Annotated in this window: 60 protein-coding genes and 1 tRNA gene (1 of these 61 running past the window's edge); 49 read left to right on the top strand and 12 right to left on the bottom strand. The window is 37.7% G+C overall.

Going from position 1 to position 57671, the window contains the following annotated elements; genetic code table 11:
* Positions 1-78: 78 nt before the first annotated feature.
* On the bottom strand, positions 79-1434 hold the full coding sequence (locus tag JG537_RS07760) for an aspartate kinase (RefSeq protein ID WP_132869912.1): 1356 nt from the start codon (positions 1432-1434) through the stop codon (positions 79-81).
* Between the two features lie 96 nt (positions 1435-1530).
* Between JG537_RS07760 and JG537_RS07765 the strand changes: the two genes are divergently transcribed.
* The 14 genes from JG537_RS07765 to JG537_RS07830 all read left to right on the top strand — a co-directional run bounded on the left by JG537_RS07765 (position 1531) and on the right by JG537_RS07830 (position 13116).
* Positions 1531-2181 carry an HAD family hydrolase gene (locus JG537_RS07765; protein ID WP_199544750.1) on the top strand — a complete coding sequence of 217 codons (651 nt, stop codon included), beginning with the start codon at positions 1531-1533 and terminating at the stop codon, positions 2179-2181.
* Between the two features lie 187 nt (positions 2182-2368).
* Positions 2369-3157 carry an enoyl-CoA hydratase gene (locus tag JG537_RS07770; RefSeq protein ID WP_199544752.1) on the top strand — a complete coding sequence of 263 codons (789 nt, stop codon included), beginning with the start codon at positions 2369-2371 and terminating at the stop codon, positions 3155-3157.
* 115 nt (positions 3158-3272) lie between these two features.
* Positions 3273-3707 carry a fatty acid biosynthesis transcriptional regulator FabT gene (fabT, locus tag JG537_RS07775; RefSeq protein ID WP_039695988.1) on the top strand — a complete coding sequence of 145 codons (435 nt, stop codon included), beginning with the start codon at positions 3273-3275 and terminating at the stop codon, positions 3705-3707.
* Positions 3708-3709: 2 nt separating this feature from the next.
* Positions 3710-4684 carry a beta-ketoacyl-ACP synthase III gene (locus JG537_RS07780; protein WP_132868847.1) on the top strand — a complete coding sequence of 325 codons (975 nt, stop codon included), beginning with the start codon at positions 3710-3712 and terminating at the stop codon, positions 4682-4684.
* A gap of 61 nt (positions 4685-4745) precedes the next feature.
* Complete coding sequence (locus JG537_RS07785; RefSeq protein WP_006531079.1) at positions 4746-4970, top strand: acyl carrier protein; 225 nt, start codon at positions 4746-4748, stop codon at positions 4968-4970.
* Between the two features lie 165 nt (positions 4971-5135).
* Positions 5136-6104: an enoyl-[acyl-carrier-protein] reductase FabK gene (fabK, locus tag JG537_RS07790; protein ID WP_132868848.1), complete on the top strand. Its 969-nt coding sequence runs from the start codon at positions 5136-5138 to the stop codon at positions 6102-6104.
* Positions 6105-6148: 44 nt separating this feature from the next.
* Positions 6149-7069: an ACP S-malonyltransferase gene (gene fabD, locus JG537_RS07795; protein ID WP_132868849.1), complete on the top strand. Its 921-nt coding sequence runs from the start codon at positions 6149-6151 to the stop codon at positions 7067-7069.
* A 9-nt stretch (positions 7070-7078) separates the two neighbouring features.
* Positions 7079-7810 (top strand): 3-oxoacyl-[acyl-carrier-protein] reductase, encoded by a 732-nt coding sequence (fabG, locus tag JG537_RS07800; protein ID WP_132868850.1) that lies wholly within the window; start codon positions 7079-7081, stop codon positions 7808-7810.
* A gap of 66 nt (positions 7811-7876) precedes the next feature.
* Positions 7877-9109 (top strand): beta-ketoacyl-ACP synthase II, encoded by a 1233-nt coding sequence (gene fabF, locus JG537_RS07805; protein ID WP_132868851.1) that lies wholly within the window; start codon positions 7877-7879, stop codon positions 9107-9109.
* Positions 9110-9111: 2 nt separating this feature from the next.
* Complete coding sequence (accB, locus tag JG537_RS07810; RefSeq protein ID WP_199544754.1) at positions 9112-9594, top strand: acetyl-CoA carboxylase biotin carboxyl carrier protein; 483 nt, start codon at positions 9112-9114, stop codon at positions 9592-9594.
* A complete protein-coding gene (gene fabZ, locus JG537_RS07815) occupies positions 9591-10013 on the top strand; it encodes a 3-hydroxyacyl-ACP dehydratase FabZ (RefSeq protein ID WP_074629165.1) in 423 nt (140 codons plus the stop codon). The genes accB and fabZ overlap by 4 nt, the downstream gene beginning before the upstream one ends.
* 87 nt (positions 10014-10100) lie before the next feature.
* A complete protein-coding gene (locus tag JG537_RS07820) occupies positions 10101-11471 on the top strand; it encodes an acetyl-CoA carboxylase biotin carboxylase subunit (protein ID WP_199544756.1) in 1371 nt (456 codons plus the stop codon).
* Between the two features lie 8 nt (positions 11472-11479).
* Complete coding sequence (gene accD, locus JG537_RS07825; protein ID WP_199544758.1) at positions 11480-12346, top strand: acetyl-CoA carboxylase, carboxyltransferase subunit beta; 867 nt, start codon at positions 11480-11482, stop codon at positions 12344-12346.
* Entirely contained in the window at positions 12343-13116 is a 774-nt protein-coding gene (locus JG537_RS07830; protein ID WP_132868855.1) for an acetyl-CoA carboxylase carboxyl transferase subunit alpha, read from the top strand. The genes accD and JG537_RS07830 overlap by 4 nt, the downstream gene beginning before the upstream one ends.
* Positions 13117-13241: 125 nt before the next feature.
* Here the strand turns inward: JG537_RS07830 and serS are convergent, their stop codons facing one another.
* The 6 genes from serS to JG537_RS07860 form a co-directional block, all read right to left on the bottom strand.
* The gene (gene serS, locus JG537_RS07835; protein ID WP_039695976.1) at positions 13242-14519 is read right to left on the bottom strand and encodes a serine--tRNA ligase; all 1278 of its coding nucleotides are present in this window, start codon (positions 14517-14519) and stop codon (positions 13242-13244) included.
* 250 nt (positions 14520-14769) lie between these two features.
* Positions 14770-15141, bottom strand: coding sequence for a DUF956 family protein (locus tag JG537_RS07840; RefSeq protein WP_132868857.1), 372 nt, complete (start codon positions 15139-15141; stop codon positions 14770-14772).
* Positions 15142-15218: 77 nt separating this feature from the next.
* Complete coding sequence (locus tag JG537_RS07845; RefSeq protein ID WP_199544760.1) at positions 15219-16130, bottom strand: PTS system mannose/fructose/sorbose family transporter subunit IID; 912 nt, start codon at positions 16128-16130, stop codon at positions 15219-15221.
* Positions 16131-16144: 14 nt separating this feature from the next.
* Complete coding sequence (locus tag JG537_RS07850; protein WP_199544762.1) at positions 16145-16948, bottom strand: PTS mannose/fructose/sorbose transporter subunit IIC; 804 nt, start codon at positions 16946-16948, stop codon at positions 16145-16147.
* Between the two features lie 166 nt (positions 16949-17114).
* Complete coding sequence (locus JG537_RS07855; RefSeq protein ID WP_074561342.1) at positions 17115-18107, bottom strand: PTS sugar transporter subunit IIB; 993 nt, start codon at positions 18105-18107, stop codon at positions 17115-17117.
* 329 nt (positions 18108-18436) lie between these two features.
* Positions 18437-19252, bottom strand: a complete 816-nt coding sequence (locus tag JG537_RS07860; RefSeq protein WP_132868859.1) for an HAD family hydrolase — start codon at positions 19250-19252, stop codon at positions 18437-18439.
* 87 nt (positions 19253-19339) lie between these two features.
* Here JG537_RS07860 and JG537_RS07865 point away from each other — a divergent pair, with 87 nt between their 5' ends.
* From JG537_RS07865 to lytR, 6 genes are all read left to right on the top strand, one after another.
* Positions 19340-19924: a hypothetical protein gene (locus JG537_RS07865; protein ID WP_199544764.1), complete on the top strand. Its 585-nt coding sequence runs from the start codon at positions 19340-19342 to the stop codon at positions 19922-19924.
* Between the two features lie 104 nt (positions 19925-20028).
* Positions 20029-20628 carry a DUF1361 domain-containing protein gene (locus JG537_RS07870; protein ID WP_199544766.1) on the top strand — a complete coding sequence of 200 codons (600 nt, stop codon included), beginning with the start codon at positions 20029-20031 and terminating at the stop codon, positions 20626-20628.
* Between the two features lie 104 nt (positions 20629-20732).
* A complete protein-coding gene (locus JG537_RS07875) occupies positions 20733-22154 on the top strand; it encodes an NCS2 family permease (protein ID WP_132869667.1) in 1422 nt (473 codons plus the stop codon).
* A gap of 176 nt (positions 22155-22330) precedes the next feature.
* Entirely contained in the window at positions 22331-22774 is a 444-nt protein-coding gene (gene tsaE, locus JG537_RS07880; protein WP_132869666.1) for a tRNA (adenosine(37)-N6)-threonylcarbamoyltransferase complex ATPase subunit type 1 TsaE, read from the top strand.
* On the top strand, positions 22767-23279 hold the full coding sequence (locus JG537_RS07885; RefSeq protein WP_132869665.1) for a GNAT family N-acetyltransferase: 513 nt from the start codon (positions 22767-22769) through the stop codon (positions 23277-23279). Before tsaE ends, JG537_RS07885 begins: the two co-directional genes overlap by 8 nt.
* Before the next feature lie 10 nt (positions 23280-23289).
* Positions 23290-24414 carry a glycopolymer--peptidoglycan transferase LytR gene (gene lytR, locus JG537_RS07890; protein WP_199544768.1) on the top strand — a complete coding sequence of 375 codons (1125 nt, stop codon included), beginning with the start codon at positions 23290-23292 and terminating at the stop codon, positions 24412-24414.
* Positions 24415-24491: 77 nt separating this feature from the next.
* Here lytR and JG537_RS07895 read toward each other — a convergent pair whose 3' ends face one another.
* Complete coding sequence (locus tag JG537_RS07895) at positions 24492-24800, bottom strand: hypothetical protein (RefSeq protein WP_199544770.1); 309 nt, start codon at positions 24798-24800, stop codon at positions 24492-24494.
* Positions 24797-25216, bottom strand: a complete 420-nt coding sequence (locus tag JG537_RS07900; RefSeq protein ID WP_199544772.1) for an HIT family protein — start codon at positions 25214-25216, stop codon at positions 24797-24799. Before JG537_RS07900 ends, JG537_RS07895 begins: the two co-directional genes overlap by 4 nt.
* 63 nt (positions 25217-25279) lie before the next feature.
* On the opposite strand from JG537_RS07900, the gene JG537_RS07905 reads away from it, so the two are divergent.
* The 22 genes from JG537_RS07905 (at position 25280) to JG537_RS08010 (ending at position 47111) form a co-directional block, all read left to right on the top strand.
* Positions 25280-26005, top strand: a complete 726-nt coding sequence (locus JG537_RS07905; RefSeq protein WP_199544774.1) for an ABC transporter ATP-binding protein — start codon at positions 25280-25282, stop codon at positions 26003-26005.
* Positions 26006-26007: 2 nt separating this feature from the next.
* Positions 26008-27042, top strand: coding sequence for an ABC transporter permease (locus JG537_RS07910; protein ID WP_199544777.1), 1035 nt, complete (start codon positions 26008-26010; stop codon positions 27040-27042).
* 69 nt (positions 27043-27111) lie between these two features.
* Positions 27112-27909, top strand: coding sequence for a cell cycle regulator CcrZ (ccrZ, locus tag JG537_RS07915; protein ID WP_414717977.1), 798 nt, complete (start codon positions 27112-27114; stop codon positions 27907-27909).
* A complete protein-coding gene (gene trmB, locus JG537_RS07920; RefSeq protein ID WP_039695961.1) occupies positions 27909-28547 on the top strand; it encodes a tRNA (guanosine(46)-N7)-methyltransferase TrmB in 639 nt (212 codons plus the stop codon). The genes ccrZ and trmB overlap by 1 nt, the downstream gene beginning before the upstream one ends.
* A gap of 45 nt (positions 28548-28592) precedes the next feature.
* Positions 28593-28661: transfer RNA gene (locus tag JG537_RS07925), tRNA-Ile, on the top strand.
* 224 nt (positions 28662-28885) lie between these two features.
* Positions 28886-29911, top strand: a complete 1026-nt coding sequence (locus JG537_RS07930; RefSeq protein WP_132869219.1) for a sensor domain-containing diguanylate cyclase — start codon at positions 28886-28888, stop codon at positions 29909-29911.
* 5 nt (positions 29912-29916) lie between these two features.
* On the top strand, positions 29917-30984 hold the full coding sequence (locus JG537_RS07935) for a bifunctional glycosyltransferase family 2/GtrA family protein (protein ID WP_199544778.1): 1068 nt from the start codon (positions 29917-29919) through the stop codon (positions 30982-30984).
* The gene (locus JG537_RS07940; RefSeq protein WP_199544780.1) at positions 30971-33196 is read left to right on the top strand and encodes a glycosyltransferase family 2 protein; all 2226 of its coding nucleotides are present in this window, start codon (positions 30971-30973) and stop codon (positions 33194-33196) included. Before JG537_RS07935 ends, JG537_RS07940 begins: the two co-directional genes overlap by 14 nt.
* On the top strand, positions 33193-35133 hold the full coding sequence (locus JG537_RS07945) for a glycosyltransferase family protein (RefSeq protein WP_199544782.1): 1941 nt from the start codon (positions 33193-33195) through the stop codon (positions 35131-35133). Before JG537_RS07940 ends, JG537_RS07945 begins: the two co-directional genes overlap by 4 nt.
* Positions 35134-35336: 203 nt before the next feature.
* Positions 35337-35834 (top strand): ribosome maturation factor RimP, encoded by a 498-nt coding sequence (rimP, locus tag JG537_RS07950; RefSeq protein ID WP_074482633.1) that lies wholly within the window; start codon positions 35337-35339, stop codon positions 35832-35834.
* 89 nt (positions 35835-35923) lie between these two features.
* Complete coding sequence (nusA, locus tag JG537_RS07955) at positions 35924-37093, top strand: transcription termination factor NusA (protein WP_074965471.1); 1170 nt, start codon at positions 35924-35926, stop codon at positions 37091-37093.
* A gap of 18 nt (positions 37094-37111) precedes the next feature.
* Complete coding sequence (gene rnpM / locus JG537_RS07960) at positions 37112-37408, top strand: RNase P modulator RnpM (RefSeq protein WP_074482634.1); 297 nt, start codon at positions 37112-37114, stop codon at positions 37406-37408.
* The gene (locus JG537_RS07965; RefSeq protein ID WP_132869159.1) at positions 37401-37703 is read left to right on the top strand and encodes a YlxQ-related RNA-binding protein; all 303 of its coding nucleotides are present in this window, start codon (positions 37401-37403) and stop codon (positions 37701-37703) included. Before rnpM ends, JG537_RS07965 begins: the two co-directional genes overlap by 8 nt.
* A 19-nt stretch (positions 37704-37722) precedes the next feature.
* Entirely contained in the window at positions 37723-40446 is a 2724-nt protein-coding gene (gene infB / locus JG537_RS07970; protein WP_199544790.1) for a translation initiation factor IF-2, read from the top strand.
* A gap of 478 nt (positions 40447-40924) precedes the next feature.
* Positions 40925-41275 (top strand): 30S ribosome-binding factor RbfA, encoded by a 351-nt coding sequence (gene rbfA / locus JG537_RS07975; RefSeq protein WP_009853447.1) that lies wholly within the window; start codon positions 40925-40927, stop codon positions 41273-41275.
* Positions 41276-41367: 92 nt separating this feature from the next.
* Entirely contained in the window at positions 41368-41916 is a 549-nt protein-coding gene (locus tag JG537_RS07980; RefSeq protein ID WP_132869157.1) for an LOG family protein, read from the top strand.
* A gap of 11 nt (positions 41917-41927) precedes the next feature.
* Positions 41928-42473: a nucleotidyltransferase family protein gene (locus JG537_RS07985; protein WP_132869156.1), complete on the top strand. Its 546-nt coding sequence runs from the start codon at positions 41928-41930 to the stop codon at positions 42471-42473.
* Positions 42474-42655: 182 nt separating this feature from the next.
* The gene (locus tag JG537_RS07990) at positions 42656-43087 is read left to right on the top strand and encodes a CopY/TcrY family copper transport repressor (protein WP_132869155.1); all 432 of its coding nucleotides are present in this window, start codon (positions 42656-42658) and stop codon (positions 43085-43087) included.
* A 37-nt stretch (positions 43088-43124) separates the two neighbouring features.
* On the top strand, positions 43125-45362 hold the full coding sequence (locus JG537_RS07995) for a heavy metal translocating P-type ATPase (protein WP_132869154.1): 2238 nt from the start codon (positions 43125-43127) through the stop codon (positions 45360-45362).
* Positions 45363-45382: 20 nt separating this feature from the next.
* Positions 45383-45589, top strand: coding sequence for a heavy-metal-associated domain-containing protein (locus JG537_RS08000; RefSeq protein ID WP_133017836.1), 207 nt, complete (start codon positions 45383-45385; stop codon positions 45587-45589).
* Positions 45590-45679: 90 nt separating this feature from the next.
* Positions 45680-46306: a trimeric intracellular cation channel family protein gene (locus JG537_RS08005; protein ID WP_199544792.1), complete on the top strand. Its 627-nt coding sequence runs from the start codon at positions 45680-45682 to the stop codon at positions 46304-46306.
* Positions 46299-47111, top strand: a complete 813-nt coding sequence (locus tag JG537_RS08010) for a Cof-type HAD-IIB family hydrolase (RefSeq protein ID WP_199544794.1) — start codon at positions 46299-46301, stop codon at positions 47109-47111. Before JG537_RS08005 ends, JG537_RS08010 begins: the two co-directional genes overlap by 8 nt.
* A 54-nt stretch (positions 47112-47165) precedes the next feature.
* Here JG537_RS08010 and JG537_RS08015 read toward each other — a convergent pair whose 3' ends face one another.
* Positions 47166-47723 (bottom strand): TetR/AcrR family transcriptional regulator, encoded by a 558-nt coding sequence (locus JG537_RS08015; protein ID WP_199544796.1) that lies wholly within the window; start codon positions 47721-47723, stop codon positions 47166-47168.
* Between the two features lie 132 nt (positions 47724-47855).
* Between JG537_RS08015 and JG537_RS08020 the strand changes: the two genes are divergently transcribed.
* The gene (locus tag JG537_RS08020; RefSeq protein WP_199544798.1) at positions 47856-48701 is read left to right on the top strand and encodes a DegV family protein; all 846 of its coding nucleotides are present in this window, start codon (positions 47856-47858) and stop codon (positions 48699-48701) included.
* A 23-nt stretch (positions 48702-48724) separates the two neighbouring features.
* Here the strand turns inward: JG537_RS08020 and JG537_RS08025 are convergent, their stop codons facing one another.
* Together JG537_RS08025 and JG537_RS08030 are read right to left on the bottom strand one after the other, a co-directional pair.
* Entirely contained in the window at positions 48725-49225 is a 501-nt protein-coding gene (locus tag JG537_RS08025; protein WP_199544803.1) for a YgjV family protein, read from the bottom strand.
* A gap of 3 nt (positions 49226-49228) precedes the next feature.
* Entirely contained in the window at positions 49229-49804 is a 576-nt protein-coding gene (locus tag JG537_RS08030; RefSeq protein WP_199544805.1) for a peptidase, read from the bottom strand.
* A gap of 366 nt (positions 49805-50170) precedes the next feature.
* Between JG537_RS08030 and JG537_RS08035 the strand changes: the two genes are divergently transcribed.
* From JG537_RS08035 to JG537_RS08060, 6 genes are all read left to right on the top strand, one after another.
* Positions 50171-51802: a Na/Pi cotransporter family protein gene (locus JG537_RS08035; RefSeq protein WP_199544807.1), complete on the top strand. Its 1632-nt coding sequence runs from the start codon at positions 50171-50173 to the stop codon at positions 51800-51802.
* A gap of 142 nt (positions 51803-51944) precedes the next feature.
* Positions 51945-53093, top strand: coding sequence for an N-acetylglucosamine-6-phosphate deacetylase (gene nagA, locus JG537_RS08040; protein ID WP_132869264.1), 1149 nt, complete (start codon positions 51945-51947; stop codon positions 53091-53093).
* A gap of 356 nt (positions 53094-53449) precedes the next feature.
* Positions 53450-54367 (top strand): glycine--tRNA ligase subunit alpha, encoded by a 918-nt coding sequence (gene glyQ, locus JG537_RS08045; protein ID WP_006531137.1) that lies wholly within the window; start codon positions 53450-53452, stop codon positions 54365-54367.
* Complete coding sequence (gene glyS, locus JG537_RS08050; RefSeq protein ID WP_199544809.1) at positions 54367-56406, top strand: glycine--tRNA ligase subunit beta; 2040 nt, start codon at positions 54367-54369, stop codon at positions 56404-56406. Before glyQ ends, glyS begins: the two co-directional genes overlap by 1 nt.
* A 129-nt stretch (positions 56407-56535) precedes the next feature.
* Positions 56536-56793 carry a DUF896 family protein gene (locus JG537_RS08055; protein ID WP_039695920.1) on the top strand — a complete coding sequence of 86 codons (258 nt, stop codon included), beginning with the start codon at positions 56536-56538 and terminating at the stop codon, positions 56791-56793.
* 138 nt (positions 56794-56931) lie between these two features.
* Positions 56932-57671 carry the 5' end (the start) of a BglG family transcription antiterminator gene (locus JG537_RS08060; RefSeq protein WP_199544811.1) on the top strand. 742 nt of this gene lie beyond the right edge of the window, so the window shows 740 of its 1482 coding nt (coding positions 1-740); the start codon lies at positions 56932-56934; its stop codon lies off the right edge, out of view.

A 57671-nucleotide genomic window follows, 5' to 3' on the forward strand; every position in this document is an offset into this window, starting at 1 on the left:
AAATTGCCCCTTACTTTGCGGATTTTAAACCATAAGTATCAATTGAAAAAAGATCAGAGATTTCTGATCTTCTTTTTTTTATTCTGCTTGGAAGAATGATTGGTAGAGTGCTCGCACGGCTTCTTTTTCATGTTCTGTTTGTGTAACGAACATGACTGAGACTTCACTTGAACCTTGCGAAATCATTTCCAAGTTGATGTGTTTATCTGATAGGGCTTTAGTTGCTGTCGCTGTTACCCCGATATGATTCTTCATGTCTTCACCGACAATCATAATGATTGAAAGGTTGTGTTCGATGTCTACTTCATCAACACCAAGCTCTCTTGTAAGATATGAAATGATTTCTTGTTCTTTAATAGGGGTTAGTTCTCGTTCACGAACAATAACTGACATGTCGTCGATACCTGTAGGCATGTGTTCCCAACGGATATTTAAATCTTCGAGAATTTGAAGAACTTTACGACCGAATCCGACTTCACGGTTCATAAGGTATTTAGACATGTTAATACTTGCAAATTCATCGTCTGCTGCAATACCAATGACTGGGACTGTAGGTCCACTGTGTTTTAGGGTGATACGTGTACCTGGGTGTTCTGGGTTATTTGTGTTTTTGATAACGAGAGGAATTTTACCACGGTAAGCAGGAATAAGTGCTTCATCGTGTAGAACAGAAAATCCAGCGTAAGCAAGTTCGCGCATTTCACGGTATGTTAATTCTTGGATTGTGTGTGGTTTGTGAACAACACCTGGGTGAGCTGCAAAGATACCGTCAACGTCAGTAAAGTTTTCGTATAAATCTGCTTTCACACCAGCTGCAACGATTGATCCCGAAATATCAGAACCTCCGCGAGAGAAAGTACAGATTTGATTGTCAACAGTTACACCAAAGAATCCAGGGATAACAAGAATTTCTTCAGAATCGCGCAATTCTTCAAGTTTATCATAACTTGATGGAAGAATTCGTGCATTTCCAGGTTCGCTTGAAACAATAATACCAGCTTCTTTAGGGTGAACGTAACGAGCATTGAGTCCATTTTTACGGAAAAATTCTGCTACGAGTTTAGCGTTATTATCCTCACCAGCTGCTAGGAATGTATCATACAAGAATTCATTGCATTCGATAGGAAGTGTCGCAAGATTTGTAATCGCGCCTGCAATTTTGCTCATGACTGATGAACTAAGTTCAAGTTCATCAGCAATAGCTTGGTAACGGTTAATAATCCATTCTTGTGCAGCAGTGACGTCATCACCTGAGGTGTAGTTCTTGTAATACTTAATAAGGGCATCGGTAACTTTAGTATCTTCTGAGTTACGTTTTCCGGGTGCTGATACAACAACAAAACGTCGTTCGTTATCAGATTTCACAATATTCAAAACTTTTTTCAGTTGTTCAGCCGAAGCCAGTGAACTACCACCAAATTTGATTACTTTCATGACCTTCTCCAAAATTCTAAAATTTGTATACAATTATAGCAAAATTCTGAAAATTTGTCAGTAGTTTTTCAAATAAAAAGATAGTATAATAGAGGAATGGAAAAATTTAAAGCAATTATTTTTGATATGGATGGTGTTTTATTTGATACTGAAACCTTTTATTATCGTCGCCGTGAAAAGTTTTTGGCTGAAAAGGGGATTTGTATAAAGCATCTTCCGCCTAGTTTTTTTATTGGTGGCAATATGAAGCAAATTTGGCCTGATATTTTACGAGATGATTTTGATAAGTGGGATACTGATCAGCTTCAAAAAGAGTACTCTATTTACAAAAAAATTCATCCACTTCCTTATAAAGATTTAATTTTTGAAGATACTTTTGAAGTGATTAAAGGTCTTTTTGATAAAGGGTACCATTTGGGGCTTGCTTCTAGCTCAACTAAGCATGATATTTTGAAGGCACTTGATGAAACAGGGTTAAGAGAGTATTTTTCAGTGATTTTATCAGGTGAGGAATTCGAAAAAGGAAAACCACATCCTGCCATTTATCAAGAAGCAAGACGTCAACTTGGCTTTAATGATGAAGAGACTCTTGTTATTGAAGATAGTGAAAAAGGTATTCAAGCTGGTGTTTCTGCTAATTTACCCGTTTGGGCTATTGAAGATACCTTGTTTGATATGAACCAGAGTAAAGCCACTCGATTAGTGAAAAACTTGACTCAAGTTATTGAGGATTTGTCAAAAAAATAGTAAAAAAGTAGGTGCAAGCCTACTTTTTTTGAATAATAGTTTGATATAAAAAATATTAAAAACGCAAACTAAATTATCAAAAATGCGATTTTTTTCTTGATTTAGCAATGATTATTATGCTAAAATAGCTGTTGCTAAATAGTTTAATTATCAAACTATTTTTATCACATCTGATGGAGGTAGGTAGATGTCTTTCGATAATGTGATTTATGAAAAGGGAGAAGTTGCAACTTTAACCTTGAATCGCCCAGATATTTCGAATGGTTTCAATATTCCAACTTGTCAAGAGATTCTTGAAGTTATGGAACTTGTAAAAGCAGATAACTCTGTGAAGATTTTGGTCATTAAAGCAGTTGGTAAAGTTTTTTCAATTGGTGGTGACTTAGCAGAAATGCAACGTGCGGTTGAATCTGACAATGTAGAATCTCTTGTTGAAATTGCTAGTTTGGTTAATAAAATTTCTTTTGCAATGAAGAAATTGCCTAAACCAGTCATTATGAGTGTTGATGGTGCGGTTGCAGGTGCGGCTGCTAACATGGCTGTTGCAGCAGATTTTGTAGTAGCAAGTGAAAAAGCTAAATTTATTCAAGCGTTTGTTGGTGTTGGTCTTGCTCCTGATGCTGGTGGTCTTTTCTTGATGAGTCGAGCTATTGGAACAACACGTGCTGTTCAGTTAGCAATGACTGGTGAGGGCTTAAATGCTGAAAAAGCTCTTGATTATGGAATTGTTTACCGCCTTTGTGAGTCTGAGAAGCTTGAACGAACTACGAATCAGTTAACGAAACGTTTACTCCGTGGCTCTATCAATTCTTATCGAGCAATTAAAGAAATGTCTTGGAAAGCCCAATTTGAAGGTTGGGAAGATTATGCGAAACTTGAATTGCAGCTTCAAGAAGAATTAGCGTTTAAGGAAGATTTCAAAGAAGGTGTTCGTGCTTTTGCTGAAAAACGCCGCCCGAAATTTTCTGGAAAATAGTGTAAATAATTGTTTGATTTTCAAATTATTTTTTCAGTTTGAGCCGAAATACCTTGCAAAATATTTTGATGTTTGATATACTTTGATTGTCAAAGTTTATTTAGGAGGTGAAATCTTGGATTATAATAGAATCAATGAATATCTGGTTGATATTTTTAATCGTGTTCAGGTTATTGAAGAGACTAGTTTGCGAACAAGTCAATTCAACGATGTTTCATTAAAGGAAATGCATACCATTGAGATTATTGGTAAGAATTCTAATGTGACTCCAAGTGATATTGCACGTGAGTTGATGTTGACCCTCGGTACAATAACCACTAGTTTAAATAAGCTTGAGGCAAAAGGTTATATTGAAAGACGACGCTCAAAATTAGACCGTCGTGTGGTTCATTTAACTTTGACAAAAAAAGGAAGATTATTAGATAGGCTTCATCATAAATTCCATAAGAATATGGTTTCTCATATTGCTGAGGATATGAATGAAGAAGAACTAGAAGCTCTTTTGAGAGGGCTTAAAAATCTTCATAAGTTTCTTGAGGAGTTAATGTAATAATGGTATTTGCAAGAATTGCTCAGGCAGCAGCCTATGCCCCTGAACAAGTGATTACAAACGATGATTTGTCTGAAATCATGGACACTAGCGATGAATGGATTTCATCACGTACTGGAATTAGAAGACGACACATCACTCGAACTGAAACAACTAGTGATTTAGGGACGCAAGTTGCCAAGCAACTAATTTCAAAAGCTGGTTTGTCAGCTGAGGATATTGATTTCATCATTGTTGCAACAATTACCCCTGATAGTCTTATGCCATCAACAGCGGCTCGTGTTCAAGCCAATGTTGGTGCCGTTAATGCCTTTGCGATGGATATGACAGCAGCATGTAGTGGATTTGTATTTGCACTTGCGACTGCTGATAAATTTATTCAATCAGGTATGTATAAACGAGGAATCGTTATTGGTGCTGAGACATTGTCAAAAACACTGGATTGGTCAGATAGAAGCACTTCTGTTTTATTTGGGGATGGCGCTGGTGGCGTCTTGCTTGAAGCGTCAGATACAAAGCATTTTCTAGCAGAATCTTTGAATACTGATGGTAGTCGTGGCCTTAGCTTAACTTCAGGAAAAGTTGGCTTATCTTCACCATTTTCTGAAAAAGAAGAGGATGATAAATTCTTGAAAATGGATGGCCGAGCTATTTTTGATTTTGCAATCAGAGATGTGGCTAAGAATATCAAAGCGCTTATTGAAGATTCTGACGTTTCAGCAGATGATTTAGATTATCTGTTCTTACACCAAGCTAATATCCGTATTTTGGATAAAATCGCTAAAAAAGTTGGTGTTGATGTCAGCAAGTTGCCAGCAAACATGATGGAGTATGGTAACACAAGTGCTGCAAGTATTCCGATCTTATTGGCAGAATATGTTGATAAAGGACTTGTAAAATTAGATGGCTCTCAAACAGTTCTTTTCTCTGCTTTCGGTGGAGGTTTGACATGGGGAAGCCTAATTGTTAAAATTTAGTTACAAACTTGTGCATTAGCATGAGATAAATTTATATATATTTATTAAGGAGAAATTAATCATGGCAGTATTTGAAAAAGTACAAGAAATTATCGTTGAAGAACTTGGTAAAGAAGCAGAAGAAGTTAAATTGGAAACTACTTTCGATGAACTTGATGCTGATTCACTTGATGTTTTCCAAGTAATCTCAGAAATCGAAGATGCATTTGATATTCAAATCGAAACTGAAGAAGGTCTTAACACTGTAGGTGACTTGGTTGCTTACGTTGAAGAAAAAACAAAATAATTACATGGATGGAGTTGGAATTAAAAACTAACTCCACTATATATTTAGTTGAAAGGGCTGTGGGATAAGTTGCTAAAGAGCGAAAAACTTATCTTACTCCCTCTCTTCTTATTATGATAGTTTGACTATCAAATTATTGTTTGGTAAAGACTAAGAAGGTTTAACATGAAAACACGTATTACAGAATTATTAAATATCAAATATCCAATTTTTCAAGGTGGTATGGCTTGGGTTGCCGATGGTGACTTGGCTGGTGCCGTTTCAAACGCTGGTGGTTTAGGTATTATTGGTGGTGGTAATGCACCTAAAGAAGTTGTAAAAGCAAATATTGATAAGGTTAAAGAAATTACTGATAAGCCTTTTGGTGTTAATATTATGCTTTTGTCACCATTTGTTGATGATATTGTTGATCTTGTTATTGAAGAAGGGGTCAAAGTTGTTACAACTGGTGCAGGTAACCCAGGTAAATATATGGAACGTTTCCACGAAGCTGGTATTACAGTTATTCCAGTTGTCCCTAGTGTTGCTCTTGCAAAACGTATGGAAAAACTAGGAGCAGATGCTGTTATTGCAGAAGGTATGGAAGCTGGCGGTCACATTGGTAAATTGACAACAATGACACTAGTACGTCAAGTTGTTGATGCAGTTAACATTCCAGTTATTGGTGCTGGTGGTGTTGGTGATGGTCGCGGTGCAGCAGCAATCTTTATGCTTGGTGCAGAAGCTGTTCAAATCGGAACTCGCTTTGCTGTTTCAAAAGAATCTAATGCACACCAAAATTTCAAAGATAAAATCTTAAAAGCAAAAGATATTGATACAGTTATTTCTGCATCCGTTGTTGGACATCCAGTTCGTGCTGTTAAAAATAAATTGACAACATCATATGCACACGCAGAAAAAGATTTCTTGGCTGGTCGTAAGACTAAAGAAGATATCGAAGTATTGGGAGCAGGCGCTTTGCGTAATGCTGTTGTTGATGGTGATGTTGTGACTGGTTCAGTCATGGCAGGCCAAATTGCAGGTTTGATTCGTAAAGAAGAAACTTGTGAAGAAATCTTAAAAGATCTCTATTATGGTGCTCAAGAAGTTATCTTAGAAGAAGCTAAACGTTGGGCTGATATTGAGAAAGATTAATATTTCTATTTAAATAAAAATCAAATTCCGTTTGGGAGGATTTAATGACGAAAACTGCCTTTTTATTTGCTGGTCAAGGGGCTCAAAAACTTGGAATGGCAAGTGATTTATATGAAAAATATCCGATTGTTAGGGAGACTTTTGATCAAGCTAGTTCTATTCTTGGCTATAATCTTCGTGATTTAATTGATAAGGAAGAAGATAAATTAAATCAAACACGCTACACACAGCCAGCTATTTTGACGACATCCGTTGCAATTTATCGCTTATTGCAAGAGAAAGGCTTTAAAGCAGATATGGTTGCTGGGCTTTCACTAGGTGAATACTCAGCTTTGGTGGCTTCAGGAGCTTTGAACTTTGAGGATGCTGTTGCTTTAGTGGCAAAACGTGGTGAATTTATGGAGACTGCAGCTCCAGCTGGAACTGGAAAAATGGTTGCTGTCATGAATACGGAAGCATCTCTTATTGAAGATATTTGTCAAAAAGCTTCTATTAAAGGTGTGGTAACACCAGCAAACTATAATACCCCAGCACAAATTGTGATTGGTGGTGAAACAGAAGCTGTTAATTATGCTGTTGAGTTACTTAAGGAAGTTGGAGTGAAACGTTTGATTCCATTGAAAGTTTCAGGACCATTTCACACTGCTTTGTTAGCGCCAGCTAGCAAACGTCTTTCAGAAGTACTTGATAAAGTTACTTTTTCTGATTTTGACATTCCATTGGTTGGAAATACTGAAGCTAAAGTGATGGAATACAGTGATATCAAAGCTTTGCTTGCTAGACAAGTGAAAGAACCTGTTCGTTTTTACGATTCTATTGAAACAATGCGTAAACTCGGAATGACAGAAGTTATTGAAGTTGGTCCAGGTAAAGTTTTAAGCGGATTCCTTCGCAAAATCGATAAAAGTATTTCAACATCAACAGTTGAAGATGAAGCAAGCTTGAATGCTTTGCTAGAAAAATAGGAGATAGTCATGGATATCAAAAATAAGAACGTTTTTGTAACAGGGTCAACCCGAGGAATTGGTTTAGCTATTGCTCATCGTTTTGCTAGCCTTGGAGCTAACGTTGTTCTTAATGGTCGTTCACAGATTTCAGCAGAAGTGATTGATAGTTTTAAAGAGTATCATGTGAAAGTTGTTGCTATTTCTGGTGATGTTTCACAATACGATGATGCTAAACGCATGGTTGATGAAGCTATTGCTGAGCTTGGTTCAGTGGATATTTTGGTCAACAATGCGGGTATCACAAATGATAAATTAATGTTGAAAATGACTGAAGCTGACTTTGAATCAGTGCTTAAAGTGAATTTGACTGGTGCTTTTAACATGACGCAATCAGTCTTGAAGCCGATGACACGTGCTCGTCAGGGTGCTATCATTAACTTGTCTAGTGTTGTTGGATTGACAGGTAATGTTGGTCAAGCAAACTATGCTGCTTCAAAAGCTGGTTTGATTGGCTTTACGAAATCAGTTGCTCGTGAAGTTGCTGCGCGTGGCGTTCGCGTGAATGCTATTGCACCAGGATTTATTGAATCAGATATGACTGATGCGATTCCTGAAAAAATGCAAGAAGCGATTTTAGCAGGTATTCCAATGAAACGTATTGGTAAAGCAGAGGAAGTAGCTTCTGTAGCTAGCTTCCTTGCTGAGCAAGAATACTTGACTGGACAAGTCATTGCAATTGATGGTGGTATGGCAATGTAAACTATTGTTTGCTTTGCTGTAATAGTTTAAAATTAGAAGTATAATTTCTCTTAAGAGGAGACAAAAATGACATTAAATAGAGTTGTAGTAACAGGTTACGGTTTAACATCACCTATCGGAAATACTCCAGAAGAATTCTGGAACAATCTTCATGACGGTAAAATTGGTATCGGACCAATCACTAAATTTGATAATTCTGAAATCCCTGTACGTAATGCTGGTGAAATTAAAGATTTCCCATTTGATAAATATTTTGTTCGCAAAGATAAAAATCGTATGGATCAATACTCACTTTATGCGATTTATGCGACTTTAGAAGCTCTTGAAAATGCAAAACTTGATATGGATACAGTTGATCGTGACCGTACTGGTGTCATCGTATCATCTGGTATCGGTGGTTTGCAAGAAATGCAAGAGCAAATCATTCGTATGCACGAAAAAGGTATCAAACGTATTCAACCAATGTTCATTCCTAAAGCTCTTTCAAATATGGCCGCAGGTAACATTGCTTTGCGTATTGGTGCGCGTGGTGTATGTAAATCAATCACGACTGCTTGTGCCTCATCTAACGATGCTATTGGTGAAGCTTTCCGTGAAATTAAATTCGGTTACCACGATGTTATTTTGGCAGGTGGTGCAGAATCTACAATTAATGAAATCGGTATTGGTGGTTTCAATGCTTTGACTGCTCTTTCAACAACTGAAGATCCAGCTCGCTCAGCTATCCCATTTGATAAAGATCGAAATGGTTTTGTTATGGGTGAAGGTGCGGGTGTCCTAGTTCTTGAAAGTCTTGAACATGCTCAAAAACGTGGCGCAACAATTCTTGCTGAAGTTGTTGGCTATGGTAGCAACTGTGATGCTTATCACCAAACAACTCCAACACCAGACGGATCAGGTGCTGCTAAAGCTATTCAATTGGCTATTGATGAAGCTGGAATTGCTCCAGAAGACGTTGATTACGTTAACGCACACGGTACATCAACTCAAGCCAATGAAAAAGGTGAAAGTAAAGCAATCGTAACTGTTCTTGGTAAAGATGTTCCAGTTTCTTCAACTAAATCATTTACTGGTCACCTTCTTGGTGCAGCAGGTGCTGTTGAAGCTGTTGCTACAATTGAAGCTATCCGACACAACTATATTCCAATGACAGCTGGTACACGTGAATTGTCAGAAGACATTGAAGCAAATGTTGTCTATGGACAGGGTCAAGAAGCAGAATTGACTTACGCTATTTCAAATACATTCGGATTTGGTGGACACAATTCTGTATTAGCATTTAAACGTTGGGAGGCGTAAGCGTGAATATTTCTGAAGTAAAAGACTTGATGGCTCAATTTGACCAGTCAAGCCTACGTGAATTTTCATTTAAAACTGCTGAATCTGAATTATCATTTAGTAAAAATGAATACACAGCTCCTGTAGCGCCTGTTGCTGCTAGCGCAGCTCCAGTTGCTCCAGCTGTTGAAACGGTATCTGCCCCAGCAGCTACAGCAGCATCTACAGATTCAGAAGAAGCAACTGAAGCTGATACTGATATTTTTGCAGAAGGTGAAGAAGTGACAAGCCCTCTTGTTGGTGTGGCTTATCTTGCTCCAGCACCTGATAAACCAGCCTTTGTATCAGTTGGCGATTCAGTTAAAAAAGGTCAAACATTGTTAATCATTGAGGCTATGAAAGTCATGAATGAAATTCCAGCTCCAAAAGATGGTATCGTGACAGACGTTATGGTAGACAACGAAGATGTTGTTGAATTCGGACAAGGATTGGTACGTATTAAATGATTGATATTAAACAAATTCGTGAAGCTTTACCACACCGTTATCCAATGCTTTTGGTTGACCGAGTGCTTGAAGTGAGTGATGATGAAATTGTTGCTATTAAAAATGTGACAATTAATGAACCATTTTTCAATGGACATTTTCCAGAATACCCTGTTATGCCAGGTGTTCTTATCATGGAAGCTCTTGCTCAAACAGCAGGTGTCCTAGAACTTTCAAAAGAAGAAAATAAAGGGAAATTGGTTTTTTACGCTGGAATGGACAAAGTTCGTTTCAAAAAACAAGTTGTTCCAGGTGACCAATTGATTATGACAGCGAAATTTGTTAAACGCCGTGGCACAATTGCTGTGGTGGAAGCAAAAGCAGAAGTTGATGGTAAATTAGCAGCTTCTGGCACATTGACGTTTGCTATTGGTAGTTAAGAAATAGTAGTTTAACGTAAACTGTGACAAAAAAAGAATTTTGACTGGAATGCTAAAACATTCCAAATAGGAGGAAAAAGCAGACGTATGTTTAAAAAGATATTAATTGCCAATCGTGGAGAAATTGCGGTACGTATCATTCGTGCGGCACGTGAATTGGGAATCAATACGGTAGCTGTCTATTCTGAAGCTGATAAAAATTCTTTGCATACGATTTTGGCTGATGAAGCAATTTGTATCGGTCCAGCTCGTTCGACAGACTCTTATCTTAATATGAATGCCGTCTTGTCAGCTGCTATTGTAACAGGTGCTGAAGCGATTCACCCTGGTTTTGGATTTTTGAGTGAAAACTCAAAATTCGCAACCATGTGTGAAGAAATGCATATCAAGTTTATAGGACCAAGTGCTGAAATCATGGACAAAATGGGTGATAAAATTAATGCTCGTGCTGAAATGATTGCAGCTAATGTCCCAGTTATTCCTGGATCAGACGGTGAAGTATTTACAGCTGAGCAAGCTTTAGAAGTTGCTGAGAGACTTGGCTACCCAGTGATGCTTAAAGCTTCAGCTGGTGGCGGCGGTAAAGGTATTCGTAAAGTTGAATCAGCACAAGACCTTGTACCAGCCTTCGAATCAGCTTCTCAAGAGGCTTTGGCAGCATTTGGTAATGGTGCCATGTATATTGAAAAAGTGGTTTATCCAGCACGCCATATTGAGGTTCAAATTTTAGGTGATAGTCATGGTAATGTGGTTCACCTAGGAGAACGTGATTGTTCTCTTCAACGTAATAACCAAAAAGTCCTTGAAGAAAGTCCATCCATTGCGATTGGTAAAACACTTCGTAGTAAAATTGGTGAAGCTGCAGTTCGCGCAGCTAAGGCTGTTGGTTATGAAAATGCGGGAACAATTGAATTCTTGCTTGATGAAAAGACTTCACAATTCTATTTCATGGAAATGAATACACGTGTTCAAGTTGAACACCCTGTAACTGAATTTGTCACTGGTGTTGATATTGTTAAGGAGCAAATTCGTATTGCTGCTGGACAAGAATTATCAGTCACACAAGATGACATTAAAATTACTGGTCATGCTATTGAATGTCGTATCAATGCTGAAAATCCGAAATTTAACTTTGCACCAAGTCCTGGTAAAATTACAGATTTGTATTTGCCAAGTGGTGGTGTTGGATTGCGTGTAGACTCTGCTGTTTATAATGGCTATACGATTCCACCATATTATGATAGTATGATTGCGAAAATTATTGTACATGGTGAAAATCGTTTTGATGCATTGATGAAAATGCAACGTGCTCTTTACGAATTAGAAATTGAAGGAGTGACAACTAACGTTGAATTCCAAATGGATTTGATTTGTGATGAGCATGTTATTGCAGGAGACTACGATACTTCATTCTTAATGGAGACATTCTTGCCAAACTACAACAAGGAAAATGATTAGGAGATTTCATGGCTTTATTTAGTAAAAAAGATAAGTACATCCGAATTACTCCCAATAACTCTATTAAACAATCGGAACCTCGTGAAGTTCCTGAGGTTCCTGATGAATTGTTTGCCAAGTGCCCAGCTTGTAAGCACATGATTTATCAAAAAGACTTAGGGGTTGCAAAGATTTGTCCAGCTTGTTCTTATAACTTCCGTATTTCTGCTAAAGAACGTTTGGCGATTACAGTAGATGAAGGAAGCTTTGAAGAACTCTTTACTGGGCTTGAAACAAGTGACCCACTTAAGTTCCCTGGCTATCAAGAAAAATTGGCTAAAATGCGTGAAAAGACTGGCCTTGAAGAGGCTGTCGTTACTGGTAAAACTTTGATTAAGGGAGAAAAGATTGCACTTGCTATCATGGATTCAAACTTTATCATGGCTTCAATGGGAACTGTTGTTGGTGAAAAAATCACTCGTTTGTTCGAGATGGCAATTGATGAAAAATTACCAGTTGTTATTTTTACGGCATCAGGTGGCGCTCGAATGCAAGAAGGTATTATGAGCTTGATGCAAATGGCGAAAGTTTCAGCTGCTGTAAAACGTCATTCTGAAGCAGGTCTGTTCTATTTGACAATCTTGACTGACCCTACAACAGGAGGGGTGACAGCAAGTTTTGCTATGGAAGGTGACATTATTTTAGCAGAGCCTCAAGCTTTGGTTGGTTTTGCTGGTCGACGTGTTATTGAGACAACAGTGCGAGAAAACTTGCCAGAGGATTTCCAAAGAGCTGAATTCCTTTTGGAACATGGCTTTGTTGATGCCATTGTAAAACGTACTGAAATGCCTGATGTTATTGCCAAACTAGTTGCATTTCATGGAGGTGCCAAATGAGTAGTGATGTATCAAGAATTTTGAAAGAAGCGCGTGATCAAGGTCGTTTGACAACCTTGGAATACGCTAATTTGATTTTTGATGATTTTATGGAACTTCATGGAGATCGTCATTTTGCAGATGATGGAGCAATCGTTGGGGGAATTGCTCGACTTGCTGGTCGTCCTGTGACAGTTATTGGTATTCAAAAAGGGAAAAATTTACAGGAAAATCTAAAACGCAATTTTGGTCAACCTAATCCAGAAGGTTATCGTAAAGCACTTCGTTTGATGAAACAAGCTGAAAAATTTGGTCGTCCTGTCGTTACCTTCATTAACACTGCGGGAGCTTATCCTGGTGTTGGTGCTGAAGAAAGAGGACAAGGTGAAGCAATCGCGCGTAACTTGCTTGAAATGAGTGACCTTAAGGTGCCAATTATTGCTATTATCATTGGTGAAGGTGGTTCAGGTGGTGCTCTTGCCCTTGCTGTGGCTGATAAAGTTTGGATGCTTGAACACAGCATGTATGCGATTTTGAGTCCAGAAGGCTTTGCATCAATTTTATGGAAAGATGGTTCACGTGCAACTGAAGCCGCTGAACTGATGAAAATAACAGCTGGTGAGCTTTACAATATGGGAGTTGTTGATAAAGTGATCCCAGAACATGGTTATTTCTCAAGTGAAATCGTTGAGATGATTAAGACAAATCTTATTTCTGAATTAGAGGAACTTAGTCAACTTCCTTTAGAGCAATTAATCAAAAATCGTTATCAACGCTTTAGAAAATTTTAAAAATCCCACTTCGTACTAACCTCAAGTCAAAGAAAACTATTTCCTTGACTTTGAGGATGGTTCAAAGGGGATTTTTTTCTGATAAAAAAACACCTGCTAATCAATGGACTAGCAGGATTGTTTTATTATTTAGGTGAAATAACTTCAGCTCCACCCATGTATGGACGAAGTACTTCTGGAATTGTTACAGAACCATCTTCGTTTTGGTAGTTTTCAAGGATTGCAGCAACTGTACGTCCAACAGCAAGACCTGAACCGTTAAGAGTGTGAAGAAGTTTAACTTTACCATCAGCTTCGTCACGGTAACGGATTTGGGCACGGCGTGCTTGGAAATCTTCTGTATTTGAGCAGCTTGAGATTTCACGGTAAGTGTTTTGTGCTGGAATCCAAACTTCTAAGTCGTAAGTTTTAGCAGCTGAGAATCCCATGTCTCCAGTACATAGTGTGATAACGCGGTATGGTAAACCAAGTTTTTGAAGAATATTTTCAGCGTTAGCAACCATTTTTTCCAATTCATCATATGAAGTTTCTGGTTTTGAGAATTTAACCATTTCAACTTTGTGGAATTGGTGAAGACGAATCAAACCACGTGTGTCACGACCAGCTGAACCAGCTTCTGAACGGAATGATGGGCTCATTGCTGTGAAGTAAACTGGAAGTTCTTTGCCGTCTAGGATTTCACCACGGTAGTAGTTTGTAAGTGGTACTTCAGCAGTTGGGATAAGAACGTAGTCAGAATCAGCCAATTCAAATGTATCTTCTTTGAATTTTGGATATTGACCAGTACCGAACATTGAATCGTGGTTTACCATGTAAGGAGGAATAACTTCTGTGTAACCTTCTTTAGCGTGTTCATCCAACATGAAGTTGTAGATAGCACGTTCTAGGCGAGCACCAAGTCCTTTGTAGAAAAGGAAGCGAGATCCAGTGACTTTCGCACCACGTTCCCAGTCAAGAATATCAAGATCTTCACCAAGATCCCAGTGAGCTTTGATATCAAAGTCAAATTCACGAGGTGTTCCCCAACGACGAACTTCAACGTTTTCGTCTTCGTCAGCACCGACAGGAACGTCAGCTGCAGGGATATTTGGAAGTGTTGCTGTGAATTCAGATAATTTTTCATCGATTTCAGCTAATTCAGCATCAGTTGCTTTGATGTCTGCTGACAATTTTTGCATTGCAGCGATTTGTTCAGAAGCATCTTCTTTGTTGCGTTTAGCTTGAGCGATAGCAGCAGATGCAGTGTTACGTTCAGCTTTAGCTGATTCAGATTTTACAAGCAATTCACGACGTTTGTCGTCAAGTTCTTTAAGTTCAGCAAGTTTTTCAGCAGCAACGCCACGTGTAGCTAATTTTTTAGCCACTTCGTCGAAATCGTTACGAATACGTTTGATGTCTAACATAAGTTTCCTCCAATGGTTTTTGGTGTTCAGAGGGCCTTATATAGCCCAGAATGAACAAAAAGCACAGCATGTTAACTGCTGGAGCGCAATTGCGCGGTTCCATCCAGCTTCACATCCTGTGCACTTAATTTCTTATTTTAGATGATATAACGGTAGAATTTCGGAATTATCACTCTATCTGCTCACAGCGACCGCAGACTTTCTGAAAGAGCTCAACTCTTACTTATCCGTACTCTTTATTATACTAAAATTATTTCTTTTTGACAAATCGTGATAGTTTTGCCATAAGGGTTTGAACTAGGGTAAGCATGCGAACAACCTTATCGTTACCGATATGTTGGCGAGCCACTTTTAAGATTTTTCCTGAGTCTTTTGAGGCAAAGAGAAATTTTCCTTTATCTGTAAAGACTTCAAAGTGACGGCTTACTTTATTGCGAGAAACGTTAGCTCCGATTTTTTCAATGTTTTCCCAAGGAATTTGAATATAATCTTCAACGTTAGCATCGCTATAGAATTCAAGTCCTTTATTACCGAGAAGGAATTTACCAACTTTCCCCCCCATACCAAGGTAAGAAACACCAGTAGTCGTTAATTCCACGGTAGAATTAAGTGATTGTGCCATGTCATCTCCTCTGATTAAGCTTTTTGTCTATTATAACATAATAAAAAAAGAAGGACCGAAATCCTTCCTTTCTTTTATTACATGATTCCGAAGAAACGTGCGATAATACCAACGATGAACAATGCAATAATGATTGTAATTGGTGAAACTTTTTTCTTAAGCAACCACATGCAAAGGAATGTAAGAAGAAGTCCCATCAAACCAGGAATCAATGAATCCAATTGAGCTTGAAGTGTGTTAGTTTTTTCAGCTGATAGGCTAAGTCCGCTAGCAACATCACCAAGGATACCTTTCAATTGTTCACCAGTAACGTTTCCTTTAGGGAATTCGATGTAAGCACCTTCTGAAAGTTTAGTTGAAGGAAGTTTTACAGCGAAAGTAATTGATACCCAACGTTCAACAAGAACGGCAAGGATGAACATACCAAGGATTGAAGCACCTTTAGTGATTTTTTGGATGATACCACCTGAAAGGTCTTTAGTGATTTCAGAACCAGCACGGTAACCAAGTTCTTGAGTGTACCACAAGAATGCCATACGGATGATGTTCCATCCAAAGAAAAATAGGAGTGGACCAACAATGTTACCTGCCATAGCAAGTGAAGCACCAAGGGCACCAAGGATAGGACGAACAGTAAACCAGAAGACTGGGTCACCGACACCAGCAAGAGGTCCCATCATACCGATTTTAACCCCTTGGATAGCTGTATCATCAATTTCAGCACCATTTGCGCGTTCTTCTTCAAGGGCAAGAGTTACACCGATGATCGGAGCAGCAACGTATGGGTGAGTATTGAAGAATTCCAAGTGACGTTCAAGAGCAGCAGCTCGGTCTTCTTTAGATGTATAAAGTTTTTTGATGGCAGGGATTAAAGCATATGCCCAACCTAAGTTTTGCATACGTTCGTAGTTCCAAGAACCTTGAAGGAAAGTTGAACGCCACCAAACTTTTTGACGGTCAGATTTTGATAATTGAAGTTTTTCAGTCATGTTAGTGCCCCTTTCTAGTAGTCTTCTAGGATATCGCCAATTGGGTCACCAGAACCTGAAACAGTTCCGCCACCGTTTCCACCTTTTTCTGAGAGGTTAAGGTAGATGAAGGCAAGGGCAACACCGATTGTACCAAGTGCGATAAGAGTAAGATCAGAGACAGCTGCTACAGCAAAACCGATAGCGAAGAATGGCCATACTTCACTTGTAGCCATCATGTTGATAACCATAGCGTAACCTACAGCAACAACCATACCACCACCGACAGCCATACCACCTGACAACCAGTCTGGCATAGCGTTAAGAACAGATTGTACTACTGATGTTGGTACTGCAAGAAGAAGTGCAGCAGGAACAGCAATACGAAGTCCTTGAAGGAAAAGAGCAACTAAGTGAGTGCGTTCAACAGCAGCGATGTTTCCTTCTTTAGCGGCAGCGTCAGCACCGTGAACAAGGGCAACAGAAGCTGTACGAACAAGCATAGTAAGGAAAAGGCCTGCAACTGCAAGAGGGATAGCTGTTGCTGTTGCAACTGCGATACCTTTAGAAGTGAAGTCTCCACCTTTAACCATGATGATAGCAGCAGCTACAGAAGCAAGGGCAGCATCTGGTGCAACAGCGGCACCAATGTTAGCCCAACCAAGAGCGATCATTTGTAGTGAACCGCCAAGGATGATACCTGCTTCAAGGTTACCAGTAACAAGACCGATAAGTGTGCAGGCAACTAGTGGTTGGTGGAATTGGAATTCGTCAAGGATACCTTCAAGACCAGCGAAGAAGGCAACTACAACGACTAAAATCATAGAAATAACTGACATTATTCTAGTTCCTTTCGTTTATAAAAGTTTTCAATGTGCAATTGTAAGCCAGAAACCACGGCTTACAAGTTTTGGATAAAAACAGGAAGTTTGAATCTTTCTGACAGGTGAAAGCCTTTCATAGAAACGCTTACTTTTTGTTCCTGCTCGAAGCATTATTCAAAAATTATTGAACGTTTGCTTTTTTGATTAGATCAAACAAGTCTTTTTTAGAATCATTAGGGACTTTACGAACATCGAATGTTACGCCAAGGTCACGTAATTTTTCAAATGTAGCAACGTCATCTTTGTCCATAGACAATACGTTGTTAACCATTGTTTTACCTGTTGAGTGAGCCATTGAACCAACGTTAAGTTCTTTGATTGGCACACCGCCTTCGATAGCTTCAAGAGCTTCTTGAGGTGTTTCAAACAAGATAAGTGCGTGTGTGTTACCAAAACGAGGGTCTTTAGAAGCTTCAATCAATTTCTTGATTGGAACAACGTTTGCTTTAACACCGTTTGGTGCTGCTTGTTTGATCAAGCCTTTACGCAATTCATCTTTAGATACAGTGTCAGATGCAACGATGATACGGTCAGCTTTAGAAGCTGGTGTCCAGTTTGTTGCAACTTGTCCGTGAAGAAGACGTGTGTCGATACGAGCGAGGTTGATTTTAAGTTTACCATCACCAATGACAGTTCCTTCAGGAATAGCACCTTGAGGGGCAGCTTGTGCAGCAGGTGCAGCAGCTGCTGTTTCAGCAGGGTTGAGTTCTTCAGGAAGTGCTTTAACACCGTCTTTAGACTCTTTAATGATATTTGCGGCAACTTGTTCAACACCTGCATTTGCGTCCATCATACGCTCAGTGTAGGCTTGGATAAGCATTGGCAAATTAAGACCTGTAATGATAGCCATCTTGCGGTCTGGATTTTCACCCATAACGCGACTAGCTTGGTTAAATGGAGAACCACTCCAAAGGTCAGCTAGTACGAGGATTTCATCATCAGCATCAAATTGTGCGATAGCATCGTTGAAGTGTGCATATAAATCATCTGGTCCTTCACTTGGCATGAAAGTTACAACTTGAACTTTTTCTTGGTCACCAAAGATCATAGAACCTGATTGATGAATACCTTCAGCAAATTTACCATGGCTGGCAATAATAATACCGATACCCATTCTTGTTCTTCCTCCTTATGATTATTTTTCGTTGAAACAAAAAAGAATAATCTCCTTCCAGGCAAGCCCGGCAATTCTTTTCCGTTCCAAGGAAATTTTAAGAACGATATTATTGTAAAACGTTTTCACAAAAAATGCAATAGCTTTTTGAGAAAAAATAACAGAAATCATGAAAAATTTTCAGAAACTCGCAAAATAAAGCGATTAAATTGGATAAAACACAAAATAACGTTCGGATAATGCGTTATGATTATTGTGAAATTTATGAAAATGTTTTGAAAACGATGAAAAAAAGAAAAAACTTCCTAAAAAGAAGTTTTTTCAGAAATTTATAGAAAAATTTTCGCTAATTCTTTCGCAACACCGTCTTCTTCATTGGTGAAGTCTGTTTGTTTGTCAGCAAATGGTAGGAGAACATCGCTTGCATTTTTCATAGCATAACCAGTTCCTGCTAAAGCAAGCATTTCAGTGTCGTTGTGCTCATCACCAAAAGCAATCAAATCATCTTTGTCCATATTTAGTGTTTTTAGCAGATGTTTGAGGGCGTAAGCTTTGTTGATGCCTTTAGGTGAGAATTCTAAGATATTAAGCGGTCCTCCCCATGAATCAATTTCGATTTCGTGGTTGAAGTATTTGCGCATTTCATCGGCAAGAGCATATTTGTCTTCGTGATGAGTTTGCATCAAAAGACCATTTGGATTTTCGGTAATTTTTGTTACATCAAGTGTCATTTTATCGGTGATTTTATCGACACCAAAAAGTTGTGGATTGATGATGTCGTGATTATCGGCACTGATGAAGAATTTTTTACGGTATTCACTAGCGATAAAGTCTGCTTGGATACTTTTTTGGATGTCTAGGACATCAAGCAGGTATTGTTTATCGATAGTGACGCTGTGTTCAAAGTCCCATTTTTTTTCGGGAAGGTGTGTCAAGGAACCGTTAAAGGTAATCATAGGTGTCTCAAGTTGTAAGCGGCGGTAGTGCTCAAGAGCCATACGGTATGGGCGACCTGTCGCAATAACGACCTTGTGACCTTTTTCTTGTATTTTTTTAATGGTATTAACAGTATAATCTGAAATGGTATTATCACTACGCAGTAGTGTTCCATCCAAATCAAGAGCAATCATTTTTTTCTTTGTCATAGGTGTTATTATAACAAAAAAGACTAGCAAAGAAAAAGAAAAGTATTATGGTATAATGGTTTTAATAAAAAATGAGGTTACAAGTTAATGTATAAAATTTTTTGGAGTCATGTCTTTGCTTTAGGAATTATTTTGAGTATTACGTTTTTCCATGCAAATAGTGATGGTCTTATGAATGATGTGCTATTTTCGTTGTTAACAGTGGAAATGGGATTTTTCTTTTTTTATTTTAAACATATCGTGTTACGTGTAGCTGCATTTGTTTTGTGGTGCTTTTTCTACCCAAATAACTTAAATGTTTTGTTCAGTGTGGCAGATACATCATGGGCAACATCGGTTTTATGGTCATCAGATGGTATGACATCGTTTATGATTTACCTAGCAGTTCTTGTTTTTTCATTGGTTGCAGGAACTTTGAGTTTACGAATGATTTTAAAACCTTTGAAATTAAATCAATACATTCAAGTATTCTTTGTGATGGGAGTAGCTTTTTTTGCTAGTTTGCTATTTCAAGTACTCCGAACATTGGGAATTACTTGGAAGGTTATTGTTAATCAGCATTTGAATATTTTTGAAGAAGCAGCCAAAGCATTATCGACGATTAATATGCCATTTATTATCGGTTTAATGGTTGTTCAAGTAATGATGTTTGTCGTACTTGATAATGATTGATAGAAGTCAAAAGGAGGTGAGAGTTTCTCATCTCCTTTACTTGCTTTTAAGGGTAATTTCAATGCTTTTTTGCTATAATAAGCTTTAAGAAAGGGGGAGAAGATATGGTTAAAAAGAATGTTATGATTCATATCTTTTTTGGAATCATTTCGTTTGGTATTTATTATTATCATTTGCGAGGTCCGGATCTGGTTTGGAATATGTTTCTGGCGCTACTTGCTCTTGATTTTTCACTCCTTTCTTATTTTACAAAACAAAAAGTGGTGAGAGGGGCAAGTAGTCTCTTATGGTTGTTTTTTTACCCGAACACTTTTTATATGTTGACAGATATTGTTCATATGAACTTTACGGATTCGGTTTTATGGAATAAAACTAGCTTGATTTTGTACATGTTGTACGTGTCTAGTATTTTATTTGGAGTTTTATGTGGGATTGAAAGTGTTAAGAACATTGTGGTGACTTTTAAAATCAAAAATTATTATATCCGAATGTTTTTTATTGCAATCCTATCTTTTGTTTCGAGTTTCGCGATTCATATTGGACGCTATGCACGATTAAATTCTTGGGATATTTTTACTAGACCAGGTCTTGTCATTGATGAAATCTTAAATGTCATTAGCTGGAACGCTATTCATTTCGTGCTTGGCTTTACTTTTTTACAGATTTTATGTCTTATCTTTTTAGATCGTGAAAATTTTAAATAAAGTTATTGAAAACTGAACAATCTTTTGATAAAATATATAAGTCGTTCGGAAATAGAAGAAAAAGCGACTATTATTAACCTTATTAAAGGAGAAACCATTTAAAAATGGAAAAGTTTTTTAAACTTAAAGAACATGGTACAGATGTTCGTACAGAAGTAACTGCTGGTTTAACAACATTCTTTGCAATGTCATACGTATTGTTTGTTAACCCATCAATCCTTTCACAAGCTGGAATGCCTGCCCAAGGTGTGTTCCTTGCCACAATTATTGGTGCTGTCGTTGGTACATTGATGATGGCTTTCTACGCTAATCTTCCATATGCACAAGCACCAGGTATGGGACTTAACGCCTTCTTCACATATACAGTTGTCTTTTCACTAGGTTACTCTTGGCAAGAAGCTCTTGCGATGGTCTTCATCTGCGGACTTATCTCACTTGTTATTACAGTAACTAAAGTTCGTAAATTGATTATTGAATCAATCCCAGCAGCATTGAAATCAGCTATTTCAGCTGGTATTGGTATTTTCCTTGCTTATGTTGGTATTAAAAATGCCGGCTTCTTGAAATTCTCTATCGATGCTGGTACTTATACGGTAGCTGGGACTGGTGCTGATAAAGGTCTTGCTTCAATTACAGCTAACGCATCAGCTACACCAGGTTTGGTCGCTTTTAACACACCAGGTGTTATCCTTGCTTTGATTGGTCTTGCTATCTCAATCTTCTTTATCGTTAAAGGAATTCGTGGTGGTGTTATCCTTTCAATTGCTGCAACTACAGTTGTTGGTATTTTGATTGGTGTTGTTGATCTTGGTTCAGTTAACTGGGCTGCAACTAACTTGTCTGCTTCAATCAATGATTTGAAAGAAATCTTTGGTGTAGCTCTTGGTAGTCAAGGTCTTGGTTCATTATTCTCAGATGCTTCACGTATTCCAGGTGTCTTGATGGCAATTCTTGCTTTCTCATTGACAGATATTTTTGATACAATTGGTACACTTGTTGGTACTGGTGAAAAAGTTGGTATTGTTGCCACAACTGGTGAAAATAAAGAATCTAAATCACTTGACCGTGCCCTTTATTCTGATTTGGTTGGTACAACATTAGGTGCGATTGCAGGTACTTCAAACGTAACAACTTACGTTGAATCAGCAGCAGGTATCGGTGCTGGTGGTCGTACAGGTTTGACTGCTCTTGTTGTAGCTGTTCTCTTTGCTATTTCAAGCTTCTTTAGCCCACTTGTATCAATCGTTCCTACTCAAGCAACAGCTCCAATTCTTATCATTGTTGGTGTTATGATGCTTTCAAACCTTAAAAATGTTAAATGGGACGATCTTGGTGAAGCAGTTCCAGCATTCTTTACATCAATCTTCATGGGATTCAGCTACAGCATTACTTATGGTATCGCTGCTGGATTCATCACTTACACATTGGTTAAAATTGTAAAAGGTCAAGCAAAAGAAGTTCACGCTATTATGTGGATTCTAGACTTCTTGTTTATTCTTAACTTTGTTAGCTTGGCAATTTTATAAAAATATAGTTTTTGACAAAAAGCTGAAGGTAAAAGTTCTCTCGCCTTCAGCTTTTTTATACATAAAACATGCTGTAAGTCTTGGCCTGGTTGACTTTTTAAAAATTTTTTTATAAAACCACTTGTGAAAAACTGGCGAGACTTGGAAGGTAAGCAGAATTTTGATATAATGGACTCATGTTTTATAGTCATAATGAAGATGAGTTGATGGCATATGGTTATCAGCTCGGTCGAAAGTTACAAGCAGGAGATGTTCTGGTGTTAACAGGAACTCTTGGTGCTGGTAAAACGACATTAACTAAAGGAATCGCAAAAGGGCTTGATATCGATCAGATGATTAAGAGTCCTACCTATACGATTGTTCGGGAATACGAGGGGCGTTTACCGCTCTATCATCTAGATGTTTACCGTATCGGAAATGACCCAGATTCTATTGATCTGGATGATTTCTTGTATGGCGATGGTGTTGCCGTGATTGAATGGGGTGAACTTTTAGAAGAGGATTTACTCGGCGATTACTTAGAAATCATTATCACTCCTTCAGGAGATGGTCGTGACATAGAGTTACAATCTAATGGCCCACGAAGTAAGGAGCTTCTGGAGGCTGTAGAACGTGGCTGAACAAGAGGTAATCGCTGAAGAAGCACAGCTTACTGATGCCAAAGCTTTAGTTGACTTGCTTAAGCAAGTTAGCTTAGAGACAGATTTTGTTGTTGCAGAGACGCTTTTGTCGCAAAAGGATATGGAAATCTTTTTGGAGCGACATCTTGCATCTGTTAATGAAATTTGTTTGGTAGTAAGAGTTGGTCATGAGTTAGCTGGTGTTTTGAATATATCTAGTACTAGCTCACCGCAGACAAATCACATTGGTGATATTTTTATTGCTGTTCAAGAAAAATATTGGGGATATGGTCTTGGCTCGCTTCTTATGGAAGTTGCTCTTGACTGGGCTTGCCACACGCCAGTGATTCGTCGTTTGGAATTAACAGTTCAAGCTAGAAATAGCAGAGCTGTTCACCTTTATGAAAAGTTCGGTTTTAAGATTGAAGCTACTAAGGAACGTGGCGCAAAAACTAAAGATGGAGAATTTCTTGACGTCTACTTGATGAGTAGGTTGATAGACTAAAAGTAAACAAATGAAACTCGGAAAAAAAATACTGCTCATGATAGCAGCAATCTTTGTGACAACAATTGTTGCATTAGGTGTTTATATTACAAGTGCTTACAGTTTTTCAACAAGTGAGCTCTCAAAAACGTTTAAAGATTACAAAACGTCTGGTTCAAGCAGCAATGCTATCAAACAGACAAAACCTTTCTCAATTCTTTTGATGGGGGTCGATACAGGAGATTCTGAACGTCAATCAACTTGGGAAGGTAACAGTGACTCAATGATTTTGGTAACTGTTAATCCTAAAACAAAAACAACGACGATGACTAGTCTTGAACGTGATATTCTAATTGAATTGACTGGTCCTGAAGATAATAATATGAATGGCGCTCAAGCTAAGTTGAACGCAGCTTATGCTTCAGGTGGGGCTCAAATGGCTATCATGACTATTCAGGATTTGTTGGATATTAAGATTGACTATTATATGCAAATCAATATGCAAGGTCTTGTTGATTTGGTTAACGCTGTTGGTGGTATTACAGTAACCAACAATTTTGATTTCCCTATTTCAATTGAAGAAACAGAGCCAGATTATACATCTTCAGTTGAACCAGGAACTCATAAAATTAATGGTGACCAAGCTTTGGTTTACGCACGTATGCGTCACCAAGATCCAAAGGGAGACTATGGTCGTCAACAACGTCAACGCGAAGTTATTCAAAAAGTTCTTAAGAAGATTTTAGCGCTTGATAGTGTATCGTCATACAAGAAGATTCTTTCTGCTGTAAGTAAGAACATGCAGACAAACGTTGAGATTTCATCAAGTACTATTCCAAGTCTTCTTGGCTATGCGGACTCTCTTAAAAATATCGAAACTTATCAATTAGAGGGTGAAGGACAAACAATTAATGAAATTTCTTATCAAATTGTAAGTTCAGATCATTTGCTTGAAGTGCAAAACCGCATCAAGAAACAACTTGGCTTAGAGGAAAGTACCGAACTAAAAACAACAGCTGTTCTTTCTGAGAACCTTTATGGTACATCAGGATATGGTTATAGTTCTGATTACAGTAGCTACAGCGATTATAGCAGTGATGGCTACAGTGATTACATAACTGATACATACTCAGAAGATACTGCTTACCCATATTAAGATTAAAAAGCCGACCTTTGGTCGGCTTTTTAATTATTTAGTTTGAATAAAAAAGCTTGGAAAAATCCTAGCTCTTTTTATGATTGATCACTTTCTTGATATTTTGCCAAAGTTGTTTTGATTTGTTCGAGTCGACTATTTGTTTCTTGTTCAAATAAGCGACGTTTATAATCTAATTCTTGGCTAATGCTTTGAAGTTTTGGCAATTGCTGATTGATATCGTCAATAGTATGATGAATTTTTGTGATATCTTCAGCGATTTTGTCACTGATTTCATTAGCGTCAGCAATATCTGCTTTGATTTCATCGCGTTTTTGGTAAGTTTTGTAGGCTGCAAAACCAGCGCAGCTTGCAAGGCCAAATGCGACAAGATGGCCTAATTTCATGCTTCTACCTCTTTAGCAATTTGTTCTGCCAATTTTCCAAGAGCTTCGAAATCTGGTTCGTGTTCTGTAAAGTTGATGGCGAATTCATCGTTTTTAGCATAACGTGGAATAAGATGGATGTGTGCATGGAAAACAGTTTGTCCAGCAATTTCTTCGTTGTTGTTAACGATATTCATTCCAACTGCACCTGTTGCTTTTTGAACAGCACGCGCAACTTTTGGTAAACGTGCAAAGAGTTCTTGTGATGTTTCTTCTGACATTTCAAGGACGTTTTTAACATGTTCTTTTGGAATAAGGAGTGTATGTCCTTTAGTAGTTTGTGAAATGTCTAAGAAAGCTAAGACTTTATCGTCTTCATAAACTTTTGATGACGGAATGTCACCTGCGATAATTTTACAAAAGATGCAATTTTCCATTTGAATCACCTATAATCCTTTGATTTTGTTATAATTATTATATCAAAAAAATGTGGGTATCTTATGTTAAAAATTGAAAATGTCACAGGTGGATACATTAATATCCCTGTTTTAAAAAATATTTCATTTGAAGTTTCTGATGGTGAGTTAGTTGGTTTGATTGGACTTAATGGTGCAGGAAAATCAACAACTATTAATGAAATTATCGGACTTTTGACACCATATCAAGGACAAATTACTTTGGATGGTTTGACTTTGGCTGATAATCAAGCAGACTATCGTAAAAAAATTGGTTTTATTCCTGAAACACCAAGTCTATATGAAGAGTTGACTCTGCGTGAGCATCTAGAGACGGTTGCTATGGCTTATGATCTTGACTTTGAACAAGCAATGGCGCGTGCAAAAGAATTATTAGAGCTTTTTCGTTTATCTGATAAATTGGATTGGTTTCCGATTAATTTTTCAAAAGGGATGAAGCAAAAGGTTATGATTGTTTGTGCCTTTATGATTGATCCTCATTTGTTTATCGTTGATGAACCATTTTTGGGACTAGATCCTTTGGCGATTTCTGATTTGACGGATTTGTTAGCGCAAGAAAAGGCTAAAGGAAAAGCTATCTTGATGTCAACACACGTTTTAGATGCTGCTGAAAAAATGTGTGACCGTTTTGTGATTTTGCATCATGGTCAAGTGCGTGCTATGGGAAATTTGGCTGAATTGCGTCAAGCTTTTGGTCAGCCAGATGCTAGTCTAAATGACATTTATATGGCTTTAACTAAAGAGGGATAGAGATGAAAGAAGTTTTTCTTAAACGACGTAGTCTTTTTTTAGGGCAATGTCTGAAATACTTACGTTATGTATTGAATGATCATTTTGTACTGGTTTTGTTGTTTTTATCAGGGTTCTTAATGGTCCAATACGGGGAATTGCTAAAACATTTTCCAAAGCAGACAACCTGGATTGACGTGATTCTGGTAATTGTGACAGTTCTTCTGCTTAGTCTTGGGAGAATTGCGACTTATATTGAAGCGCCAGATAAGTTATTTTACCTGCCTAAGGAAGAAGAAGTGGTTGCTTGGATTCATCTGGCAAGAATTCGTTCTTTTGGAATTTGGGCATTTTTACAAACGGCTGTTTTGCTACTTTTAGCACCAATTTTCTTTAAGTTGGGCGTAACAGTGCCAGTTTTTGCTGCACTTTTGTTAGTGCTGATTGGTATTAAGTGGTTTATCATGCTGAGAAAAGAAAAAGTCTTTTTTAGAGATGGATATTTTTCTTGGGAGGCGGCGATTACTTATGAAAATAAGCGCCGTCAAGCTATCTTAAAATTCTTTGCTCTCTTTACAACAGTTAAAGGAATTTCTGCTAGTGTCAAACAACGCGCTTACTTAGATAAGATTCTTGGTTTGGTTAAGAAGCGTCATGATAAAACTTGGTCAAATTTATATTTGCGAGCTTTCCTTCGAAGTTCGGATTATTTAGCACTGACCTTACGTTTGGTACTTCTAAGCATTTTAGCCTTGGTTGTTATTCCGAATCATTTAGTAGCAGCAGGGCTTGCTTTGATTTTTAATTATCTCTTACTCTTTCAGTTATTAGGACTTGGTAGACATTTTGAATATCAATATTTAACACGCTTATACCCTATTTCAGAAATGCAGAAAATGGCTAATTTAAAAGCTTTATTGAAACGTTTGTCTTATTTGATTTGTATGATTGAATTGTTGCTATGCTTTTCTTTGAAAGCAGCAGGGCTTCTTATTTTGATTACAATAATTGTTACAGAATGTTATCTTCCTTACAAAATTGCGAAGATGATTGACTAGGAACTGTAAAACAAGTAAAATAAAAAGTGACGAATCGTATTATATAGGAAAGAAAAGGAGGGCAGACAGGTGACAACAGTATCAGATCAGGAATTGACAATGGCACCACTTCGAGGTAAAAGTGGTAAAGCCTTTATTGGTCAATATCCAAACGGTGAAAAAATCTTTATCAAGTTTAACACGACACCAATTTTACCAGCTCTTGCTAAAGAGCAGATTGCTCCGCAATTATTGTGGGTGCGACGTACAGGTAATGGCGATACAATGAGTGCACAGGAATGGCTTGATGGAAGAATTTTGACTAAAGAGGATATGGGTAGTAAACAAATTGTCCATATTCTTTTGCGTTTACACAAGTCACGACCATTGGTTAACCAATTACTACAGTTAAACTATAAGATTGAAAATCCATATGATTTATTGGTTGACTGGGAAAAAAATGCACCATTGCAAATTCGTGAAAATACTTATTTGCAAGGTATTGTAAAAGAATTAAAACGTAGCTTGCCAGAATTTCGTTCTGAAGTTGCGACCATTGTACATGGAGATATCAAGCACAGTAACTGGGTCATTACAACAAGTGGTATGATTTATCTTGTTGACTGGGATTCTGTTCGTTTGACAGATCGAATGTACGACGTAGCCTTTCTTTTGAGTCACTATATTCCTTACACACGTTGGGGTGAGTGGTTGAATTATTATGGCTATAAAGACAATGAAAAAGTACGCAGTAAAGTTGCTTGGTACGGACAATTTTCATATCTTTCACAAATTTTGAAATGCTTTGATAAGCGAGATATGGAACATGTCAACCAAGAAATTTACGGCTTACGAAAATTTAGGGAGTTAGTTAGTAAAAAGAAATAATGCGAGTTAGAAAACGTAAGGGTGCTGAGGAGCACTTAGAAAATAACCCACACTATGTTATCTTAAATCCAGAAGAAGCAAAAGGTCATTGGCGTGAAGTCTTTGGTAATGATAACCCAATCCACATCGAAGTTGGTTCAGGAAAAGGAGCATTCATTACAGGAATGGCTTTGCAAAATCCAGATATTAACTATATCGGAATTGACATTCAAGTATCAGTACTTAGCTACGCTTTGGATAAAGTTTTAGATAGTCAAGCACCAAATGTTCGTTTGTTGCTAGTTGATGGTTCTGATTTGACAAATTATTTTGCTGACGGCGAGATTGATTTGATGTATTTGAATTTCTCAGATCCATGGCCTAAAAAACGTCATGAAAAACGTCGTTTGACTTATAAAACATTTTTAGATACTTATCGTCAAATTTTACCGGAACATGGTGAAATTCACTTTAAAACCGATAACCGTGGTTTGTTTGAATACAGTTTGGCAAGCTTCTCACAATATGGCATGATTTTAAAACAAGTTTGGTTAGACTTACATGCTAGTGATTTTGAAGGAAATGTCATGACTGAATATGAAGAGAAATTTTCTAAAAAAGGTCAAGTCATTTATCGTGTGGAAGCACAGTTTCAGTAAACAGCTAATGTTAGCAAAAAGAAGTTAGGCGACTAATCTTCTTTTGGAGAGGTACTTAGTGGATAGGTGTAAGAAATGCTTAGGCTTTTAGGGGTTCGATTCCCTTCCTCTCCTTACACAATTGAATATAATAAAACGTCCTTTGGTTTTGAAAACAAGTTCAACTGTTTTTTGGGGCGTTTTTTGCATCTTTAAAGATTTTAATTGTCAAGTAATATAAAATCAATTGCATTATGAAAAGGAAAACTCACTAGAGTTAATGGTGGTATGTTGTTAGAAAACGTTATTTAGGTGATATTAGCAAGTGATTTAGAGCTTGCTTAGAATAGTGAGGCTGTATGCTTTTAGGTAGAGTAAAAGAATTATTATATAAGTATCAAGGCTGGTTGACCTATCTTGGGGCTTTAATCGCTTTTAACTTGATGCTTAATTTGGCTTATGATGAGATTGTAGTTAACCATGAAAATCCTGTAAAGTTAATTGTTTCGATTGTTGTATTGGGTGTAGTTATATTCGCCTCTTATATAGGTCGAAGACGGCACATGTTGTCCTACTTTATTCTTGAAAGTTCTGATGACATCAATATGTATGCTCTTGATTTGAATTATCGTTTTATGGCTATCAATCGAAATGATATTCGTCTGATGCAAGAAATCTTTAAATTCACTCCAAAGATTGGTGATTGTCCGCTACGGCATTTAGATGCTGAAAGATCAGCAGAGCTAAAAGCTAATGTCGATAGAGCACTGAAAGGTGAGACTTTTACGTCCTTAGATACTATCGAATATGATGGTAAGACACTTTATTGGCAAAATATGTTTTCACCGATTTATAATCGTCGCAAGAAAATTATTGGAGCTTTTTCAATCGTTGTCGATGTCACCGAGCAGCGCAAACAAGAATTAGCAATGCAAAAGATGGCTTATGAGGATGTTTTAACTCAGGTCCATAACCGCCGTTATATCGAGCTTGCTTTTGACGAATGTGTTCTTAACAAGACTGAAGAGATTACGGTTATCATGTCTGATTTGAATAAATTTAAAGAGGCTAATGACATTTATGGTCATGCTCGTGGGGACCAGATTTTAATTGAATATGGTGAGTTATTAACTAAGGTTATGCCAGAAAATGCTGTAGTTGCACGGCTTGGTGGTGATGAATTTGCAGTTTTACTTTCGGGGGTTACGAAACAACAGGCAGATTTTTTGATCAATCTTGTTAAGATTGAGATGATGGTAAAAGATATGCCTGTAACGGCTTCGCTCGGTTCCTATACAGATTCTTATGAAGCACATAAGACATTTGTTGATTTTTGTGCATGTGCTGATGAGAGAATGTATCGTGATAAAAATCAGAAAGGATAAGGCTTATGATCTATCAAGATCTTGTTATTGTTATTCCTGCCTTTGAACCTGATCATCGTATGTTAGAGTTATTGAGAGATATTCGATTACGAGAAGATAAACCTTTTGAAATTGTTCTTGTCGATGATGGCAGTGGACCAGATTATAAAGCTCTATTTGATGAAGCTAAAGAAAAATATGCTTGTCATTTATTGACGCATTCTGAAAATAAAGGTAAGGGTCGAGCTTTAAAAACAGCCATCTCATACATTATTGAACATTTACCACAAGCTAAAGGTATTGTAACCATTGATTCAGATGGTCAACACACTTATGAAGATACCCTAAAATGTCTAGATGAGTTTTTAAAATATCCAGAGAGCTTAGTGCTTGGGGTTAGAAAATTCGAAAACTCTGTTCCGCTTCGTAGTAAATTTGGTAATTTATTGACTCGTGATGTTTTAGATGCTTTTACTGGTATGAAGGTTTCTGATACTCAAACTGGTCTTCGTGTCTTACCAGCTAGCTGGTTAGAAAGAATGCTCGGGGTCGAGGGGGAACGTTATGAATTTGAGATGAATATGCTTTTAGCGGCTAAAGAAGGTGGTATTCCTATTCGTGAAGTCGGTATTGCGACTATCTATCTTGATGAAAATCAATCTTCACACTTTGATGTTATTCGTGATTCACTTCGCATTTATAAGGTATTCTTTAAGTATATTTTTTCATCACTATTCTCATTCTTAGTAGATATTGTTGCTTTTACGATTTTGATTTCACTCTTTAATGGTCTCAGTCTCAGTGCGGTAACCCTTGCTTCGGTTTTAGCACGTGCCATTTCATCAGTTGTGAATTATATTTTAAATCACAAGGTTGTTTTCAAGAAGGGTAAGGCAAGTAGTGCGGTTAAGTATTTTATCTTGGTTGTTGTACAAATCATGTTATCAAGTCTTTTGGTAACCCTTGTCGGAAATGCTTTGACAGCTGTTCCAATCTCAATTGTGAAAATTGTTGTTGATGGGGCACTCTTCTTCGTTAGCTATTTTGTTCAAAAGCACTTAGTCTTTAGTGGAGGTGGAAATGAAGAAGCTTAAAAACTTACTGTATATTGCCGCCTTTCTCACCACAATCTTTTACTTGACTTGGCGCTTGCTAGCAACAATTCCGTGGCATGATTCTTGGTTTGCTTTGATTTTTGGTCTGCTATTGTGGCTGAGTGAAGTGGTTTCGGCGATTACAGGTTATATTCTGATTTTAAACAAGCAGAAGAATTTTGAACTGGAAAAACCAGAGATTTCTTATGACCGTTATCCTGATGTTGATGTCTTGATTGCCACGCATAATGAAGACCCTGATTTGCTTTACAAGACCATTAATGCCTGTACTTACTTAGATTATCCTGACAAATCAAAGGTTCGCATCTTTGTCTGTGATGATACCAATCGTCCAGCAGTTGCTAAAATCGCAGAAGAACTTGGTGTTGGTTATTTTGGTTTATCTGATAATAAAGATGCCAAATCAGGAAACTATAATAATGCGCTTAGCAAAACATCAGCTCCGCTTGTGGCAACTTTTGATGCGGATATGATTCCATACCGTGAATTTTTGATGGAAGCTGTGCCATATTTCATTGAGCAGGTTGAAGCTTACGAAAGAGGCGATCATTATGACAAGCCAAAAATTGGGTTGATTCAAACTCCACAAAGCTTTTACAATGCGGATATTTTCCAATACAATCTTTTCTCAGAAGAAACTTTGCCGAATGAACAAGATTTCTTCTCAAAAGAAATCAACGTTTTTAACAATGCGCGTGGTGCAGCGGTTTATACTGGGTCTAATACAGTTATTTTTCGTAAGGCTATTGAAGATGTTGGTGGATTTCCGACAGATACCATTACTGAGGATTTTGAACTTGGTGTTCGAATGAATGCAGCAGGTTACGTCAATTATTCAACTAAAAATCCAATGGCTAGTGGTTTAACGCCAACTGACTTAAAGAGTGTTATCAAACAGCGCGTTCGTTGGGGACGTGGGGTTATCAGAAGTAGTTATAACATGAATGTCTTCTTCAATAAAAATTTGACGAAGGGGCAACGTTTGGTTTATATCAATGGTTATCTTTATTGGTGGTCATTCTTTAGACGTTTGTTATATATCTTGGCTCCGATTTTGTACACTGTCTTTCATGTGCGTGTTGTAGTGTCAAATATTTGGTTGCTCTTCTTTTTCTGGTTGCCAAGTTACGCCTTGACACGTTTATCAATGCGTGAAGTTTCAAAAGACTATCGAACACAAGTATGGGGTGAAATTGTTGAAACGATTTTTGCACCGTATTTGGTCATTCCTTTGATGATGGAATCCTTTGGGATTAGTGAAAAGAAATTTAAGGTTACTCGAAAAGGAAATGATTCTTCATGGACTTTGTACTTGTATGCTATTCCTTATGCGATTTTATGGCTGCTTGCTATGTATGGTCTAGTAACCTTTAACTATGGTAAATTTGGTTCGGAACTTTTCTATGGTAGTATCATTAGTTTCTGGCTCTTTTATCACATTGTTAATTTGACATTTGCTATTTTCTGTGCGATTGGTCGTCCAATTTATCGATCAAGCGAACGTTTTATTGTTGATGAACCGATGACTATCGATGTTGATGGAGAGTCTTACCAAGTTAGGGTTTGTGATATTTCAGAAACAGGAATTTCCTTTAGCTCTAACTTGCCACTTTATTTACCAAAAACAAAAGAGATAACACTTCATTTGCAATCGCGAAATTATCGTGCGACTGCAAAAGGATATGTGGTTCGTGTTGTGGTGGGTGAAAATGGCTGGCGATATGGAGTGCAATTCACTGAGGTTGAACCAGCTGATATTCGTGAATTTTATCAATACATTTACGACCGTATCAATCACAATTTGCCAACGCATAAGGATTCTTGGATGACAACTTGGGATGATTTGCTTGAAAACTTTAACCGACGTTTCCAAAGTAATGAACGTCCAGTTTCAGCATACGACCCAATTGCCTTACCAAAAGTGCGTCTAAATGAGGATGTTGAATACAACGGCATAAAACGTCAACTTAGAAAGACGAATTATTATTATATGACTTTTTCTGGGCAATTAGAAAATCCGCGCAGAAAGCCAATAGTTGACTTTATCTATCATGACATGTTCTTCAAGCTTGCCTTTGTCTCTTACGATATTGATAGAGATGAGTCACTCTACCAAGTGGTGAATCTTCCAACTCTGGAAAAATTACCTGCTTTTAAAGCTTTAGCAAATGAATGGAGGGAAAAAGTATGATATCGATTTTGAGATTACTTTTATTCTTTGCTATTACCATGGGTTATGATGCCTTTTTCCGAAATGCTTTGAAGATGAATCGTCGCTTGACGTGGGTTTTCACTTTCTCATTTATTACCTTGATTTTACATCTTGGTAGTTTAGTTGGCGAGATGCTAGAGACGGTTTATGCTATATCCGTTGTTGGTTGTCTCTTAAGTCTTTATCATCTGTGGAATATCTGGAAGAAAAGAATAAAATTCCGTAAGCTAGATTACATTGCCATTGGGATGATGCTTTATTTGCTTTTGTTTGGAGTGACACTTTGGAATTCTCCAATCTTGCATTATGATAATTTTACCCATTGGGCAACGATTGTAAAATTCTTCCACATCAATAACGCTCTTCCAACGCAGTATGATACGATTATTAGTTATTATACTTATCCTGTTGGTAGCTCACTCTTTATTTATTTCTTTACAACCATTGTTGGTTTCTCAGAAGGAAGTATGCTTGTTGGGCAATTCTTCTTAATTGCTTCCTGCCTTTATGCCATGTTTGGAGCATTGCGTGATGAACGTCGTGTTCTGATGGTTGCTATGGTTTTTGCTTCCTTTGCGGTTTTCAATACTTTCAACGTGGCTATTCGTTTGAATAACTTATTGGTTGATTTCTTGTTACCAGTGCTAGCTTTGGCTGCGATAGCGGGTTGTTTTGCCTATCGTAATCGCTTCTGGATGATGTCGCTTCATACGGCAGTTATTCTAGGAATGTTGAGCATTGTCAAGGTCAGTGGATTGTTCTTTGCTTTTTTAGCTTTAGTGGTTTACATTGCATGCATGATACGCTTGATTATTCGTAGAAGAGCAGGTTTGAAAGCATTTGTCATGATGCTCTTCACTGTGCTAGCAAGTTTCTTACCGTTTATTATTTGGCAAAAGCATGTGTCTAATAATTTCCCTGACGCGGCTAGTGCTAAGCATGCTGTTTCAATGACAGATTTAAGGCAAATTTTATCAGGTCATGTTGCTGGAGTACCAGAAAAGATTATCAATCTTTTTGTTAAATCAATCTTTGATATTAATAGCTTATCAACGCAGGGCATTATTATCCTTAACTTGATTTTATTGGTTGCCTTTATTATTATTGGTATTCGCTTAAAACATATCAAGAATGTTTTGGTTACATGGTTGTTTATTGATATTTCCATTGTGACTTACTATATTAGTATTCTCTTGATGTATCTAACAGCTATGCCGACAGATGAGGCTTTAGAGTTAGCTGGTTTTGAACGCTATGCTTCAAGTATGGTTATCTTTGCTTTTGGTTATCTGGTTATGGCACTTGCTTGGGAAATGGACAAATCCCTTTATGAACAAACCATTAGTCAACGTAATGCCAAATCCTATAAGAGCTTGTGGAATAAACGCTTGTACCAATACGCAACTTTGGGATTAACAGTTTACGCAGTGGGAATGTTGTTATCTGAAAACAACAGCATTGTCTTTAATAATAATCAAGAAACGAATAAGGTTTCTAAAGAGCTTCACAAGCTCACTGGAAATAACATGAATTCAACGAAAAAACGAATTCTTGTTGTAACAGCTGATAAAGAACATGTAGATAGTTTCTTTGTTCAATATGCTAGTCGTTATTATCTTTGGGATGTTAATGTTGATGCTAGGGAAAATTTTGTCTCAGCAGATAAAGAATTCTTAGATTTGATGAAGTCTTATAATGATAATGCAACAAGTTACTACCTTTGGAATGAAAATATTGAAGCTAGAGATGATTTTAACTTCACAGATAAAGATTTCATTGCCTTATTGAAGACTTACGATGAAGTGGTGATTTTGGATGATCACTACACTTTCAATGCTTTGACTAAGAAACTTTTTGGACGGACGTATGCTCCAGGAGTTTACAAAACATCAGATATTCTTTCTGGTAAAGGATGATTTTTCCTAGTCTAATAAGCTTTTGACTTGTCAAGGACATCAAATTATGTTACTATAATATAAAATAAGTAGAAGGAGGCGGAGTTTGTAACTTCGCCTCTTGTGTGTGCTTAATATCATTTTGGTGTTAAGCATTCTACTAATATCGTTGGTCTGCTTATAAGCTAGCCAATGTGATGAACTTTCTATTTTAATTTTGATAGATGAAGGAGGGGATTCTTATCGCAAACGCAAATACAATCATTGAATTGGTTACTGAAGCTGTTGCACCTGCTATTAAAGATCCGTTCGAATTGGTTGATGTTGAGTACGAAAAAATGGGCAGCGATTATGTCCTTAGTATCTTGATTGATAAACCTGAAGGAATTACAGTAGATGATACAGCTGAATTAACAGAAATTATCAGTCCTCTACTTGATGGCATCAAACCAGATCCATTTCCTGAACAATACATGTTGGAAGTGTCTAGCCCTGGTTTAGAGCGTCCGTTGAAGACTAAAGAAGCCCTTGAAAAGGCTGTAGGTTCTTATGTCAATGTGAGTCTTTACAAAGCTATCGATAAAATTAAGGTATTCCAAGGAGACCTTGTTGCTTTTGATGGTGACACATTGACAATTGATTATTTGGACAAAACACGCAAGAAAACCGTTGAAATTCCATATTCGACAGTTGCAAAAGCGCGTTTGGCAGTGAAATTGTAGTCAAACCACATTAACAAACTACAATCTGATTTTACTTAGATATAAACGAAAGGATTACGCTCTACTTATCCAGTAGAGCAATGAAAAAAATGAGCAAAGAAATGCTAGAAGCCTTCCGTATTTTGGAAGAAGAAAAACACATTAACAAAGACGATATCATCGACGCTGTCAAAGAATCTTTGAAATCAGCATATAAACGTCGTTATGGTCAATCTGAATCATGTGTTATTGAATTCGACGACAAAAAAGGAGACTTTAAAGTCTACACTGTTCGTGAAGTTGTTGAAGAAGTTTTTGATAGTCGTCTAGAAATCAGTTTGTCAGATGCATTAAAAATTAGTTCAGCTTACGAACTAGGTGACAAAATTCGTTTTGAAGAATCTGTTGCTGAATTTGGTCGTGTTGCTGCTCAGTCAGCTAAACAAACAATCATGGAAAAAATGCGTCGTCAAATCCGTGAAGTGACTTACAATGAGTACAAACAACACGAAGGCGAAATCATGACTGGTACAGTTGAACGCTTTGACCAACGTTTCATCTATGTTAACCTTGGTTCACTTGAAGCTCAATTGTCACACCAAGATCAAATTCCTGGTGAAACATGGAAATCACATGACCGTATCGAAGTTTACGTCTACAAAGTTGAAAACAATCCAAAAGGTGTTAACGTCTTTGTAAGTCGTAGCCACCCTCAATTCATCAAACGTATTATGGAACAAGAAATTCCTGAAGTATTTGACGGAACTGTTGAAATCATGAGTGTTTCACGTGAGGCTGGAGATCGTACAAAAGTTGCTGTTCGTAGCCACAATCCAAATGTTGACGCTATCGGTACAATCGTTGGTCGTGGTGGAAGCAACATTAAAAAAGTTATCAGTAAATTCCATCCAAAACGTTATGATGCTAAAGCTGGTGTTGAAGTTCCTGTTGAAGAAAACATTGATGTTATCCAATGGGTTGAAGATCCAGCAGAATTCATCTATAACGCTATTGCACCAGCTGAAGTAGACATGGTTCTTTTCGACGAAGAAGACAGTAAACGTGCTACAGTTGTTGTTCCTGACAACAAATTGTCACTTGCTATCGGTCGTCGTGGACAAAACGTTCGTTTGGCTGCTCATTTGACTGGCTACCGTATCGACATTAAATCTGCTTCAGAATATGAAGCCCTTGAAGCTGAACGTGAAGCACAAGAAGCACCAGCTGAGGAAGTTGTTGAATCTGCTGATACAGAAGTTGTAGCAAACGACGCAGAATAAGAAAGATAGAGGTGTTTCATGGCTAAAACACGTAAAATACCTTTAAGAAAATCAGTTGTTTCAGGTGAAGTGATTGATAAACGTGATTTACTTCGCATCGTCAAAAACAAAGAAGGAGAGATTTTTATCGATCCAACTGGTAAGAAAAATGGCCGTGGAGCTTATATTAAACTTGATAACGCAGAAGCGCTTCAAGCCAAAGAAAAACGCGTCTTTAACCGTAGCTTTTCAATGGAAGTTCCTGAATCGTTTTATGATGAATTGATTGCTTACGTAGATCACAAAGTCAAAAGAAGAGAGTTAGGTCTTGAATAACCACCAAAGATTGTCAAATTTAATTGGACTAGCACAGCGTGCAGGAAAAGTAATTTCTGGAGAAGAATTGGTCATTAAGGCTATCCAGACTGGAAAAGCTAAACTTGTTTTTCTAGCAAATGATGCTGGTGACAATTTGACAAAGAAAACAACTGATAAAAGTCATTATTACAAAGTAGAAGTCTCCACAGTGTTTAACACACTGGAATTAAGTGCTGCGCTTGGTAAACCACGTAAAGTGGTTGCCATAGCAGACGCTGGATTTTCAAAGAAAATGAGGACTCTTATGAACTAACAGAATAGGAGGACATCAATTGTCAAAGAAAAGATTATATGAAATCGCTAAAGAACTGGGCAAGTCAAGCAAAGAGGTTGTTGAGTATGCTCAAGAATTAGGACTTGATGTGAAGAGCCATTCTTCTAGCGTTGAAGAATCTGATGCCAAACGAATTGCGGCAAAATTCTCGGGCAATGCTAAACCTGCTGCAGCAAAAGCTAAAGTAGAAAAAGTAGCTGAGAAAACAGTTGTGGAAGCTCCTAAGGCAGCTCCTGCAAAACCTCAAAGCCGTAATTTCAAGGCAGAACGTGAAGCGCGTGCTAAGGCTGAAGCTGAAAAACGGGCTAAAGGCGGCGATAAAAAGCGCAATAACAATCAAGGACGCGACACTCGTTCAAATCGTGACAGACAAGAGAATGCCCAAAATAATCGCAAGCAACGCGATCGCAATTCTCAAAATCATAATCGAAGAGATCAGCAGCGTGATAATCACCAGAGAGATCAACGAAATGATCGCAATCAATCAGCTAAGCCACGTATCGATTTCAAGGCACGTGCAGCTGCATTGAAAGCAGAACAAAATGCTGAGTACTCTCGTCAAAGCGAAAATCGCATTCACGAAAAAGAATCAGCTAAGCGTAAAGCAAAGGCAGCAAAAGAGCAAGAACATAAAGCTCGTGTGGATGCTAAAGCTAAGGCTGAAGAGCATAAAGCAAAAGCAGCAAAACCTGCAGCGCCTGCACCTCAACATGTAGTTGCAGAACAAGCAGCGCCAGCTGTTGATAAACGTCGTAAGAAACAAGTACGTCCTGAAAAATCACGTGATTATGAACGTGATAATGAAGATGGACCACGCAAGAATAGAAAAAACTGGAATAATCAAAACCAAGTGAGAAATCAAAGAAATAGTAACTGGAATAATAACAAGAAAAACAAAAAAGGTAAACATAACAATCGTAACAACGCTCCAAAACCTGTAACTGAGCGTAAGTTCCACGAATTACCTAAAGAATTTGAATACACTGAAGGCATGACAGTCGCTGAAATCGCAAAACGTATTAAACGCGAACCAGCTGAAATCGTCAAAAAACTCTTCATGATGGGTGTTATGGCAACTCAAAACCAATCCCTCGACAGCGATACAATCGAATTGTTGATGGTTGATTACGGTATTGAAGCACATAAAAAAGTCGAAGTCGATGAAGCTGATATTGAACGCTTCTTCGCAGATGAAGGTTACCTCAACCCTGATAAAATGGTTGAACGTGCTCCTGTCGTAACAATCATGGGACACGTTGACCACGGTAAAACAACCCTTCTTGATACTCTTCGTAATTCACGTGTCGCTACAGGCGAAGCTGGTGGTATCACTCAACATATCGGTGCTTACCAAATTGTTGAAAATGGTAAGAAAATTACTTTCCTTGATACACCAGGACACGCGGCCTTTACATCTATGCGTGCACGTGGTGCTTCAATCACAGATATCACTATCTTGATTGTTGCCGCAGATGATGGTGTTATGCCGCAAACAGTCGAAGCCATTAACCACTCTAAAGCCGCTGGTGTACCAATCATCGTTGCTATCAACAAGATTGATAAACCAGGTGCTAACCCAGAACGTGTTATTGGTGAATTGGCAGAACACGGAATCATCTCAACTGCTTGGGGTGGTGATTGTGAATTCGTTGAAATTTCAGCCAAATTCGGTAAAAATATTGATGAATTGCTAGAAACAGTTCTTCTTGTTGCTGAAATGGAAGAATTGAAAGCTGACCCAACAGTTCGTGCTATCGGTACAGTTATCGAAGCTCGTCTTGATAAAGGTAAAGGTGCTATTGCAACACTTCTTGTTCAACAAGGTACCCTTCATGTTCAAGACCCAATCGTTGTAGGTAACACATTCGGTCGTGTACGTGCCATGGTTAATGATCTTGGACGTCGTGTTAAAGTAGCTGAACCATCAACACCAGTATCAATTACTGGTCTGAATGAAGTTCCTATGGCTGGTGACCACTTCGCTGTTTATGAAGATGAAAAAGCTGCACGTGCAGCTGGTGAAGAACGTGCTAAACGTGCTTTGATGAAACAACGTCAAGTTACACAACGTGTTAGTCTTGAAAACCTCTTTGACACACTTAAAGCTGGTGAAGTTAAGACTGTTAATGTCATCATCAAAGCCGACGTACAAGGTTCTGTTGAAGCCCTTGCTGCATCACTTCTTAAGATTGATGTTGAAGGTGTTAAAGTCTCAGTTGTTCACTCAGCTGTAGGTGCTATCAATGAATCAGACGTTACTTTGGCAGAAGCTTCAAACGCCTTCATCATTGGATTTAACGTACGTCCTACACCACAAGCACGTCAACAAGCTGAAACTGATGAAGTAGATATTCGTCTTCACTCAATTATCTATAAAGTTATTGAAGAAGTTGAAGATGCCATGAAAGGTATGCTTGACCCTGAATACAGAGAAAAAATCATTGGTGAAGCTGTCATCCGTGAAACATTTAAAGTATCTAAAGTTGGTACAATCGGTGGATTCATGGTTACAAGTGGTAAGATTACTCGTGATGCTAGCGCACGTGTCATCCGTGACGGTGTTGTTATCTTCGACGGTAAACTTGCTAGTCTTAAACACTTCAAAGATGACGTTAAAGAAATCGGAAACGGCCAAGAAGGTGGTTTGATGATTGAAAACTACAACGATATTAAAGTTGATGACGTTATCGAAGCTTACGTTATGGAAGAAATTAAACGTTAGGGAGTAAGACAGAACCCTAAAAAGCAGGTTCGTCGTCTTACCCCCGCACGGTTGAGTAGGGTTGTAAAAGCTGATTTATCAGCGTATTAGAATCCACTCAACTACTGCGCCAAGTATTGTGGCTGAAACCACTAATACTTGTACGGCAAGCACTATGGTGCCTTTTCAAGTTATTATTACTGCGATTAGATTTTAGATTATTTGCGAGCATCGCTCGCAACAAAAGGATACTTTCTGCTGTGGTGAAAGTGGCTGTAGCATTTTTAAAGCAGCCACCGGGAAGTTTTGAGACTTTGGGCTCAAAACTTAGGCATGAAATTCCGAAAGGAAGTCGCTGCCGACCACACCACCTCAGGGAAGTATCAAAAAAGACTTTGTCTTTAGTTTAAAGTGCCTTGCCTAAACGTTACATATTACAAATAAAAGCTAGGCTTGCTTAGCCTAGCTTTTTTCAAAAATCATTAGAAAGGAAAATATTATGGCTAATCATCGTGTCGATCGTGTTGGGATGGAAATCAAACGTGAAGTAAATGAAATTTTGCAAAAAAAAGTTCGTGATCCACGTGTTCAAGATGTGACTATTACTGATGTTCAAATGCTTGGAGACCTTTCAATGGCTAAAGTGTATTACACTATTCACTCTGAACTTGCTTCAGATAACCAAAAAGCACAAACTGGTCTTGAAAAAGCTAAAGGAACAATCAAACGCGAATTAGGTCGCAATTTGACAATGTACAAAATTCCAGATTTGACATTTATCAAAGATGAATCAATCGAATACGGGAATAAAATTGATCAAATGCTTCGTGATTTGGAAGCTAAAAAATAATTTAAAATCATATATTCAAAAGTGGGCTGCCAATTGGCGGCCCTTTTTGAGTGTGATATAATGAAAGTGGTTTAGCGAGGAATATTGAGAAGATGAAAATTACGGTTTATTTGGGGTCAAGTTTTGGGAATGACCCGATTTATAAGGAAAATATCATTGAATTAGGTCATTGGTTAGCCAAACAGAAGCATCAATTAATCTATGGTGGCAGTAAAGATGGTCTAATGGGCGTTTTGGCAGATACGGTTTTAGCTGATGGCGGAGAGGTTTATGGCATTATTCCGCTTGATTTTAAAAAGCGTGAAAAAGCCCATCTTCATTTAACAGAACTGACTCTGGTAGCGGATATGGATGAGCGTAAGCGACTTTTAATGGAAAATGGCGACGTTTTCTTAGCTTTTCCAGGCGGTCCTGGGACATTAGAGGAAATTATTCAGGCTTTTTCATGGGCTCGTATTGGTCTTCACCATAAGCCTTGTATTTTTCTTAATATAAATGGTTACTACAATCCTTTAAAAGAGTTTTTTGATCAAATGGTGGCGACAGGATTTTTAAATCAATCTGATTGTGATAAGGCTATTTTTGTTAATGATTTACAAGAATTATCAGCGTTTATGGTTGCCTATCGGAAAGAAAAGTAGGTGATAAGTCGATGGATATCAGAGAGCTTTTTTCACAAGATGATGAGTTGATGGCGATTTTTAGGATTATAGAGCAACTTGATTTAAAAGATGCATGGTTGGCTGCGGGGACGTTACGCAATTATATTTGGAATGTTTTATCGGGAAAGCCTGGGCTATCAGATGCTAGCGACCTTGATGTCGTATTTTATGATCCAGAGATTACTTATGAAGAAACGCTAGCGCTACAAAATCAGCTTCAGTTATGTTATTCCAACTATCAATGGGAAGTCAAAAATCAGGTCTTTATGCATGGTCACAGTCCGCACACAGCTCCTTATCAAAATGCTAGAGATGCTATTAGTAAATATCCAGAACGCTGTACAGCTATAGCAGCACGTTTAAAAGATGGTGATTTAGAATTATTTTTGCCTTACGGTGATGATGATATTGTTAATTTTGTCGTCCAACCCACTCCACATTTTTTAGCTGATAAAGAACGTATGACAGTTTATCATGACCGCTTGAAAAAGAAAGATTGGCAAAAGAAATGGCCGCGCTTGCAAATTCTAGCGTAAAGAACTAGAATGTGAAGTGTAAAGTCTCTTAAATTACTCATAGATTCAATGCCTTTGGGTATTGAAGAAGTCTGAAACATTTTGTTTCGGACTTTTTTAATCAATGAAAGTTGACAAATGTAGACGATAGAATTATAATAAATTTACAAATGTAAACCAAATGATTTTTAGAAAGGAATGCTATGTCAATTTCAAAATCGGAGTGGGAAATCATGCGAGTGATTTGGACTAAAGAAGAGGCAACTAGTGGGCAGATTCTTGAGATTTTAGGAAATAAAAATGACTGGACAGCTTCAACGGTTAAAACTTTTTTAAAGCGCTTAGTCGATAAAGGTTATCTGGTAAGAACAAGGTCTGGTAAGTCTTATCTTTATTCAAGTACTCTCACTGAACAAGATGCTATGAACCAACAGGTTGATGACTTATTTGATAAATTTTGTCAGCGTAAGCACACAATGATTCTTAAGCATCTACTCAAAGAAACTCCCATGACCTTAACTGACATCGCTGATTTGCAAGCTCTGCTATTAGCCAAAAAAGAAGAAGCTTTGGATGAAGTACCTTGTAATTGTATTCCTGGACAATGTCGTTGTAAAGAACATCTTGGTCTTTAACGGTTGATTTGTGAGATTTCTGATAGGAAGGTATCTTATGGAAAAAGAAGAAGTCTTTGTCATTGATGGCATGACCTGTGCGGCCTGTGCTTTAACCGTCGAAAATGCTGTCAATAAAATAGATCATGTCGATTCGGCTGTTGTCAATCTAACAACAGAGAAAATGACTGTGAGTTATAATCCTGATTTAGTCAGTGAGGCAGAAATTGAAAAAGCGGTGGTTGACGCTGGTTATGGCGCTTGTGTCTTTGACCCGACAACAGCTAAAAGTCAATCAGAACGTCAAAGTGAAGCCACTCATAACATGTGGCACAAATTTTTATGGTCTGCTTTATTTGCTGTTCCTTTGCTTTATCTTTCAATGGGAAGTATGATGGGACTCTGGGTTCCACAAATTGTTAGCTTGTCAGTTCATCCGTTGGCTTATGCGCTGGTTCAGCTAGCTTTGACTTTACCCGTCATGTATTTTGGGCGTCGCTTTTATGTTAATGGTTTTCGTGCTTTAGCTAAAGCTCATCCCAATATGGATTCCTTGGTTGCTTTAGCGACAAGTGCAGCCTTTTTATACAGCCTTTACAGCACTTACCACATCGCCTTAGGACATGTGCACCACGCGCATATGCTTTACTTTGAATCCGTTGCGGTGATTTTAACTTTGATTACTTTGGGAAAATACTTTGAAACTCTTTCAAAAGGACGTACTTCAGATGCTATTCAAAAGTTATTAACGCTGTCAGTCAAAGAAGCAACAGTTATTCGTGACGGGATTGAACAAACTGTTCCAATTGATCAAGTACTTGTTGGTGACCTTATCTTGGTTAAACCAGGTGAGAAAATTCCTGTTGATGGTATGGTGGTTTCAGGACATTCAGCCATTGATGAATCCATGCTAACTGGTGAGAGCATTCCTGTTGAAAAGAATGTAGACGACAAGGTCTTTGGTGCTTCTATTAACGGGCAAGGTTCACTGACCATTCGTGCTGAAAAAGTTGGCGATGAAACCCTCTTAGCACAGATTGTTAAGTTGGTAGAAGATGCTCAGCAAACTAAAGCACCTATTGCTAAAATTGCTGATAGAGTCGCGGGGGTCTTTGTACCATTTGTCATAGGAGTTGCTCTTATTACATTTATCTTTTGGTATTTTATCATGGGGCATAGTTTTATCTTTGCTCTTCAAGTAGCGATTGCTGTTTTAGTTATTGCCTGTCCTTGTGCACTTGGGCTTGCTACCCCAACGGCTATCATGGTTGGTACAGGGCGCGGTGCTGAAAATGGTATTCTTTATAAACGTGGTGATACTCTTGAAAATGCTCATCATGTTGATACTATTGTTTTTGACAAAACAGGAACAATCACTCAAGGAAAACCACAAGTCGTTGATATCTTTGCTTACCAAGGTGATGAAAATAGCCTTCTTAGTCAGGTTGCTTCGATTGAAAAATATTCAGAACATCCCCTTAGTCAGGCAATTGTGGAAAAAGCAGCAGCTGCTAAGGTAACTTTGACAGAAGTTGAGGACTTTACTTCATTAACAGGGCTTGGACTCCAAGCTAACGTTAATGGTCAGATGATTTTAGTTGGTAACCGTAGGTTGATGGAAAGTCATCACATTGACCTAAGTAAAAGCGAGGAAGCGGTGCTTTCTGCGACGCAAAAAGGGCAAACCCCAATTTACGTTTCGGCTAATCAGCAACTTTTGGGTGTGATTACTCTTGCTGATTTGTTAAAAGCAGACAGCGAAGAGACTGTTGCTAAATTGCAAGAACAAGGCATTGAGGTTGTCATGTTGACAGGTGATAATAGCAAAACTGCGCAAGCTATTGCTAATCAAGCAGGTATTAAAACCGTTATTAGCGAAGTTTTACCAGACCAAAAATCACAAGCCATCAAGGATTTGCAAAGTCAAGGGAAAATGGTTGCTATGGTTGGAGATGGCATTAATGATGCGCCGGCTCTGGCTAGTTCAGATATCGGGATTGCAGTAGGAACTGGAACGGATATTGCTATTGAGTCAGCTGATATTATTCTGATGAAACCGGAAATTTCGGACGTTCTTAAAGCTTTGAGCATCAGTCGTTTAACTATTAAAGTGGTTAAAGAAAATCTTTTCTGGGCTTTCATTTATAATATCTTGGCGATTCCAATTGCTATGGGAGTCTTATATCTCTTTGGAGGACCGTTACTTAATCCGATGATAGCGGGTCTTGCTATGGGATTTAGTTCAGTTTCTGTTGTTTTAAATGCACTTCGCTTAAAATATATAAAAATAGATTAATGGTTATAAAGGAGTTTTACATGGAAAAAACATATGAAGTTACTGGTATGAAATGTCAAGGTTGTGTCACAAAAGTGACTGAAAAATTATCAGCTGTTCCTGGCGTGAAAGCAGTTAATGTTGATTTAGAGAAAAAACAAGCCACTATCACAGGACGTCCATTTAAGTTCTTTTTAAAACGTGCGCTTAAAGGAACAAAATTTAGCCTCGGAAAAGAAATTAAGTAAAATTTAGAAAAACAGAGCTTGCTCTGTTTTTTTACTTGTTCAAAAATGATAAACTAGTCTAGTAAGAAAAAAATATAGTTTGGAATCAAAATGACGATGAATGTATGGGACTTATTGAGTATCATTGGTTCTATTGCTTTTGCTTTGTCTGGAGCGATTGTAGCAATGGAAGAAGATTTTGACATTCTTGGGATTTTTATCCTAGGATTTGTGACTGCTTTTGGCGGTGGGGCGATTCGTAACCTTTTAATTGGTTTGCCTATCAGTGCCCTCTGGTCACAAAGTCAGTGCTTTTATTTTGCTTTAGCGGCCATGTTGTTTATCATGATATTTCCAAATATCATTACGCATAAAGGTTGGAGAAAAGCTGAAGTCTTAACGGATGCTATCGGATTAGCAGCTTTTAGTGTTCAAGGGGCTATGTACGCTGTTAAATTACATCAACCTTTAAGTGCAGTGATTGTAGCAGCTGTTTTAACAGGTGCCGGTGGCGGTATCGTTCGAGATATTTTAGCAGGTCGGAAACCAAGTGTCCTTAGAAGTGAAGTATATGCTGGTTGGGCAATTTTAGCAGCGCTAGCCATTTATTTTAAAATCGTTCATAATGATCCTGGCTATTATTTATTAGTTGTAATTCTGACAATCTTACGTATGATAGGCTACTGGCGTCAGTGGCATTTGCCAAAAATTAAACGGAAGGTCTCTAAAAATGATTAAATTAATTGCAATCGATTTAGATGGAACATTACTAAATTCAGATAAAAAAATTCCTGAAGAAAATATTAAAGCAATCCAAAAAGCAGCACAAGCTGGTGTTAAAATCGTTCTTTGTACAGGACGTCCAAAATCAGGAATTCTTCCCTATTTTGAAAAATTAGGACTGACTGATGAAGAGTACATCATTATGAACAATGGTTGTACGATTTACAATACAAAAAATTGGGAATTGGTTAGTTATGCTCAAGTGTCAAATGACGAATTAGATAAGCTTAATCATGCTATTTCAGAATACCCAGATGTTTGCTTAACGTTGACAGGTGAAAAACATTATTATGCTGTTGGAAACGAAGTCCCAGAATTAGTTCAATATGATGCAGGGCTTGTTTTTGATACAGCAATCGCAGCTAGCCTAGAAGAAATGAAAGCAACATCAGAAGTAATTTTCCAAGCTATGTACATGGCGAGAGCCCCTCAACTAGATCCTTTCCAAGAAGCTAAAGAAGAAGCTTTAGCAAAAGAATTTAGTGTGGTTCGTAGTCAACAATATATCTTTGAAGCTATGCCAAAAGGCTACACGAAAGCAACTGCTTTAAAAGCTTTATCAGAAAAACTTGGCTTTTCTCCATCTGAAGTCATGGCACTTGGTGATGCAGCAAATGATTTAGAAATGCTAGAATTTGCAGACCACAGTGTCGCTATGGGAAATGCGACAGATGAAGTGAAAGCTATTTGTCGCTATGAAACAACAACTAACGACCAAGCGGGTGTTGCTCAAGCTATCTATGACTACGTTTTAAAATAATAACTAAGAAAATAAAAAAGACCGCCCAAGTTTAACTTGGGCGGTCTTATCTTCTTATAAGAAAAGTGGTAAACCGATTGCGGCAACTTCCTCTGCTGGGATACGCATATCATCTGCTACCCAGTTAGAGATTACTGAGATAATGGCGTTGCTCCAGAACGAATTGGTGTAGCGGGAATCGTGTTTTTTCTTGAACCTTTGATAAGCTTTTAGACGTTTAGAGACAATGCTCGTCAAAAGTTTTTCTAGGTGTTGCTCAAAAATCGTGCAAAGAACTTGCGCTTCTTTTTTAGCTTCGGTCAATATGAAAAGCCAAGCTTGGGAGAGCTGACTTTTCAAATCGAATTCTTTGAGACCACGAAAAATACGACGAACGATTTGGGTTAGAATAGACTCTAAAATAGCTTCTTTAGATTTGTAATTACGATAGAATGCGTTGCGTGAGACACCTGCTTTAGCAACGAGTTCAGAGATAGTAATTTGGCTCAAGGTTTTCTTTTTAAGAAGGAGCAAAAGTGCCGTTTCTAAAGCCTCACGAGTGAGTTTTCGAGATTCTTTATTAGAAACTTGCAGATTTTGCAAGGACTTTTTTGAAATTGTCTTTTCCGTCATGACAAAAACCTCTTACTTGTGACATCTGATTGTTTTTAATACTAAGATAAAGGCATTAATGATATAATTTTAGGTGAAAATACTTTGTTTGTCAAATAAATTTTAAATTCAAATGGATTGGAGGAAATAGATATGACTTGGAAAATCGTTACAGATTCTGGATGCGACCTTCGCCGTATTGAAGGGCTTGCAGAACACACAGAATTTCAAAATGTGCCACTAACGATTCAAATTGGTTCAGAAGTTTTTGTGGATGATGAAGGATTAGATGTTGCTGATATGATGACAACGATGTACGCAAGTCCAGTTTCATCAAAATCAAGCTGTCCTAGTCCAGATGCCTTTTTACAAGCTTACCAAGGTGCTGAAAATGTTATTGCTATTACCATTACAGGTAATCTTTCAGGAAGTCACAATAGTGCACAAGTTGCAAAACACATGCTCTTAGAGGAACACCCAAATGTGAATGTTCACGTGATTGATTCTCTTTCAGCAGGTGGCGAAATCGATTTGATTGTTCTTGAGTTGAATCGCTTGATTGCGCAAGGATTAAGCTTTGATGAAGTGGTTGAAGCTATCACAGCTTATCAAGAAAAGACAAAATTATTGTTTGTTTTAGCACGTGTGGATAACCTTGTTAAAAATGGTCGCTTGAACAAATTAGTCGGAAAAGTTGTTGGACTTTTGAACATTCGCATGGTTGGTAAAGCAAGTAACGAAGGAAAATTGGAACTTCTTCACAAGGCACGTGGCCAGAAAAAAGCTGTTCAAGCAACAGTTGATGAGATGTTCAAAGAAGGTTACCAAGGCGGAAAAGTGATTATTACGCATGCTAACAATGAAAAAGCTTGTCAACAATTGAGCGATAAAATCAAAGAAAAATACCTTCAGGCTGATGTTACCTTTGTACCAGCATCAGGTCTTTGCAGTTTTTATGGTGAAGATGGTGGTATCTTATTGGGGTACGAAACAGTGTAAGTTAAAAAAGCTAGGACAATGTCCTAGTTTTTTTTAGTAAAAGAACTGTATTTTATGATGGCAATTAAAGTAGTAATAGTAATAACAATATCCATAAATAATGCTGGATAAGCTTTGATAGTAAAGTCATAAAATGACCAGAGCAACATATTTTCAACAGTGACCCAACGAAGCCATTGCACCTTATTAGTAGCAAAAGAAATAATAGTATAAGACATAGATGAAATTAGGGGAAGCAAACCAATTAATCCTAGATTATTGAAATACGTTCCAGCAGAAACCTGTATAATCACCAAAATAATGGTTGTGTAGATAGAATCCCATTTTTTAATCATAAGTGTGTTACGAATAATGGATACGCTGATAGAAATCGCACCAGTGTAGCCACCAAGTAAAAAATTAGCAATCATCGTGAAGAAATAATCCGATAATTGCCAAGTTAACATACTTTTTTTGGTTTTAGCAAATGATGATGTTGCTAAACAAGTTGCTCCAATCGCAGAAAAGATAAGTCCGATTGTCATCGATTAATAACTGTATGAGTTGTAATTGCCATTAGTTACAGTTGTTGAATCGGTAGTATTGTCAGTTGAGTTTGTTGTATTCAAAGAAGTTGTTGTATCGACACTTGAAATTGCGTTAGAAACAGCATCAAGTCGAGCTTGTAGTTGATTTTTTTTATCTTGATTAGTTACAGCGTCAATAGCAGCTTGTGCAGCACTAACATTGTCACTTGTTTGTTCAGATTCGGCAGTAGCAACAGCATTTTCTGCATTGCTTTGATTGGTAACCTCTGCAGAAACAGCGTCTAATTGAGATTGTAAATCTGTCTTTTTAGCTTCATCAGAAATTTTATTAATAGCAGCTTGTGCGTTAGTCACAGCATCTGCTGAAGGATTAGCTTTAGCTTGATCCAACAATGATTGGGCATTAGCTTCTAAATCAGCTTCACTTGATGATGACGAAGATGTAGCAGAAGTTCGTGGTTCTGAACTTGAAGTACTCGTATGCGTATTACCAAAGAAAAGATAAATGCCACCTGCGAAGGCAATTAAAATAATACTTAGAATAAAATAAGTAACTTCACTTCTTGATGTTTTCATAAAAGCTCCTTTTATAAAAAAATTAAATATGATGTGATAAAAAAACGATATTACAAGTCTGGTAAATAAACAGATTTAGTAGTGTTACGTGATAAGCACGATATCTCTAACTATTATAACATATAAATGGGAGCACATTAGTTTTTTTCTAAAAAGCTCCATTATTTTTAGCTTTTTTTATCATTTTTATTTGGAAATGCTGCTTTAGCATGAAGAAAAATCCCCTTTCTTAAAAGATTGGTATTATTCAGTTAGTTATCATTTTAGAAAAAAGCTTAAAAAATACTTGTTTGTTTTCTGCGAATACATTAAAATGGAGGTATCGGGGTTTTTTTCCGAGAAAATTATGATATTGAGGATAAGACTGTGTCAGTAAATTGGCAAGAAATTGCTTTTGGTTTTTTTGGAGGTCTAGGACTCTTTCTCTTTAGTATTAAATACATGGGAGACGGTCTTCAACAGGCTGCGGGAGATAGACTTCGTTTTTATATCGACAAATATACGAGTAATCCTTTCTTAGGAATTCTTGTTGGTTTAGCCATGTCAGCCCTAATCCAATCAAGTTCAGGGGTAACAGTTATTACTGTTGGACTGGTGTCAGCGGGACTTTTAACCTTAAGACAAGCGATTGGTATTGTCATGGGAGCCAATATTGGGACGACTGTAACGTCCTTTCTGATTGGTTTTAATTTGGGTGACTATGCACTTCCAATGATCTTTCTTGGTGCCGCTTTGCTATTTTTTACGTCAAATCGACGTTTGAATAATATCGGGCGTATCATCTTTGGTGTAGGAGGAATTTTCTTTTCACTAAACATTATGGGTGATGCTATGGAACCGCTGAAATCTGTTTCAGCCTTTCAAGATTATTTAGCAACCTTGGGTGACAAACCAATTATGGGGGTTTTGATTGGGACTGGCTTGACTATGCTTATCCAATCATCAGCAGCAATCATCGGTATTTTACAAGGATTGTATGCTGGTCATTTACTTGATCTTCAAGGGTCAATTCCAATCCTTTTGGGAAGTAATATCGGTACTTGTATCACAGCCGTGCTTGCAGCGATTGGTTCTAACATCGCAGCAAAACGAGTGGCTGGGGCTCACGTTCTTTTCAACGTTGTCGGAACAGTGCTCTTTATGGTTTTATTGGTGCCATTTACTAGCTTAATGCAGTGGATGGAAGTTCATTTCAATTTAACACCAGCCATGACAGTTGCTTTTGCACATGGTACTTTTAATATTACAAATACCATTTTGCTCTTCCCATTTATCGGAACTTTGGCATTTGTTGTGACAAAATTAATTCCTGGTGAAGATGAAGCTGTTAAATACAAAGCTGTTTACCTTGATAAGATTATTTTAAAACAAGCGCCAGCTATTGCCCTTGGTAACGCTAAAAAGCAATTGATTCACTTGGGTGCTTTTGCAACGCAAGCTTTTGAAGCAGCATTCTTATTTGTTGAAACATGCAATGAAAAATATGCTGATAAAACGCAAAAATTTGAGGATACAATTAATAATGTCGATGAAGAATTGACAAAATACTTAATTGATCTTTCAAGTGAACAATTGAATCAACACGAAAGTGAAATTTTATCAAGTATTTTAGATTCATCACGTGATTTAGAACGTATTGGAGATCACAGTATTAGCCTAGTTCACTTGATGGAACATAATATTTCAAAAGATATTACCTTCTCACAATCAGCTGTTCAAGAAATCGATAAACTTTATCATGAAACACATCGTATGATTTTGGATTCATTGAAAGTTATCATTGATAATGACCTAGAATTGGCAGGAGAGTTGGTGGAACGTCATAAAGAAATTGCGCATTTGGAACGTCGCATTCGCAAAAATCACATTAAACGTATGAACAATGGCGAATGTACACCGCTTGCAGGGGTTAACTTTATCGACTTAATCACACCATGTACACGTATCACTGACCATGCTTTGAACTTGGTTGAAAAAGTACTTGAAAATCAAATTTAATAATAAATCGAACATCTTTGAGGCAGTGATGCTTCAAGGGTGTTTTTTTGATAAAGACCAATATAAAATTGGTCTAATTTTGGTATATACCATTTACAAAAAAGCGCTTTTATTTTATAATATAAACATGGAGGCGATTCAAATGACAAAATATATTAAAGCAGATGAATTTTACTATCCTTACCATGTTAAAGGGGCAGGCTACTTGGCTATCGAAGGAAATGATTTCGGTGAATGGCAAGAAGAAGCACCGCATGGCGCAGAAATTATAGATTATACAGGTTTTAGTGTGGCACCTGGCTTAGTAGACACACACATTCATGGTTTTGCTGGTGTTGATGTCATGGATAATAATCAAGAAGCTTTCGAAACGATGAGTAAAGCACTTTTAGGAGCTGGAGTGACAAGCTTCTTGCCAACTGCCCTGACAGCATCTTTTGAAACACTTGATGATATTTGTCGTACGGCAGCTGATTTTGCAGGTCAAGAAAGTGGAGCACGTATTCAAGGATTGTTCTTTGAGGGACCATATTTCACAGAGAAATATAAAGGGGCTCAAAATCCATCTTACATGCGAAATCCATCTACAGCTGAACTAGATCAATGGCTTGAAAGTTCAAAAGGGCTATTGAAAAAGATAGCTTTAGCACCTGAACGTGATGAGGTAGAAGACTTTATCAACTATGCAAATAGTAAAGATGTTATCGTTGCTCTAGGGCATTCAGATGCGACTTATGATCAAGCAGCGCAAGCTGTTGAAGCAGGTGCTTCTGTCTGGGTTCATGCCTATAATGGCATGCGTGGACTTAATCATCGTGAACCAGGTATGGTTGGTGCGATTTATGAGCTGCCAAATACTTATGCTGAATTGATTTGTGATGGTCATCATGTACACCCATCAGCTTGTGATATTTTGATGCATCAAAAAGACCACGAACATGTGGTTTTAATCACTGACTGTATGAGTGCTGGTGGTCTTGAAGATGGTGACTATATGCTGGGTGAATATCCGGTTACTGTTGAAAAAGGAACAGCACGCCTAAAATCAAATGGAGCGCTTGCTGGGTCTATCCTTCAACTGAAAGATGCTGTTAAAAATGTTGTGAATTGGGGAATTGCTTCAAAAGCACAAGCTATTGGCATGGCGAGTCTTGCAGCAGCTATTTCGGTTGGTATTGACGATAAATGTGGTCAGATTAAAAAAGGACACAAAGCTGATTTTATCATTTTGGATAAAGATCTTGATCTTCGAGCAACATACCTTGGTGGACAGGAAGTCTGGAATGCGTAGAAAATAAGAAGAAGTTGACTTTACTAGCTTTTAGTAAAATCAGCTTCTTTTGTTATCCACTAGACACTCAATTACATTTGTGCTAAAATAGCTGATAAAGAGAGAAAGCCTCATGGTGTTTCTTAGCGAGTCCGAGGTGGTGGAAGTCGGATGAAACTGAAGTGAGTCGCTGGCGCTTTCGCTTAGCAAGGCTAAGTTAAAATCAGATAAATGAAGTAATAAAATAGGGTGGAACCGCGTTTTAACGCCCCTTATGAGGTATCATATGGGTGTTTTGGCGGTTCTTTTATTATGGAAAAACGCTTATTCACTGTAGGTGCTTCGCAAATTAAGTTACTAAAACAAGGAGTAGATGTATGTCTAAAAAATTGACTTTCCAAGAAATTATTTTGACTTTGCAACAATTTTGGAACGACCAAGGTTGTATGTTAATGCAAGCTTACGATAATGAAAAAGGTGCTGGTACAATGAGCCCTTACACATTCCTTCGTGCCATCGGTCCAGAACCATGGAATGCAGCTTATGTAGAACCATCACGTCGTCCTGCAGATGGTCGTTACGGTGAAAACCCTAACCGTCTTTACCAACATCACCAATTCCAAGTTGTTATGAAACCATCTCCATCTAACATTCAAGAACTTTACCTTGAGTCATTGGAACGTTTGGGTATCAATACTTTAGAACATGATATTCGTTTCGTAGAAGATAACTGGGAAAACCCATCGACTGGTTCTGCTGGTCTAGGTTGGGAAGTTTGGCTTGACGGTATGGAAATCACTCAATTTACTTACTTCCAACAAGTTGGTGGTTTGCAAACTGGTCCTGTAACTTCAGAGGTTACTTACGGTCTTGAACGTTTGGCATCATATATCCAAGAAGTGGATTCTGTATATGATATCGAATGGGCTCCAGGTGTTAAATATGGTGAAATCTTCCTTCAACCAGAATTTGAACACTCAAAATACTCATTTGAAATTTCTAACCAAGATATGCTTCTTGAAAACTTTGAAAAATTTGAAACTGAAGCAAAACGCTGCTTGGAAGAAAACTTGGTTCACCCAGCGTATGACTACGTTTTGAAATGTTCACACACATTTAACTTGCTTGATGCGCGTGGTGCTGTTTCTGTAACAGAACGTGCAGGTTACATCGCTCGTATCCGTAACTTGGCTCGTGTCGTTGCTAAAACTTTCGTTGCTGAACGTAAACGTCTTGGTTACCCATTGCTTGATGAAGCAACACGTGAAAAACTTTTGAAGGAGGATGCTGAATAATGGCTAAAAATTTACTTGTAGAACTTGGTTTAGAAGAATTACCAGCTTACGTGGTTACTCCAAGTGAAAAACAACTTGGCGACCGCATGGCAGCATTTTTGAAAGAAAAACGTTTGGCATTTGAAAGCATTCAAACTTTCTCAACTCCACGTCGTTTGGCTGTACGTGTGATTGGTCTTGCTGATGCGCAAACTGATTTGATAGAAGACTTTAAAGGTCCTTCTAAGAAAATCGCCTTGGACGCTGATGGCAACTTTACAAAAGCTGCACAAGGTTTTGTTCGTGGTAAAGGTTTGACAACTGATGACATTGAATTCCGTGAAGTTAAAGGCGAAGAATATGTCTATGTCACAAAACACGAGGCAGGAAAAGCTGCTAAAGAAGTACTTGTTGACATTCCAGAAATCTTATCAGCAATGACTTTCCCAGTAAACATGCATTGGGCAAACAACACATTTGAATACATCCGACCAGTTCACACATTGACAGTTCTTCTTGATGATGAAGCTTTTGACCTTGATTTCTTGGACATCCATTCAGGTCGTGTTAGCCGTGGTCACCGTTTCCTTGGTCACGAAACAGAAATCGCAACTGCTGATTCATACGAAGAAGATTTGCGTAAAGTCTTTGTTATCGCTGATGCTAAAGAACGTCAAGACATGATTGTTAACCAAATCAAAGCTATCGAAAAAGCTCAAAACGTTCGCGTTGAAATCGATGACGAATTGCTTAATGAAGTGCTTAACTTGGTTGAATACCCAACTGCCTTCATGGGAAGCTTCGATACTAAATATCTTGAAGTTCCAGAAGAAGTTCTTGTGACATCAATGAAAAACCACCAACGTTACTTTGTTGTCCGCGATCAAGATGGTAAATTGATGCCAAACTTCATTTCAGTTCGTAACGGTAACGCTGAACACATCGAAAATGTTATCAAAGGTAACGAAAAAGTGCTTGTGGCTCGTTTGGAAGATGGTGAATTCTTCTGGCGTGAAGACCAAAAACTTAAAATCGCTGATCTTGTTGCGAAACTTGATAACGTTACATTCCACGAAAAAATCGGTTCACTTTCTGAACACATGAACCGTAGCAAAGTGATTGCTGCTTACCTTGCTGAAAAAGCTGGTGCTTCTGCAGAAGAAAGCAAAGCACTTGCACGCGCTGCTGAAATTTACAAATTTGACCTATTAACAGGCATGGTTGGTGAATTTGACGAATTGCAAGGTATTATGGGTGAAAAATATGCCCTTCTTGCTGGTGAAGATGCCGCAGTAGCAACAGCTATTCGCGAACACTATCTTCCAAACTCAGCTGATGGTGACCTTCCAGAAACTAAAGTTGGTGCACTTTTGGCACTTGCTGATAAATTGGATACAATCCTATCATTCTTCTCAGTTGGCTTGATTCCATCAGGTTCAAACGACCCATACGCTCTTCGTCGTGCGACAGCTGGTGTGGTTCGTATCATGGATGCCTTTGGTTTGAAAATTCCAATGGATGAATTGGTTGACAACCTTTACGCTTTGGAATTTGATAGCTTAACATACGAACACAAAGCAGAAGTGATGGACTTCATTCGTGCACGTGTTGAAAAAATGATGAACAAATCAGTTTCTAAAGACATTAAAGAAGCTGTTCTTGCTGGTTCAAACTTTGTTGTTGCTGAAATGCTCGAAGCAGCTGATGCTCTTGTTGAAGCAAGCAAAGCAGAAGGTTATAAAGCAGCAGTTGAAAGTCTTTCACGTGTCTTCAATCTTGCTGAAAAAGCAGCAGCTGATGTGGCTGTAGATGCAAGCTTGTTTGAAAATGATGAAGAAAAAGCATTGGCACAAGCTGCATCAGAATTGAACTTGTCAGGTAATGCTAGCGATAAATTGGCTCAATTGTTTGCATTGAGCTCAGTTATCGACAAATTCTTTGACAATACTATGGTAATGGTAGATAATGAAGCTGTTAAAAACAATCGTTTGGCTATCCTTGCTGAATTGACAGCAAAAGCTAGCAGCGTAGCAGCATTTAACAAATTGAATACCAAATAAGCTTAAGAAATCTACTCTTTGAGTAGATTTCTGACTTATATCGGACTTCTGAATTTTAGAGGTTTTGGTAAATTATAGAAAGGAATAGCGTACGAAACAGTTGTTTTGTATGTTAGGTGAGTCTTACTCATGAATGAAAAAAAGATTCAACGTATTAATGAACTTGCGCGTAAGAAAAAAACAGTTGGTTTGACTGGTCCAGAAAAAGTCGAACAAGCTAAACTTCGCAAAGAGTATATTGAAGGTTACCGTCATTCACTTCTTCACCACATTGCAGGTATTAAGATTGTCGATGAAGATGGAAATGATGTGACACCAGAAAAACTTCGTCAATTGCAACGTGAACGTGGTTTGCATGGCAGAAGCCTTGACGACCCAAATTCGTAAGATAGGAATCCCAGTCAGTAATGACTGGGATTTTTGTGTACAATGAAAAGGAAAAATGTCCATTTTAAAGTGGACACTAAAAGGAGTTTGTTATAATTAGAAAACGCATACAATAATAAGTGTGAAAGGAAAATGAAGATGAATAAAAAACAATTACAATTTGATAGATTGCTAGCAGTATTGCATCAGAATTCAGATTATATCACGGCAAAATCTTTATCCGAACAATTGAATTTATCTGAAAAAACGGTTTATCGTCTTGTAAAGGAAATAAATCAAAACTATTTTCCTGATGAACTTATCATAAAAAAGAGAGGGCGTGGTTTTAAACTTAATAGACTTAAAAATTATGCTACTTTAATAAATTCTAAGCAAAATGATTTTACACCAGCTAGTAGGCAACTTCAAATTTTGGAGAGATTGTTAACGATATCACCTAAAAAATTACTTATATATGACTTAGCACGAGAGTATTATGTCAGTGATTCCGTTATTATGAAAGATAAAATCGAGATTCAAAAGCGACTAAATCCCTTTCATTTAAAAATCTCAACTCGGACAGGCTATATTTTTATAACAGGTTCAGAATTGGATATTCGTAGAGCATTAGCGGATTTGGTACCAACGTTTAGCATGATTGATATTGACAATTTGTCTAATACTACTAACCAAAGTCATTTTGATTTAGAGCTTGCTAAAATTATTTTGGAAGAAATTGACCAAATTGAGACGGATTTACAGGTAAGGTTACCATATCCATACAATGTTAATATTTTTTCTCATCTTTACATTATGCTTGAACGGTTAAAAATTTCTAGTCGTAAAATCGCTAACGCAGAAGTAGTGGATATCAAGATGACAGATTACGATGACTCAGT

This window comes from Streptococcus vicugnae, assembly GCF_016461705.1.
Classification (GTDB): Bacteria; Bacillota; Bacilli; order Lactobacillales; family Streptococcaceae; genus Streptococcus; species Streptococcus vicugnae.

Excerpts from the sequence above, each read along its gene's own strand:
- tsaE (WP_132869666.1), top strand. The coding sequence starts at position 22,331 with ATGTTTTATAGTCATAATGAAGATGAGTTGATGGCATATGGTTATCAG.
- JG537_RS07850 (WP_199544762.1), bottom strand. The coding sequence starts at position 16,948 with ATGTCAGTTATTTCTATGATTTTAGTCGTTGTAGTTGCCTTCTTCGCT.
- JG537_RS07985 (WP_132869156.1), top strand. The coding sequence starts at position 41,928 with ATGGATATCAGAGAGCTTTTTTCACAAGATGATGAGTTGATGGCGATT.
- glyQ (WP_006531137.1), top strand. The coding sequence starts at position 53,450 with ATGTCTAAAAAATTGACTTTCCAAGAAATTATTTTGACTTTGCAACAA.
- JG537_RS08005 (WP_199544792.1), top strand. The coding sequence starts at position 45,680 with ATGACGATGAATGTATGGGACTTATTGAGTATCATTGGTTCTATTGCT.
- JG537_RS07770 (WP_199544752.1), top strand. The coding sequence starts at position 2,369 with ATGTCTTTCGATAATGTGATTTATGAAAAGGGAGAAGTTGCAACTTTA.
- JG537_RS07840 (WP_132868857.1), bottom strand. The coding sequence starts at position 15,141 with ATGGCACAATCACTTAATTCTACCGTGGAATTAACGACTACTGGTGTT.
- glyS (WP_199544809.1), top strand. The coding sequence starts at position 54,367 with ATGGCTAAAAATTTACTTGTAGAACTTGGTTTAGAAGAATTACCAGCT.
- JG537_RS07820 (WP_199544756.1), top strand. The coding sequence starts at position 10,101 with ATGTTTAAAAAGATATTAATTGCCAATCGTGGAGAAATTGCGGTACGT.
- JG537_RS08010 (WP_199544794.1), top strand. The coding sequence starts at position 46,299 with ATGATTAAATTAATTGCAATCGATTTAGATGGAACATTACTAAATTCA.
- JG537_RS07785 (WP_006531079.1), top strand. The coding sequence starts at position 4,746 with ATGGCAGTATTTGAAAAAGTACAAGAAATTATCGTTGAAGAACTTGGT.
- fabF (WP_132868851.1), top strand. The coding sequence starts at position 7,877 with ATGACATTAAATAGAGTTGTAGTAACAGGTTACGGTTTAACATCACCT.
- nusA (WP_074965471.1), top strand. The coding sequence starts at position 35,924 with ATGAGCAAAGAAATGCTAGAAGCCTTCCGTATTTTGGAAGAAGAAAAA.
- JG537_RS07940 (WP_199544780.1), top strand. The coding sequence starts at position 30,971 with ATGAAGAAGCTTAAAAACTTACTGTATATTGCCGCCTTTCTCACCACA.
- serS (WP_039695976.1), bottom strand. The coding sequence starts at position 14,519 with ATGTTAGACATCAAACGTATTCGTAACGATTTCGACGAAGTGGCTAAA.
- JG537_RS07900 (WP_199544772.1), bottom strand. The coding sequence starts at position 25,216 with ATGGAAAATTGCATCTTTTGTAAAATTATCGCAGGTGACATTCCGTCA.
- JG537_RS08025 (WP_199544803.1), bottom strand. The coding sequence starts at position 49,225 with ATGACAATCGGACTTATCTTTTCTGCGATTGGAGCAACTTGTTTAGCA.
- JG537_RS07945 (WP_199544782.1), top strand. The coding sequence starts at position 33,193 with ATGATATCGATTTTGAGATTACTTTTATTCTTTGCTATTACCATGGGT.
- fabD (WP_132868849.1), top strand. The coding sequence starts at position 6,149 with ATGACGAAAACTGCCTTTTTATTTGCTGGTCAAGGGGCTCAAAAACTT.
- fabK (WP_132868848.1), top strand. The coding sequence starts at position 5,136 with ATGAAAACACGTATTACAGAATTATTAAATATCAAATATCCAATTTTT.
- JG537_RS08030 (WP_199544805.1), bottom strand. The coding sequence starts at position 49,804 with ATGAAAACATCAAGAAGTGAAGTTACTTATTTTATTCTAAGTATTATT.
- JG537_RS08015 (WP_199544796.1), bottom strand. The coding sequence starts at position 47,723 with ATGACGGAAAAGACAATTTCAAAAAAGTCCTTGCAAAATCTGCAAGTT.
- JG537_RS07990 (WP_132869155.1), top strand. The coding sequence starts at position 42,656 with ATGTCAATTTCAAAATCGGAGTGGGAAATCATGCGAGTGATTTGGACT.
- JG537_RS07765 (WP_199544750.1), top strand. The coding sequence starts at position 1,531 with ATGGAAAAATTTAAAGCAATTATTTTTGATATGGATGGTGTTTTATTT.
- rnpM (WP_074482634.1), top strand. The coding sequence starts at position 37,112 with ATGGCTAAAACACGTAAAATACCTTTAAGAAAATCAGTTGTTTCAGGT.
- rimP (WP_074482633.1), top strand. The coding sequence starts at position 35,337 with ATGAAGGAGGGGATTCTTATCGCAAACGCAAATACAATCATTGAATTG.
- rbfA (WP_009853447.1), top strand. The coding sequence starts at position 40,925 with ATGGCTAATCATCGTGTCGATCGTGTTGGGATGGAAATCAAACGTGAA.
- JG537_RS07895 (WP_199544770.1), bottom strand. The coding sequence starts at position 24,800 with ATGAAATTAGGCCATCTTGTCGCATTTGGCCTTGCAAGCTGCGCTGGT.
- JG537_RS07905 (WP_199544774.1), top strand. The coding sequence starts at position 25,280 with ATGTTAAAAATTGAAAATGTCACAGGTGGATACATTAATATCCCTGTT.
- JG537_RS07995 (WP_132869154.1), top strand. The coding sequence starts at position 43,125 with ATGGAAAAAGAAGAAGTCTTTGTCATTGATGGCATGACCTGTGCGGCC.
- JG537_RS07875 (WP_132869667.1), top strand. The coding sequence starts at position 20,733 with ATGGAAAAGTTTTTTAAACTTAAAGAACATGGTACAGATGTTCGTACA.
- JG537_RS07980 (WP_132869157.1), top strand. The coding sequence starts at position 41,368 with ATGAAAATTACGGTTTATTTGGGGTCAAGTTTTGGGAATGACCCGATT.
- JG537_RS07860 (WP_132868859.1), bottom strand. The coding sequence starts at position 19,252 with ATGACAAAGAAAAAAATGATTGCTCTTGATTTGGATGGAACACTACTG.
- fabG (WP_132868850.1), top strand. The coding sequence starts at position 7,079 with ATGGATATCAAAAATAAGAACGTTTTTGTAACAGGGTCAACCCGAGGA.
- JG537_RS07870 (WP_199544766.1), top strand. The coding sequence starts at position 20,029 with ATGGTTAAAAAGAATGTTATGATTCATATCTTTTTTGGAATCATTTCG.
- JG537_RS08020 (WP_199544798.1), top strand. The coding sequence starts at position 47,856 with ATGACTTGGAAAATCGTTACAGATTCTGGATGCGACCTTCGCCGTATT.
- JG537_RS07845 (WP_199544760.1), bottom strand. The coding sequence starts at position 16,130 with ATGACTGAAAAACTTCAATTATCAAAATCTGACCGTCAAAAAGTTTGG.
- JG537_RS07780 (WP_132868847.1), top strand. The coding sequence starts at position 3,710 with ATGGTATTTGCAAGAATTGCTCAGGCAGCAGCCTATGCCCCTGAACAA.
- trmB (WP_039695961.1), top strand. The coding sequence starts at position 27,909 with ATGCGAGTTAGAAAACGTAAGGGTGCTGAGGAGCACTTAGAAAATAAC.
- JG537_RS07830 (WP_132868855.1), top strand. The coding sequence starts at position 12,343 with ATGAGTAGTGATGTATCAAGAATTTTGAAAGAAGCGCGTGATCAAGGT.
- JG537_RS08000 (WP_133017836.1), top strand. The coding sequence starts at position 45,383 with ATGGAAAAAACATATGAAGTTACTGGTATGAAATGTCAAGGTTGTGTC.
- JG537_RS07855 (WP_074561342.1), bottom strand. The coding sequence starts at position 18,107 with ATGGGTATCGGTATTATTATTGCCAGCCATGGTAAATTTGCTGAAGGT.
- fabZ (WP_074629165.1), top strand. The coding sequence starts at position 9,591 with ATGATTGATATTAAACAAATTCGTGAAGCTTTACCACACCGTTATCCA.
- JG537_RS07935 (WP_199544778.1), top strand. The coding sequence starts at position 29,917 with ATGATCTATCAAGATCTTGTTATTGTTATTCCTGCCTTTGAACCTGAT.
- JG537_RS07760 (WP_132869912.1), bottom strand. The coding sequence starts at position 1,434 with ATGAAAGTAATCAAATTTGGTGGTAGTTCACTGGCTTCGGCTGAACAA.
- JG537_RS07910 (WP_199544777.1), top strand. The coding sequence starts at position 26,008 with ATGAAAGAAGTTTTTCTTAAACGACGTAGTCTTTTTTTAGGGCAATGT.
- JG537_RS07865 (WP_199544764.1), top strand. The coding sequence starts at position 19,340 with ATGTATAAAATTTTTTGGAGTCATGTCTTTGCTTTAGGAATTATTTTG.
- accD (WP_199544758.1), top strand. The coding sequence starts at position 11,480 with ATGGCTTTATTTAGTAAAAAAGATAAGTACATCCGAATTACTCCCAAT.
- lytR (WP_199544768.1), top strand. The coding sequence starts at position 23,290 with ATGAAACTCGGAAAAAAAATACTGCTCATGATAGCAGCAATCTTTGTG.
- JG537_RS07930 (WP_132869219.1), top strand. The coding sequence starts at position 28,886 with ATGCTTTTAGGTAGAGTAAAAGAATTATTATATAAGTATCAAGGCTGG.
- JG537_RS08055 (WP_039695920.1), top strand. The coding sequence starts at position 56,536 with ATGAATGAAAAAAAGATTCAACGTATTAATGAACTTGCGCGTAAGAAA.
- nagA (WP_132869264.1), top strand. The coding sequence starts at position 51,945 with ATGACAAAATATATTAAAGCAGATGAATTTTACTATCCTTACCATGTT.